Origin of the sequence: Frigidibacter sp., assembly GCF_030695035.1 — a bacterium.
In the GTDB taxonomy this organism is placed as follows: domain Bacteria; phylum Pseudomonadota; class Alphaproteobacteria; order Rhodobacterales; family Rhodobacteraceae; genus Frigidibacter.
This window is the reverse complement of record NZ_JAUYTT010000010.1, coordinates 1-56,563: the sequence shown is the minus strand read 5'-3', so window position 1 is coordinate 56,563 and position 56,563 is coordinate 1. Positions and strand designations below refer to the sequence as shown.

General features: G+C 64.9%; 51 protein-coding genes (1 of these 51 cut by a window edge). 23 read left to right on the top strand and 28 right to left on the bottom strand.

Going from position 1 to position 56,563, the window contains the following annotated elements; translation table 11 throughout:
* The 5 genes from Q8S30_RS09435 to Q8S30_RS09415 form a co-directional block, all read right to left on the bottom strand.
* On the bottom strand, nucleotides 1-577 hold the 5' portion of the coding sequence (locus tag Q8S30_RS09435; RefSeq protein WP_305665772.1) for an aspartate/glutamate racemase family protein. Its footprint begins 83 nt before the window's first position; only the first 577 of its 660 coding nucleotides appear in the window; its start codon is at nucleotides 575-577; its stop codon lies beyond the left edge, outside the window.
* A 5-nt stretch (nucleotides 578-582) separates the two neighbouring features.
* A complete protein-coding gene (locus Q8S30_RS09430) occupies nucleotides 583-1,419 on the bottom strand; it encodes an ABC transporter permease (RefSeq protein ID WP_305665771.1) in 837 nt (278 codons plus the stop codon).
* A complete protein-coding gene (locus tag Q8S30_RS09425; protein ID WP_305665770.1) occupies nucleotides 1,419-2,282 on the bottom strand; it encodes an ABC transporter permease in 864 nt (287 codons plus the stop codon). Before Q8S30_RS09425 ends, Q8S30_RS09430 begins: the two co-directional genes overlap by 1 nt.
* A 62-nt stretch (nucleotides 2,283-2,344) precedes the next feature.
* Nucleotides 2,345-3,610, bottom strand: coding sequence for a PotD/PotF family extracellular solute-binding protein (locus Q8S30_RS09420; RefSeq protein WP_305666055.1), 1,266 nt, complete (start codon nucleotides 3,608-3,610; stop codon nucleotides 2,345-2,347).
* Nucleotides 3,611-3,649: 39 nt separating this feature from the next.
* Entirely contained in the window at nucleotides 3,650-4,627 is a 978-nt protein-coding gene (locus tag Q8S30_RS09415) for an ABC transporter ATP-binding protein (RefSeq protein ID WP_305665769.1), read from the bottom strand.
* Nucleotides 4,628-4,864: 237 nt separating this feature from the next.
* Here Q8S30_RS09415 and Q8S30_RS09410 point away from each other — a divergent pair, with 237 nt between their 5' ends.
* Entirely contained in the window at nucleotides 4,865-5,578 is a 714-nt protein-coding gene (locus tag Q8S30_RS09410; RefSeq protein WP_305665768.1) for a GntR family transcriptional regulator, read from the top strand.
* Nucleotides 5,579-5,589: 11 nt separating this feature from the next.
* The gene (locus Q8S30_RS09405) at nucleotides 5,590-6,411 is read left to right on the top strand and encodes a GNAT family N-acetyltransferase (protein WP_305665767.1); all 822 of its coding nucleotides are present in this window, start codon (nucleotides 5,590-5,592) and stop codon (nucleotides 6,409-6,411) included.
* 6 nt (nucleotides 6,412-6,417) lie between these two features.
* Here the strand turns inward: Q8S30_RS09405 and Q8S30_RS09400 are convergent, their stop codons facing one another.
* A complete protein-coding gene (locus Q8S30_RS09400) occupies nucleotides 6,418-7,329 on the bottom strand; it encodes a LysR family transcriptional regulator (protein ID WP_305665766.1) in 912 nt (303 codons plus the stop codon).
* A gap of 149 nt (nucleotides 7,330-7,478) precedes the next feature.
* Between Q8S30_RS09400 and Q8S30_RS09395 the strand changes: the two genes are divergently transcribed.
* From Q8S30_RS09395 to Q8S30_RS09370, 6 genes are read left to right on the top strand one after another with little or no spacing between them, the layout of a single operon-like run.
* Nucleotides 7,479-8,447, top strand: coding sequence for an ABC transporter permease (locus tag Q8S30_RS09395; protein WP_305665765.1), 969 nt, complete (start codon nucleotides 7,479-7,481; stop codon nucleotides 8,445-8,447).
* Nucleotides 8,444-9,337 carry an ABC transporter permease gene (locus tag Q8S30_RS09390; RefSeq protein WP_305665764.1) on the top strand — a complete coding sequence of 298 codons (894 nt, stop codon included), beginning with the start codon at nucleotides 8,444-8,446 and terminating at the stop codon, nucleotides 9,335-9,337. Before Q8S30_RS09395 ends, Q8S30_RS09390 begins: the two co-directional genes overlap by 4 nt.
* Complete coding sequence (locus Q8S30_RS09385) at nucleotides 9,334-10,314, top strand: ABC transporter ATP-binding protein (protein ID WP_305665763.1); 981 nt, start codon at nucleotides 9,334-9,336, stop codon at nucleotides 10,312-10,314. Before Q8S30_RS09390 ends, Q8S30_RS09385 begins: the two co-directional genes overlap by 4 nt.
* Nucleotides 10,311-11,348, top strand: a complete 1,038-nt coding sequence (locus tag Q8S30_RS09380) for an ABC transporter ATP-binding protein (protein ID WP_305665762.1) — start codon at nucleotides 10,311-10,313, stop codon at nucleotides 11,346-11,348. Before Q8S30_RS09385 ends, Q8S30_RS09380 begins: the two co-directional genes overlap by 4 nt.
* 17 nt (nucleotides 11,349-11,365) lie before the next feature.
* Nucleotides 11,366-12,937, top strand: coding sequence for an ABC transporter substrate-binding protein (locus Q8S30_RS09375; RefSeq protein WP_305665761.1), 1,572 nt, complete (start codon nucleotides 11,366-11,368; stop codon nucleotides 12,935-12,937).
* On the top strand, nucleotides 12,934-14,820 hold the full coding sequence (locus tag Q8S30_RS09370; protein ID WP_305665760.1) for a CocE/NonD family hydrolase: 1,887 nt from the start codon (nucleotides 12,934-12,936) through the stop codon (nucleotides 14,818-14,820). The genes Q8S30_RS09375 and Q8S30_RS09370 overlap by 4 nt, the downstream gene beginning before the upstream one ends.
* Nucleotides 14,821-14,975: 155 nt before the next feature.
* On the opposite strand, the gene Q8S30_RS09365 is transcribed toward Q8S30_RS09370, so the two are convergent.
* The 3 genes from Q8S30_RS09365 to Q8S30_RS09355 are packed head-to-tail and all read right to left on the bottom strand — an operon-like array spanning nucleotide 14,976 to nucleotide 17,605.
* A complete protein-coding gene (locus Q8S30_RS09365) occupies nucleotides 14,976-16,136 on the bottom strand; it encodes an MFS transporter (RefSeq protein ID WP_305665759.1) in 1,161 nt (386 codons plus the stop codon).
* A gap of 46 nt (nucleotides 16,137-16,182) precedes the next feature.
* Entirely contained in the window at nucleotides 16,183-17,232 is a 1,050-nt protein-coding gene (locus Q8S30_RS09360) for a permease (RefSeq protein ID WP_305665758.1), read from the bottom strand.
* 55 nt (nucleotides 17,233-17,287) lie between these two features.
* Nucleotides 17,288-17,605, bottom strand: a complete 318-nt coding sequence (locus tag Q8S30_RS09355) for a helix-turn-helix transcriptional regulator (RefSeq protein WP_305665757.1) — start codon at nucleotides 17,603-17,605, stop codon at nucleotides 17,288-17,290.
* 211 nt (nucleotides 17,606-17,816) lie between these two features.
* Between Q8S30_RS09355 and phnD the strand changes: the two genes are divergently transcribed.
* From phnD to phnE (Q8S30_RS09335), 4 genes are all read left to right on the top strand, one after another.
* Nucleotides 17,817-18,767 (top strand): phosphate/phosphite/phosphonate ABC transporter substrate-binding protein, encoded by a 951-nt coding sequence (gene phnD / locus Q8S30_RS09350; protein WP_305665756.1) that lies wholly within the window; start codon nucleotides 17,817-17,819, stop codon nucleotides 18,765-18,767.
* Between the two features lie 67 nt (nucleotides 18,768-18,834).
* Complete coding sequence (gene phnC / locus Q8S30_RS09345) at nucleotides 18,835-19,656, top strand: phosphonate ABC transporter ATP-binding protein (RefSeq protein WP_305665755.1); 822 nt, start codon at nucleotides 18,835-18,837, stop codon at nucleotides 19,654-19,656.
* The gene (gene phnE, locus Q8S30_RS09340; RefSeq protein ID WP_305665754.1) at nucleotides 19,653-20,453 is read left to right on the top strand and encodes a phosphonate ABC transporter, permease protein PhnE; all 801 of its coding nucleotides are present in this window, start codon (nucleotides 19,653-19,655) and stop codon (nucleotides 20,451-20,453) included. Before phnC ends, phnE (Q8S30_RS09340) begins: the two co-directional genes overlap by 4 nt.
* Nucleotides 20,450-21,253 carry a phosphonate ABC transporter, permease protein PhnE gene (gene phnE / locus Q8S30_RS09335; protein ID WP_305665753.1) on the top strand — a complete coding sequence of 268 codons (804 nt, stop codon included), beginning with the start codon at nucleotides 20,450-20,452 and terminating at the stop codon, nucleotides 21,251-21,253. Before phnE (Q8S30_RS09340) ends, phnE (Q8S30_RS09335) begins: the two co-directional genes overlap by 4 nt.
* A 25-nt stretch (nucleotides 21,254-21,278) precedes the next feature.
* Here the strand turns inward: phnE (Q8S30_RS09335) and Q8S30_RS09330 are convergent, their stop codons facing one another.
* From Q8S30_RS09330 to Q8S30_RS09270, 13 genes are all read right to left on the bottom strand, one after another.
* Nucleotides 21,279-22,028 carry a winged helix-turn-helix domain-containing protein gene (locus tag Q8S30_RS09330; protein WP_305665752.1) on the bottom strand — a complete coding sequence of 250 codons (750 nt, stop codon included), beginning with the start codon at nucleotides 22,026-22,028 and terminating at the stop codon, nucleotides 21,279-21,281.
* Between the two features lie 6 nt (nucleotides 22,029-22,034).
* Entirely contained in the window at nucleotides 22,035-22,724 is a 690-nt protein-coding gene (phoB, locus tag Q8S30_RS09325) for a phosphate regulon transcriptional regulator PhoB (RefSeq protein ID WP_161342618.1), read from the bottom strand.
* A gap of 4 nt (nucleotides 22,725-22,728) precedes the next feature.
* Entirely contained in the window at nucleotides 22,729-23,451 is a 723-nt protein-coding gene (phoU, locus tag Q8S30_RS09320) for a phosphate signaling complex protein PhoU (protein WP_305666054.1), read from the bottom strand.
* A 10-nt stretch (nucleotides 23,452-23,461) separates the two neighbouring features.
* Nucleotides 23,462-24,259, bottom strand: coding sequence for a phosphate ABC transporter ATP-binding protein PstB (gene pstB, locus Q8S30_RS09315; protein WP_305665751.1), 798 nt, complete (start codon nucleotides 24,257-24,259; stop codon nucleotides 23,462-23,464).
* A gap of 12 nt (nucleotides 24,260-24,271) precedes the next feature.
* A complete protein-coding gene (pstA, locus tag Q8S30_RS09310; protein ID WP_305665750.1) occupies nucleotides 24,272-25,633 on the bottom strand; it encodes a phosphate ABC transporter permease PstA in 1,362 nt (453 codons plus the stop codon).
* Nucleotides 25,630-27,090 (bottom strand): phosphate ABC transporter permease subunit PstC, encoded by a 1,461-nt coding sequence (gene pstC, locus Q8S30_RS09305; protein WP_305665749.1) that lies wholly within the window; start codon nucleotides 27,088-27,090, stop codon nucleotides 25,630-25,632. Before pstC ends, pstA begins: the two co-directional genes overlap by 4 nt.
* A 64-nt stretch (nucleotides 27,091-27,154) precedes the next feature.
* A complete protein-coding gene (locus Q8S30_RS09300) occupies nucleotides 27,155-28,186 on the bottom strand; it encodes a substrate-binding domain-containing protein (RefSeq protein ID WP_305665748.1) in 1,032 nt (343 codons plus the stop codon).
* A 358-nt stretch (nucleotides 28,187-28,544) separates the two neighbouring features.
* Complete coding sequence (glp, locus tag Q8S30_RS09295; protein WP_305665747.1) at nucleotides 28,545-29,801, bottom strand: gephyrin-like molybdotransferase Glp; 1,257 nt, start codon at nucleotides 29,799-29,801, stop codon at nucleotides 28,545-28,547.
* A 58-nt stretch (nucleotides 29,802-29,859) separates the two neighbouring features.
* On the bottom strand, nucleotides 29,860-32,325 hold the full coding sequence (locus Q8S30_RS09290) for an arsenate reductase (azurin) large subunit (protein WP_305665746.1): 2,466 nt from the start codon (nucleotides 32,323-32,325) through the stop codon (nucleotides 29,860-29,862).
* 13 nt (nucleotides 32,326-32,338) lie between these two features.
* Entirely contained in the window at nucleotides 32,339-32,800 is a 462-nt protein-coding gene (locus tag Q8S30_RS09285; RefSeq protein WP_305665745.1) for an arsenate reductase (azurin) small subunit, read from the bottom strand.
* 221 nt (nucleotides 32,801-33,021) lie between these two features.
* A complete protein-coding gene (locus Q8S30_RS09280; RefSeq protein ID WP_305665744.1) occupies nucleotides 33,022-34,251 on the bottom strand; it encodes a sigma-54 dependent transcriptional regulator in 1,230 nt (409 codons plus the stop codon).
* Nucleotides 34,238-35,665: a HAMP domain-containing sensor histidine kinase gene (locus Q8S30_RS09275; RefSeq protein ID WP_305665743.1), complete on the bottom strand. Its 1,428-nt coding sequence runs from the start codon at nucleotides 35,663-35,665 to the stop codon at nucleotides 34,238-34,240. Before Q8S30_RS09275 ends, Q8S30_RS09280 begins: the two co-directional genes overlap by 14 nt.
* Before the next feature lie 3 nt (nucleotides 35,666-35,668).
* Nucleotides 35,669-36,505, bottom strand: coding sequence for a PhnD/SsuA/transferrin family substrate-binding protein (locus Q8S30_RS09270; protein ID WP_305665742.1), 837 nt, complete (start codon nucleotides 36,503-36,505; stop codon nucleotides 35,669-35,671).
* 253 nt (nucleotides 36,506-36,758) lie between these two features.
* On the opposite strand from Q8S30_RS09270, the gene Q8S30_RS09265 reads away from it, so the two are divergent.
* The 4 genes from Q8S30_RS09265 to arsH are packed head-to-tail and all read left to right on the top strand — an operon-like array spanning nucleotide 36,759 to nucleotide 39,271.
* A complete protein-coding gene (locus Q8S30_RS09265) occupies nucleotides 36,759-37,121 on the top strand; it encodes a helix-turn-helix transcriptional regulator (RefSeq protein WP_305665741.1) in 363 nt (120 codons plus the stop codon).
* On the top strand, nucleotides 37,118-38,137 hold the full coding sequence (gene arsB / locus Q8S30_RS09260; RefSeq protein WP_305665740.1) for an ACR3 family arsenite efflux transporter: 1,020 nt from the start codon (nucleotides 37,118-37,120) through the stop codon (nucleotides 38,135-38,137). Before Q8S30_RS09265 ends, arsB begins: the two co-directional genes overlap by 4 nt.
* Nucleotides 38,134-38,562, top strand: coding sequence for an arsenate reductase (glutaredoxin) (arsC, locus tag Q8S30_RS09255; protein WP_305665739.1), 429 nt, complete (start codon nucleotides 38,134-38,136; stop codon nucleotides 38,560-38,562). The genes arsB and arsC overlap by 4 nt, the downstream gene beginning before the upstream one ends.
* Nucleotides 38,537-39,271: an arsenical resistance protein ArsH gene (gene arsH / locus Q8S30_RS09250; RefSeq protein WP_305665738.1), complete on the top strand. Its 735-nt coding sequence runs from the start codon at nucleotides 38,537-38,539 to the stop codon at nucleotides 39,269-39,271. The genes arsC and arsH overlap by 26 nt, the downstream gene beginning before the upstream one ends.
* On the opposite strand, the gene Q8S30_RS09245 is transcribed toward arsH, so the two are convergent.
* From Q8S30_RS09245 to Q8S30_RS09220, 6 genes are all read right to left on the bottom strand, one after another.
* Complete coding sequence (locus tag Q8S30_RS09245) at nucleotides 39,272-39,676, bottom strand: OsmC family protein (protein WP_305665737.1); 405 nt, start codon at nucleotides 39,674-39,676, stop codon at nucleotides 39,272-39,274.
* The gene (locus Q8S30_RS09240) at nucleotides 39,673-39,900 is read right to left on the bottom strand and encodes a thioredoxin family protein (protein WP_305665736.1); all 228 of its coding nucleotides are present in this window, start codon (nucleotides 39,898-39,900) and stop codon (nucleotides 39,673-39,675) included. Before Q8S30_RS09240 ends, Q8S30_RS09245 begins: the two co-directional genes overlap by 4 nt.
* Before the next feature lie 11 nt (nucleotides 39,901-39,911).
* Nucleotides 39,912-40,910 carry a permease gene (locus Q8S30_RS09235; RefSeq protein WP_305665735.1) on the bottom strand — a complete coding sequence of 333 codons (999 nt, stop codon included), beginning with the start codon at nucleotides 40,908-40,910 and terminating at the stop codon, nucleotides 39,912-39,914.
* On the bottom strand, nucleotides 40,907-41,182 hold the full coding sequence (locus Q8S30_RS09230) for a metalloregulator ArsR/SmtB family transcription factor (RefSeq protein WP_305665734.1): 276 nt from the start codon (nucleotides 41,180-41,182) through the stop codon (nucleotides 40,907-40,909). Before Q8S30_RS09230 ends, Q8S30_RS09235 begins: the two co-directional genes overlap by 4 nt.
* 446 nt (nucleotides 41,183-41,628) lie before the next feature.
* Complete coding sequence (locus Q8S30_RS09225; protein WP_305665733.1) at nucleotides 41,629-41,775, bottom strand: hypothetical protein; 147 nt, start codon at nucleotides 41,773-41,775, stop codon at nucleotides 41,629-41,631.
* Nucleotides 41,776-41,828: 53 nt separating this feature from the next.
* Nucleotides 41,829-46,172, bottom strand: coding sequence for a chemotaxis protein CheB (locus Q8S30_RS09220; RefSeq protein WP_305665732.1), 4,344 nt, complete (start codon nucleotides 46,170-46,172; stop codon nucleotides 41,829-41,831).
* Between the two features lie 750 nt (nucleotides 46,173-46,922).
* Between Q8S30_RS09220 and Q8S30_RS09215 the strand changes: the two genes are divergently transcribed.
* The 7 genes from Q8S30_RS09215 (at nucleotide 46,923) to Q8S30_RS09185 (ending at nucleotide 56,249) form a co-directional block, all read left to right on the top strand.
* The gene (locus Q8S30_RS09215) at nucleotides 46,923-47,507 is read left to right on the top strand and encodes a response regulator transcription factor (RefSeq protein ID WP_305665731.1); all 585 of its coding nucleotides are present in this window, start codon (nucleotides 46,923-46,925) and stop codon (nucleotides 47,505-47,507) included.
* A gap of 163 nt (nucleotides 47,508-47,670) precedes the next feature.
* Entirely contained in the window at nucleotides 47,671-48,987 is a 1,317-nt protein-coding gene (locus Q8S30_RS09210; RefSeq protein ID WP_305665730.1) for a nucleotide sugar dehydrogenase, read from the top strand.
* Nucleotide 48,988: 1 nt separating this feature from the next.
* Nucleotides 48,989-50,452 (top strand): glycosyltransferase, encoded by a 1,464-nt coding sequence (locus Q8S30_RS09205; RefSeq protein WP_305665729.1) that lies wholly within the window; start codon nucleotides 48,989-48,991, stop codon nucleotides 50,450-50,452.
* 23 nt (nucleotides 50,453-50,475) lie between these two features.
* Complete coding sequence (locus Q8S30_RS09200) at nucleotides 50,476-51,552, top strand: hypothetical protein (protein WP_305665728.1); 1,077 nt, start codon at nucleotides 50,476-50,478, stop codon at nucleotides 51,550-51,552.
* 2 nt (nucleotides 51,553-51,554) lie between these two features.
* Nucleotides 51,555-53,003 (top strand): sugar phosphate nucleotidyltransferase, encoded by a 1,449-nt coding sequence (locus tag Q8S30_RS09195; RefSeq protein WP_305665727.1) that lies wholly within the window; start codon nucleotides 51,555-51,557, stop codon nucleotides 53,001-53,003.
* The gene (locus Q8S30_RS09190) at nucleotides 52,996-54,486 is read left to right on the top strand and encodes a right-handed parallel beta-helix repeat-containing protein (RefSeq protein WP_305665726.1); all 1,491 of its coding nucleotides are present in this window, start codon (nucleotides 52,996-52,998) and stop codon (nucleotides 54,484-54,486) included. Before Q8S30_RS09195 ends, Q8S30_RS09190 begins: the two co-directional genes overlap by 8 nt.
* Nucleotides 54,487-55,079: 593 nt before the next feature.
* Entirely contained in the window at nucleotides 55,080-56,249 is a 1,170-nt protein-coding gene (locus tag Q8S30_RS09185) for an IS110 family transposase (RefSeq protein WP_066813816.1), read from the top strand.
* The last annotated feature ends 314 nt before the right edge of the window (nucleotides 56,250-56,563 follow it).

Here is a 56,563-nt window from a genome sequence, read left to right as displayed (position 1 = left end):
GGCTGCTCAGATCCGTGGCCAAAGGGCCCATGCCGGCGCAGCCAAGAACGACCCCGGAAATGCCATCCAGCAAACCGGCCTGCCGGATCTCCTGATCCAGCCGCGCGACGGTGGCGGGGCTGGCCTCGTCCACCTCCAGCACGCCAAGCCCGGTGGCGCGGACCCGGGCAACCTGACCCGCAAAGCCATAGGCGGCGATGTTGGCGGCGATGACCGGCACCGATACCTGCAGCGTTGTCACCACCGACACGCGGTGGCCGAGCAGGGCCGCCATGTGGAACGCCGCCTGGCCGATGCCGATCACAGGGCAATGCGCCCGTGCCCGGATCTCTGCCAGCCCGGTATCGTCAAAACAGCCGATGACGAGCGCGTCAGCGCCCGCCTCGCGCGCCGCGGGCAGCATGGCCAGCAGACCCACGACCGCCGCCGCGCCATCCTCGGGCCCCTGGATCGCGGGGGGGCCGCCGGTGTTTGTCCAGCCAGTAATCTGCGCCTCGGGATCGGTGGCGCGGGCGACCGCCACCATGGCCTCCGTCATGGCTACGGTGGAATTGGGGTTCAGGAACAGCAGGTTCACGGGGGCTATACCGCCCGCCCGGCATCCGACCGCCGCCGCGCCCGCCGCCGGTTCATGACCACTGCCGTCACTAGAAACACGCCGATGATGACCAGCGAGAACAGCGTGGTCAACGTGCCAAGCGCGAAGATCACCGGGGTGGTGACATTGGTGGTCATCCCGAAAATCTCCAGCGGCAGGGTGTTGTAGCTGCCCGCGGTCAGCAGGGTGCGCGCAAACTCGTCATAGGACAGGGTGAAACCGAAGAGGCCGACCCCGATCAGCGAGGGCGCGATGATCGGCAGCACCACATGCTGCAGGGTCTGCCAAGGCGACGCACCCTGATCGCGGGCGGCTTCCTCATAGGCGCTGTCGAAGCGGTTGAAGACCGCGAACATGATCAGAAGGCCAAAGGGCAGCGTCCATGTCAGCTGCGCGCCAAATCCCGACCCGGCCCAGTGGACGGGCAGGCCCGCCTGGCTGAACATCAGCCCCACCCCCAGCGAGATCAGGATCGAGGGGATCACCAGGCTGGCGATGACCAGCTGGAACAGCAGGGCCGAGCCGCGGAACCGCTTGCGGAACGCCAGCCCGCCCATGACCGACACCACCAGCGTCGTGGCCATGACCATCAACCCCAGCACCAGCGACCGGCTGAAGGATCCCCAGATATCGCCGACCTGCTGCTGCTCGAACAGCTGGCGGAACCAGTGCAGCGAGGTGCCGCGCATCGGGAAGGTCAACCCGCCGGAGGGGCCCTGAAACGACAGGATGCCGATGGTGATCGTCGGGCCATAGAGGAAGATCAGGAACAGCCCGAAAACGAGCGACAGCCAGTAGAACGAACGCGGGCGGCGATCCATCACAGTTCCTTCCGGATATCGACAAGGCGCAGCAGCGCGGTGATCACCAGCAGCACCGTCACCAGCAGCACGATGGCCGTCGCCGCCGCCGAGGGGTATTGCAGCAAGGCGATGTCATTGGAGATCAGCCGGCCCACATTGGCGGACTGCGAGCCCGACATGAACCGCACCGTGATGAAGTCGCCCATCACCAGCGTGACCACGAAGATCGTGCCGATCATGATGCCGGGCTTGGTCAGCGGGATGATGACATTGACCAGCGTCTGAAAGCCGGTGGCGCCGGCGTCGTTCGCGGCCTCCAGCAGGCTGCGGTCGATGCGCATCATGGTGTTGAAGATCGGCACCACCATGAACAGCGTGTAAAGATGCACGAAGGCCAGGATCACGGCGAAGTCGGAGAACAGCAGCCATTCCAGCGGCGCGTCGATCAGGCCCCAGTCCATCAGCGTCGAATTGGCGATGCCGTTGCGGCCCAGGAACGGGATCCAGCTGATCATGCGGATGATGTTCGAGGTCAGAAACGGGATGGTGCAGAGCAGGAACAGCATGGTCTGCCATGTCTGGCTGCGCACATGGAAGGCCAGGAAATAGGCGATGGTGAAGCCAAGCGTCAGGGTGATGGCCCAGGTGATCGCGGCATATTTGAAGGTGTTGAGGAACACCCGGTAAGTCACTGACGAGCCGAACAGAAATTCGTAATTCTCGAATGAGAAGGCGGGGACGATGGCGAACTCGGTCGCCGTCCAGAAGCTGATGACCGCGATCATCACGATCGGCAGGATCAGGAACACCGCCAGCACCAGCGCCACCGGGCTGGCCAGCAGCCAGCCTGTCACATGCGGGGATTTCAAAAGGCGCTGCATGGCGGATGCTCCGGGGATGGGGGGAAGGCAGGGGCCGCGCGGGCCCCTGCCGGGTCAGCGCCTCAGGCGGCGATGAATTCGTTCCACTTGCGGACCATGTACTGGTTTTCGTCCATGACAGAGTTCCAGCAGGCCACGCGGCCCATCCGTTCCTCGAAGGCGCCGCCGTCGCGCACATCGCCGGTGGTCGCCAGCACGTCGCCGGTGGGCGAGGTGATGTCACCTTCCGCGGCCTTGCCCTCGAACCAGTAGCCCCACTCGTCGGCGCTCATGAACTCTTTCGAGGTTTCGGGAACGGCCGAGTAATAGCCCTGCCGCATCAGATAGCCGCCGACCCAGCCCGACAGGTACCAGTTGATGTAGTCATAGGCCGCATCCAGCTCCATCCCCGACAGGCTCGACGACAGGCCGATGCCGCCGCCCCAGCTGCGATAGCCCTCTTTCAGCGGCTGATAGACGCAAGGAATGCCCCGCGATTTCACCGCGGTGATGGCGGGCGACCACATCGACTGGATCACCACCTCGCCCGAGGCCATCAGGTTCACGCTTTCGTCGAAGGACTTCCAGAAGGCGCGGAACTGGCCGGCGCGCTTGGCTTCGGTGAAGATCGCCATGGTCTGGTCGATCTCTTCCCGTGTCATGTTGCCCTTGTCGCCATAGGCGATCTCGCCCATCGCCTCGCAGACCATCGCCATGTCCATGATGCCGATGGAGGAAATGTCGAGCAGGCTGGCCTTGCCCTTGAACTCGGGGTTCAGCAGCTCGGCCCAGCTGTCGATCGGGCGGCCGATCAGGTCGGGGCGGATGCCCAGCGTGTCGGCGTTGTAGATCGTCGGGATCAGCGTCATCCAGCCGGATTCATTATCCGCAAAATCGGTCCCGCCGGGGCCAGAGGTGAAGCCGACGGTGTGCGGCGCGGTGCCTTGGGCGATCACCGACTCGGGCGTCAGCTTGCCATTGCGGAAGATGCCGACGATCTTGTCGTAATTGGCGATCTTCGAGGTATCCATCGCCTGCAGGTTGCCGGTCGGCCAGACCTTCTTGCAGATCCAGTATTCGATATCGGCGATGTCGAAGCTGCCCGGCTGGGTCGCGGCCCGCTGGGTGACGGCGTCGCTGTCGAGCGCGGTCATTTCCAGCGTGAAACCGAGGTCTTCCTTCACCTTCATCGCCACGTCATTAAGGTTCGACACCCCGGTGCCGAACTGGCGCAGGGTGATGTCCTTGATCTCTTGCGCCCAGATTATCGGCGCCGCGAGGGTGCTGGCCGCCACGGCGCCTGCGCCCGTCTTCAGGATCGCGCGGCGGCTATACCGCATCTTGCTCATGCTCATGTCTTGGTCCCTTCTGATGTTTGAAATGTGCTTTCAGGCGGTCAGCGCGTGCAGGTCGCTGTCCTGCCAGCCAAGCCGGACGGATTCGCCCGGCGATTTGGGGGCGGCGAAGAACTCCGCTTCGGGGATCACGGCCAGAATGTCCTGATCCCCGGCCGCGCGGGCGGTTACGGCGACATGGGTGCCTTGGTACTCGACCGACTGAACGACCGCCTCGGTGCCCTCGGCCGACAGGCGCACGGCATCGGCGCGCAGGGCAAACAGGCCCTGCGGCAAAGCCAGCACGTTATGCCCGCCCATGAAGCGCGCGACAAAGGCGGTCCGCGGGGCGTTGAACACCTCGCGCGCGGGGCCGGCCTGCTCGATCTTGGCCTTGTTCATCACCACCACCTCGTCCGACAGCGCCAGCGCCTCATCTTGCCCGTGGGTGACATGGATGAAGGTGATACCAAGCTCTCGCTGGATCCGCTTCAACTCTGCCCGCATCCGGATGCGCAGGAACGGGTCGAGCGCCGACAGCGGCTCATCCAGCAGCAGCACCTGCGGGTTGGTGATCAGCGCCCGGGCCAGCGCCACGCGCTGCTGCTGCCCGCCCGACAGCTGCGCCGGCAGCCGGTCTCCATAGGCAGACATGTCCACCAGCTCCAGCATCTCACCCGCGCGGGCCCGGCGCTTGGCCGCATCCTCGCCCTTCATCTTCAGGCTGAAGGCGACGTTGTCGGTAACGGTCAGGTGCGGGAACAGCGCGTAGGACTGGAACATCATCGCCGTGCCGCGTTTGGCCGGCGGCAGCGCCGACACGTCACGCCCGCCCAGAACGATGGCGCCGTCGGTCACGCTTTCATGCCCCGCGATCATCCGCAGGGTCGAGGATTTGCCGCAGCCCGAGGGGCCCAGCAGGCAGATATAGGTGTTGCCCTGAAACAGATGCGTCACCGCATCCACGGCCACCGCCCCGCCCGGGTAGCGTTTGGACACGTTCACCAGTTCGATATCGTCGCCGCTGCGCATCTGGTCCCCTTTCGGCTTTGTCCCATGATGGGCAAGGTTCTGCGATGCAGCGGCAAGAACCTGCGGGCCGCGGGGCAGACATCCGCAAATTGATGAAAATTGACGCAGCTGCGCGGGCCGCCGCTGCAGATCTAATACAAGATTGTATACGATCACCGCGACGATCCCCCGCGCCCGCCGCCCCTTGTCTGTGCGCGCGGAACGGCAGAGACTCGGGGCATGACGACAGGCAGGCTGATGACCGAGGCAACAGACGATACGAGTATCCCGCAGACGCCGTCCCTTGGCGGCAGCGCCCATGTTGCCGAGAAGCTGGCGCTGGCGATCCATGAGCACCGGATCCTCCCCGGAACCAAACTGTCCGAGGATGAGGTGGGCGAGGTCTTCGGCGTCAGCCGCACCGTGGTGCGCGCCGCCCTGCAGCAGCTGTCGCATGACCAGCTGATCACGCTGAAACGCAACCGCGGCGCCTTTGTCGCGCAGCCCAGCATCCATGAGGCGCGCGAGGTGTTCGAGGCCCGCGCCCTGTTGGAGCCGCGCACCGCAAGGTCAGCGGCCGAGCGGACCACCGCCGCCGACATGGTCCGGCTGCAGACGCATATCGACGCCGAACATGCCGCGCTGGCGGCGGGCGATGTCGGCCGCGCAGTCTATCTGTCGGGCCAGTTCCATATCGAGATCGCCCGCATCGCCCAGCAGGACACGATCCGCGAGTTCATCACCCAGCTGGTCGCGCGGTCCTCGTTGATCATCGCGCTCTATTGGCAGCGGCGCAGCGCGCTGTGCGAAAGCCACGCCCATAACGCGCTGATGCGGGCGCTGGTGGCGCATGACGGTACGCTGGCGGAGGAGGTGATGCAGGGCCACCTGCTGGATCTGGTGTCTTCGCTGGACCTGCAGAACCGGGCCGCCACGCCACGTTCGTTGCATGAGGTGTTTGGGACGCGATGATCTTGCGGCAGATGACCCTGAGCGATCTGGAAACCGTGCTGGACTGGGCCGCGGCGGAGGGGTGGAACCCCGGGCTGGAGGATGCAGCGGCGTTCTGGGCTGCCGATCCGGACGGGTTCTTTCTGGCAGAGCAGGATGGCAGGCTCGCCGCCGCGATATCCGTGGTCAACCATGACGCGGATCACGCCTTCCTCGGCCTCTACATCTGCCATCCCGATTTCCGCGGGCAAGGGATTGGCCTTGCGCTGTGGACCCACGCCCTGAGCCATGCCGAAACACGCAGCATTGGGCTGGACGGTGTGCCAGCACAGCAGGCCAATTACGCCCGCGCGGGGTTCGTCGCCACGGGCAGCACGCTGCGGCTGGAGGGTTCGGTCCGCCCTGCCCCGTGGGCGCAAGATCCGCCGCCGCGCTTGTCCGAACCCGGCGGCCATGCAGCGCTGCTGGCGCTGGACCGCGCCGCTTTGGGCCACGCGCGGCCGGCCTTCCTGTCCAACTGGATCACACAGACGCCGACGCGCCGCACTGTCGTGGCAAACGGGCCTGAAGGTCCCGTGGGCTTTGCGACGGCCCGCCTGTGCCGGTCGGGCGGCAAGATCGGCCCGGTCATCGCGCCTGACACCGCCACCGCCCTCGCGTTGATCGCCGGCGCGGCGCAGGCGCTGGATCTGGACCGGATCGCCGTCGATGTGCCGCAGCAGAACGCGGCGCTGCTGGAGGCGCTCGACGCGGCCGGGTTCGTCGAAACGTTCCGCACTGCCCGCATGGTCCGCGGCACCCCGCCGGTGCAATCCGGCAGCTTGCAGGCCGTGGCGACGCTGGAACTTGGCTAGCAGCTCTCAGCCGGACGCCTCCTCGGACAGCAGGCTGCGGAAGCGGGCGATGCTGGTTTCCATGAACTGCCGCGCAATTTCTGTCGGCGGGACGCCATCTGTCACGGCAAAGGCGAAGCGGTGCAGGAGCCGTTCCTGCAGCGGGCGGATCTCGATGGGCAGGTGCGCGAAGTCGCGCGCCATCAGCTCGTTGACCAGCGTCACGCCAATGCCGCGCGCCGCCAGCGCGCAGGCCGATTGCACTGAATGCGCCTCGACCCGGACCAGCGGGCGCAGGCCAACCTCCCAGAACGCCTCGTCGATATCGCGCCGCGGCAGGCGCATCCGTCCAAGCAGGATCAGCGGAACCGCATGAAGGTCGCCGACCGACACGGCCTCGCGCGCGGCCAGCGGGTGGCCGCGCGGCATCACGCAGACGGTCGGCACCTCGATCACCGGGGTGGTGACAAGGCCGGTGCGCTGCGTGGGCATCCGCAGGAAGCCGATCTCGGCGCGTTCATCCAGCACCATCCGCTCGATCGTGTCATACGCGCCGGTATGCAGCTCGACCTGCACCCTCTCATTCCGCTCCAGAAACTCCGCCAGGATCGTCGGCACGATTGACATGGTCAGGCTGGCGGGAAAGGCGACGCGCAGCATCTCTGTCGCGTAGTTGCCGGCCTTCAGCTCGCCCGCCCGCTGCGTCAGCCGCGCGCCGTGATCGACAAGCCCGGCGATCTGGCCCTGCAGCAGCCGGTTCTCGCGCGTCGCGATCAGCCGGCCGCGGTCGCGCACGAACAGCGGCAGGCCGAGCTCTTCCTCCAGCTGCGCGATGCGGCGGCTGACGGCGGATTGCGACAGGCCAAGCGCCTCGGCAGCGGCCTGGGTCGTGCCCTTCTCGACCACGGCGCGGAACGTCTCTAGCAGGCTGAAGTGCATCTATGCGAATCCGTCATAGGTCAAGCGGTGTCTCTCATAGTGTTGCATAGCTGCGAATCGTTCTGCAATGTCGGGCTGCAACGGGAAGGTAACAACCAAATGGCATCCACTCGGGCGTCGGCGCAGCAGCGTCAACGGGCGGTCAGTCTATGACCGTCTTCATCCTCCGGCGACTGATCCAGGCCGTGATCGTGCTGCTGGTCACGTCCGTGATCGTCTTCCTTGGCGTCTATGCCATCGGCGATCCGCTGGAGATCTTGCTGCCCGGCGATGCCACGGCGGCAGAACGCGCGCAGGTCGCGGCCTCGCTGAACCTCGATGCACCGCTGCCGCTGCAATATGTGACCTTCCTGACCTCGGCGCTGACCGGGGATTTCGGCAATTCCTTCGTCTTCAACCGCCCTGCCCTGACGGTGATCTTCGAGAGGCTGCCGGCGACGCTGGAGCTGACGATCACCGCGCTGGTCCTGTCGCTGGTGATCGGCCTGCCGCTGGGGCTGTGGGCGGGCACGCGGCCCGGCACGCTGGTCGATGAAAGCGTGATGACCGGGTCCATCCTTGGCTTTTCGCTGCCGAATTTCTGGCAGGGCATGATGCTGGTGATGATCTTCTCGGTCTGGCTGGGCTGGCTTCCCTCCACCGGGCGCGGCGATACAGGCACCATCCTTGGCATCCGCACCAGCTTTGCCACCTGGGACGGCGTCACCCACCTGATCCTGCCGGCGACCAACCTTGCGCTGGCGCAGATCGCGCTGGTGATCCGGCTGACGCGCACCGGCGTGCAGGAAACCATGCCGCTGGACTTCGTGAAATTCGCCCGCGCGCGGGGGCTGAGTGAGCGGCGGATCCTGTTCGTGCATGTGTTCAAGACCATCCTGATCCCCATCGTCACGGTGATCGGGGTGGAGTTCGGATCGCTGATCGCCTTCGCCGTGGTGACCGAGACGATCTTTGCCTGGCCCGGCGTCGGCAAGCTGATCATCGACAGCATCAACGCGCTCGACCGGCCGGTGGTGGTCGCCTACATCTTGGTCATCGTGGCGATGTTCATCGTCATCAACTTCCTTGTCGACGTGCTCTATTCGCTGCTCGACCCGCGGATCAGGGGGCGGGCATGATCGGCGCGCTTCTGACCGGCGAAACGATGTTCGCCCGCATCCTGCGCGGCATCCTTGCCAGCCCCAAGGCCACCGCCGCCGCGCTGGTCTGCCTAACCTTGGTGGCCGCCGCGCTGCTGGCGCCGGTGATCGCGCCGCAAGACCCCTATGACCTTGGCGCCATCGACTTCTTCGACAGCCGCCTGCCGCCCGGCAGCGAAAGCCTGTCGGGCATGACCTTCTGGCTCGGCACCGATACCCAGGGCCGCGACATGCTGTCGGCCATGCTCTACGGGCTGCGCACCAGCCTTGCGGTCGGACTCACCTCCGGCTTGCTGGCGCTGCTGGTGGGAACGACGCTTGGCCTGATCGCCGCCTATATGGGCGGGCGCATGGATGCCTTCATCATGCGGTTTGTCGACCTGATGCTGGGCTTCCCGACCATCCTTGTGGCGCTGATGATCCTCGTGGTCTTTGGCCAGGGCACATGGAAGGTGATCCTTGCGCTGGTTTTCGTGCAATGGGCCTACTTCGCCCGGGCCGTCCGCGGCGCGGCGCTGGTGGAGACGGGCAAGGACTATGTCGAGGCGGCGCGCTGCCTTGGCCTCTCGTCCACCCGCATCCTTGCGGCGCATATCCTGCCCAACTGCCTGCCACCGCTGATCGTGATCGGCACGATCCAGGTGGCCAATGCCATCGCCGCCGAGGCGACGCTGTCCTTCCTCGGGATCGGGCTGCCGATCACCGAACCCTCGCTCGGCCTGCTGATCGCCAATGGCTATCAGGTGCTGCTGGCGGGGCTTTACTGGATGAGCGTCTATCCGGGGCTGTTGCTGCTCGCCATCGTCTTCTCGGTCAATATCGTCGGGGACCGGCTGCGCGAAGTGCTGAACCCGAGGCTGGAAACATGACCGCACCGCTGCTGAAGGTCCAAGGGTTGAAGACCTGGTTCGACACGCCAAGGGGCATGGTCAAGTCCGTGGACGGGGTGGATCTGGAGCTGCGCCGGGGCGAGATCCTCGGGCTCGTCGGCGAAAGCGGATCGGGCAAGTCCGTCACCGGGTTTTCGCTGATCGGGCTGGTGGATGCGCCCGGCCGCGTGGTGGATGGGCGGATCGACTTCAAGGGCGAGGATCTGCGCGCAGCCTCACCCGCGCGGCTGCGGGAGCTGCGCGGCGACCGGATCGCCATGATCTTTCAGGACCCGATGATGACGCTGAACCCGGTGCTGCGCATCGGCACCCAGATGATCGAGACGGTGCGCGCCCACCGCAAGGTCAGCCGCGCCGAGGCCCGCGCCAAGGCCGTCGAGGCGCTTGGCAAGGTCGGCATCCCGCGCCCGGCAGAACGGATCGACGCCTATCCGCATGAGTTTTCGGGCGGGATGCGGCAACGGGTGGCCATCGCCATCGCCCTGCTGCACGAGCCTGACCTGATCATCGCCGATGAGCCCACCACCGCGCTGGATGTCACCATCCAAAGCCAGATTCTTGCCGAGGTGCAGAAGCTGGCAGCCGAGATGGGGATGGGGCTGATCTGGATCAGCCATGATCTTGGCGTCGTCGCCGCGCTCGCGCAGCGGGTGGCGGTGATGTATGCAGGCCGGATTGTTGAGCGAGGCACCATCGATGAGGTGCTGGACACCCCGCGCCACCCCTATACCGCCGGCCTGATCGGCTCGACCCCGATGGCGAATGTGAGGGGGCGGCCGCTGCGGCAGATCCCCGGCTCCGCCCCTCCGCCGCTTGGCCGACCCGAGGGCTGCCCCTTCCGCCCCCGCTGCGCCCATGCCACCGACATATGCCGGACGGAACCGGCCGAGACGCTGGCGGGCGGGCATGGCTGGCGCTGCTTCCATCCGCTGCAAGACGCCGAGGTGCGCCCATGACCGACACACCTCCGGCCGCCCGCGCCGTCGCGGTGACCAAGCGCTTTCAGCGCAAGACCGATTTTGCCGACCGGCTGGCGATCCGGCTCGGGCTCGCCTCGCCGCCCCCGGCCGTCCACGCGCTCGATGCGGTGGACCTCGAGGTGCGCAAGGGCGAGGTCGTGGGGCTCGTGGGCGAATCCGGCTGCGGCAAGTCCACCCTTGGCCGCGTCATCGCCGGGATGCTGCCGCCCACCTCAGGCCATGTCGAGCATGACGGCAAGGACATCGCCCAGCTTCGGGGCAAGGCGGCGCGCGACATGCGGCTTGCCACGCAGATCATCTTTCAAGACCCAATGTCCTCGCTCAACCCCCGCAAGCGGGTGCGCGAGATCATCGGCGAGGCGCCGCGCGTCCACGGGCTGGTGCCCCGGGCCGGGACGCGCAAGCTGGTCGAGGATCTGCTGGCCCGTGTCGGCCTCGATCCGGCGATGGCGGATCGCTACCCGCACCAGTTTTCCGGCGGGCAACGCCAGCGCATCGGCATTGCGCGCGCATTGGCCGTGAACCCCGATTTCCTGATCTGCGATGAAAGCATCGCCGCGCTCGACGTGTCGATCCAGGCGCAGGTCATCAACCTCTTCATGCAGCTGCGCGCCGAACTGGGCCTGACGCTGCTGTTCATCAGCCATGACCTGTCGGTGGTGCGCCACATCTCGGACCGCGTGGTGATCATGTATCTGGGCCGGGTGGTCGAAGAGGCCCCGACCGATGCGATCTTCGACACGCCGCGGCACCCCTACACCGAGGCGCTGCTGCACGAGATCCCGCGGCTGGACCGGCGGGCCCGCAGCTTCTCGCCGGTGAAGGGCGAGATCCCCTCACCGGTGAACCCGCCTTCGGGCTGCCATTTCCACCCGCGCTGCCCCTTCGCGATGGAGATCTGCAGCACAACGCGCCCGCCGCTGGTGGGCGTCGCCGACGGGCACCGCGCCGCCTGCCACCTGAATGGCGGGCAGGGGCGGCTGCCGCTTGAGACCCAAACACAACAATGACAACAGGGAGACTACCGATGACCCCCATGAGATCCGCCGCCCTCGCGGCGCTGCTGTGCGGAACGGCCCTGCCTGCGCTGGCGCAGGACCTGACCATCGGCCGGTCGAGCGAGCAATCCTCGATCGACCCGCAATTCTCGCGTACCGGCAACAACCAGATGACCTCGACCATGATCTTCGGGCGCCTGGTGGAGTTCGATGCGAACCTGCAGGTCAGCCCCGGCTTGGCCGAAAGCTGGCAGAACATCGATCCCACGACGTGGGAGATCAAGCTGCGCGAGGGTGTCACCTTCCACGACGGCAGCCCCTTCACCGCCGATGACGTGATCTACTCGCTGGAGCGGGCGGATGAGGTGCCGAACTCGCCGGCGCCCTATACCGACCAGGTGTCTGCCGTGGCGGGCATGGAAAAGGTCGATGACCTGACCATCCACATCACCACCAACGATCCTGCGCCGACGCTGATGGAAGATATCGGCCGGGTGTTCATCATCTCGAAAGCCGCCACCGAAGGCCGCTCCAGCGAGGATTTCATGACCGCCGAAGTTGCTGTCGGCACCGGACCCTACAAGTTCGTGTCCTGGACCCCGGGCGAAGCGCTGGACCTGCAGGCCTATGACGGCTTCTACGGCGACGCGCCCGAGTTCAAGGATGTCGAGGTCCGCTTCATCTCGAACGATGCCGCGCGGGTAGCAGCCCTGCTGTCGGGCGCGGTGGACGTGATCGACGCGGTGCCGCCGACCGACGTGGCCACGATCAAGAACAGCGAAGGCTTCAACATCTATTCGGCGCAATCGGGCCGGATCATCTATCTGGGCCTGTCGATGCGCGGCGATACCGCCCCGGGAGTGACCGACCTGAACGGCGAGCCGCTGGCCGAGAACCCCTTCAAGGACCCGCGGGTGCGCAAGGCGGTGTCGCTGATGATCGACCGGCAGCTGATCGTGGACCGCATCCTTGGCGGATCGGGCGTGCCAGCGGGGCAGCTGGTGCCCGAGGTGCTTGGCGGCCATGCCGCTGACGTGACCCCCGACCAGCCCGATCCGGAACAGGCCCGCGCGCTGCTGGCCGAGGCCGGGTATCCCGAAGGCTTCGGGATCACCATTTCCTCCTCGAACGACCGCTTCCCCGGCGATGCCGATCTGGCGCAGGCGCTTGGCCAGATGCTGACCCGCGGCGGGCTGAAGGTGACCGGCGTGCAGGTCTTCCCCTACAACGTCTATTCCAAGGCGGCGACGGCGGGCGACTACGGCGCGTTCGTATTCTCGCTCGGCTCGTCCACCCCCACCTCGGGGCCGAGCCTGCAAGCGCTGCTGCACAGCTATGATAAGGAGGCCGGTGTCGGCGCCTTCAACCGCGTCCGCTTCTCGAACCCCGAATTCGACGCGGCCGTCAACGCCGCCAATCAGGAGTTCGACGAGGCCACGCGCATCACCATGCTGGAAGACGCAACGCGCCTTGTCTTCGCCGAAACCCCGGTCGTGCCGCTCTACTGGCAGGTGATTCACTGGGGGATGCGCGACGGGCTGGAAATCTCGGCGGGCCTGTCCGAAGACACACTGCCCCAATACGTGCGGAGCGTGGAATGAACTTGCAGGTCGCCCTCTCGCCCGCGGAGCCGGTGGAAGACGGCATCGTCGTCCATCGTGATGTGATGATCCCGATGCGCGACGGTGTGCATCTTGCCACCGACATCTACCGCCCGGCGAAGGGCGGCCGCCCCCTGGAGGCACCGCTTCCGGTGATCTTCGAACGCACGCCCTATGACAAATCAGGCACGCCGCGGACAGAGCTGTCCGTGGCGCGCCCCATCCCCTACAGCCGGCCCGAGCTGGCACGGCTGCTGGTGCGCGAGGGGTATATCGTCATCTGGCAGGATTGCCGGGGGCGCTATGGATCTGAAGGCGCGTTCACCAAATATGTGAACGAGGCCGAGGACGGTTATGACTCCATGGTCTGGATCGACGCGCAGCCCTGGACAAAGCGCATCGGCACCATGGGCCTCAGCTATGATGCGCATGTGCAGATGGCGCTGGCCTGCCTCAACCCGCCGGGCCTTGCCTGCATGGCGGTGGATTCGGGCGGCTTTTCCAACGCCTTCACCTGCGGCATCCGCCAAGGCGGCGCGCTGGAGATGAAGCAGGCGACCTGGGCCTATAACCGCGCGATGGAAAGCCCGGCTGCCGTGGCCGACCCCGCCATCCTGCGCGCCATCGAGGCCGAGGATCTGCGCGGCTGGATGGCGCGGACGCCCTGGACCCGCGGCCGCTCCCCCGTGAAATGGGATCCGGATTATGAGGCCTATCTGCTGGACCAGTGGCAGCACGGCACCTTCGACGATTTCTGGAAGAAGACCGGGCTCTGGGCCGCGGGGTATTACGACACCTTCCCCAAGGTGCCGATCATCTTCATGTCGAGCTGGTATGATGCCTATGTGCAGACCACGCTGGAGAACTACACCGGCATGAAGGGCGATGCCGCCCGGCCGCTGACGCTGATCATGGGGCCCTGGACCCATGGCAACCGGTCCGAAAGGGTGTTCGGCGATGTGGATTTCGGCCCCGATGCGACCTTTGACGGGCAGGTGGACAGCGACTGGCTCGCCTACCGGCTGAAGTTCTTCGCGCGTTGGCTGAAGGATGAGCCAGCGCCGGTGCTGGACGGGCAGGTGCATCTGTTCGTGATGGGCGGCGGATCCGGGCGCAAGACGGCGGACGGGCATCTGGACCACGGCGGGCGCTGGATCGAGACGACCGACTGGCCCGTGCCAGAAGCCGTGCCGCTGACCCTGCATCTGCGTGCAGACATGAGCCTTGGCGCCAATGCGGGCGCGGATGCCGTGCTGTCCTACGACTATGACCCCCGCAGTCCGGTGCCGACCATCGGCGGCTCGCTGACCTCGGGCGAGCCGATCTTCGCGGGCGGCGGCTTCGATCAGGTGGAGGCGGAGGGGATCTTTGGCTGCACGGCGCCGGGGATGCCGCTGACGGCGCGGGCGGACGTGCTGAGCTTCGAGACGGCGCCCTTGGCCGAAGACATGGTCATCGCCGGCCCGGTGACGGTGACCTTGCGGGTCTCGACCGATGCGCCCGATACCGACTTCACCGCCAAGTTGGTCGATGTCTACCCGCCCTCGACCGACTATCCGCGCGGCTATGCGCTGAACATCACCGACGGCATCTTCCGGGTGCGCTATCGCAAGGGGTTCGACGCGCCGGAACTGGTCGGCGCGGAGGAAGGGGCCTTCGACATCACCATCACCCCCTTCGCCACGGCCAACCGCTTTGCCAAGGGGCACCGGATCCGGCTGGACATCTCGTCCTCGAACTTCCCCAAATACGACATCAACCCCAATACCGGCGAGCCCGAGGGCACGTCGCGCCGCACCCGCGTCGCGGTGAACAGCCTTCATCTGGGTATGGGGGCAGGAAGCCATCTGCAGCTGATGCTGCTGCAGGACCGGGGGGACTGACGGCAAGCTCAGCACAGTCGGCCCGGCTGGTTTCAGCTTGGCGCCGGGCGCGAGCGAAGCTTGCAATCGCCTTATTTGCAGCTCTGGCAATGACGTGATGTTGCATACGGCACATCGATAGCCTGCGCCCATTCAGCACGTTCACTTTACGGCGCTCACTGCCGCCGGAGCGCGAACAGCGCAGCCATTGCCGCAAGTCCCACTCCTGCCGTCAGCCAGATCGCGGAGAGCCCCCAGGCCGTGAGGGCCGCGCCGAAGATCAAGGGCGCGCCCGCCTGCAAGATGCGGGCCGGGGCGTTCAGCCAGCCGAGCCGCCGCCCATAGCCTGCCGCCCCGAACAGGGCCAGCGGCAGGGTGCCCTTGGCGATGGTCAGGATACCGTTGCCGGCGCCGTGCAGGATCGCGAAGACATAGGCGGCAGGCCCCCCAACGGTCAGCAGCGCCACCGCAGCGACTGGATGGGCCGCGGCAGCGAGGCGGGTCGAGGTCAGTGGGTGGAACCGGCGCAGCAGGCCGAACTCCAGCACCCGCGCGGCCACCTGCGCCGGGCCGATCAGCGCGCCCGCGGCAATGGCCATGGCGGCACTTGCCCCGGCCTCTTGCAGCAGGCCGGGCAGATGTGCGGCCATCGCGGTCGAGTTGAACCAGGTCGCCGCGAAGACGAAGGCCAGCAGCGCCAGCGCCCTCCGCGACGGCAGCGGGCCATCCTCTGCCGAGGGCTCGGCCTTGGTGATCGCCTCGGTGCCCTTCGGCAGCCAGGCATTGAGCGGAAGCGCGAGGCACAGATGAATCAGCGCCCAGCCAAGGCAGGCTTCGCGCCAGCCCCAGGTTGCCAGCATCAGACCGGAGAGGGGCCACCCGACCGTGCTCGCAAACCCAGCAATCAGCGTGATGCCGGTGATCGGTCCGCGGGCGTCCTTGCCGTAGATCGCTGCCAATGTGGCGAACCCTGCCTCGTAGAGGCCGATCCCCATGCCGAGCCCGATGATCGCCCAGCCTGCGAACAGTATCGCCGGGGTGGGCGCAATGGCCAGCAACCCGAGCCCGGTCGCAAAAACGAGGTTTGACAGCATCAGGACACCGCGACCGCCGAAGCCGTCGATCCGCGTCCCGGCCCAAGGGCCGACCATTGCGGAGAGCACCATCGCCATGGAAAAGGCGCCGAAGATCCAGACCGGGGAAAGACCGAAGCTCTCGGCCATCGGCACCGCCAGAACGGCGGGGATGTAATAGCTGGACGCCCAGCTGACGGTGAGGGAGGTGCCAAGCGCGGCGACGATCACGCCGCGCCGCGCCGGAACAAGTCGTGGGATCATGCTGCGCTCACGGGCAGGGCCGCAAGGCGGGCCACCGTGGACCGCCTCATACCATCGTCCAGAGCTGGAACAACAGCCCCGAGGCAAAGGCCCCCACCAGCGACAACGCGATATAGAGCGCGAAGACCTGCGGTTTGGCCAGCGCCCAGACTGCCATGGCCGCCGGGATCGAGGTGACGCCCCCCGCGACCAGGAATGCCATGCCGGCCCCCGGCGCCATGCCCTGCTCGATCAGCCCGCCCACCAGCGGCAGCGCGGCATAGCCGTTCAGGTAGGCCGGAACCCCCACCAGCGTCGCGGTCAGGATCGGCATCAGGCCCTCGCCGCCCAGTGCGGCCGTCACGGTTTCCGCCGGGATCCAGGCCAGCATCAGGCTTTCGAGGATGAAGGCCAGCGTCAGCCACTTGGCAAGGAATAGGGTCGTGGTCAGCGCGGTCTTGGCGAACTTCGCCCGGCGCTCGGGCTCTGCCCAGAAGCGCCAGACAACGGGCCTCGGCGCACGCACCCGCGCGCCGCCGCAGCCGCCATTGCCGATGCCCGCCCGCAAAGGATCGGCAAGCGCACCGCTGCGCGACAGCGCAAGCACGACAAGCCCACCGAACAGGCCAAGCCCGATGGCTGCCAGTGTCTTGGCCACCGCAAACTCCAGATCGAGGACGCCCGCGGTCAGCACGAACATCGACGGGTCCATGATCGGCGAGGCGAGCCAGAAGGCCATGACCGCCGACAAGGGAACCCCCATCGCCAGCAGCGCCGCGATCAGCGGGATCACCCCGCAAGAGCAGAAGGGCGAGATGCCGCCTGCCAGCGCCCCGAGCCCGATCATCAGCAGCGGTGCGCCAGTGAAGGCCTTGGCGATCAGATTATCCGCCCCGGTCGCTCCCGCCCATGCGGCGATGGTGATCGACAGCACGAGGAAGGGTGCCGTGTTCAGAAGCGCCCGACCAGCGAACAACGCCGACTCCGCGGCCTGCCCCGTGTCGAAAATCGCCAGTGCCGCAAGGATCAGCGCCGAGGTGAGCCATATGCGCTGGTCCTGCCATAGATGCCGCAGCACCGACCGGAGGCCGGGAGGGGGAAGAGCCGCATCAGTCATCACCAAATCTCCGGATTTTCAGTTGTTTCTGGGCAAGAAAAATTAACAGGCCGCGTCATGCGGCGTCCTCCGCAGGCTGAACCGCCACGCCGGAACAGCATTCCGACGTCAGAAAGCCAAGTACGATCCGCATCGCGTCGAAATCGACCCGGTTGAACACCTCGCGCCCCTGCTTGTCCTGCAGCACAAGTCCCGCATCGACCAGAGTCGACAGGTGATGCGCAAGCGTCGAGGGCGCGAGCCCGAGAAACTCGCCGATATCGCTGACCCTGAGACCCTCGTCCCCCGCCTTCACCAGAAGGCGAAAGATCGACAGGCGGGCGTCATGTCCAAGGGCGGCAAGCGCACGGGCGTGGGGGCTGATCGTTGTCATGGGTCAAACATAACTACAATTATGGTTTTGTCAATGAGCCTTTCCACAACACGTAAAACCCGTACCTGGCGTTGGCACCATTGTCCGCAAGCTTGTGGGGAAGAATCCGGGCCGCCAGCATTGTCATCTGGCCGTTACCCCTTCATCAGCCTTCTGTCACACTTCTCCCCTACCCACACCCTGATCCCCCTTATCGGAACAGGAGCACACGATGACCATCCGCGCCCTTCTCGCAGCCACCGCCCTTTCGCTTGCGGCCTTCCCGGCCGTTGCTGAATTCGCGCTCGACTCGCGCTACATCGACGCCGATGGCGACATGGTCGCCGACATCCCGACCGATGCCTCGGAACTGGTCGATCCCGACACCCTGATCTTTGCCTACACCCCGGTCGAAGATCCGGCCGTCTATGCCGAAGCCTGGGCTGATTTCATCACCCATATGGAAGAAGTCACCGGCAAGAAGGTTCAGTTCTTCCCGATCGATTCCAACGCTGCCCAGATCGAGGCGATGCGCGCCGGCCGTCTGCATATCTCGGGCTTCAACACCGGGTCGAACCCGCTGGCCATCGCCTGCGCCGGCTTCCGCCCCTTCGCGATGATGGCCGCTGCCGATGGCAGCTATGGCTACGAGATGGAGATCATCACCCATCCCGAGTCCGGCATCACCAAGATCGAGGACATCAAGGGCCGCACGCTGGCCTTCTCGTCCGAGACCTCGAACTCGGGCTACAAGGCCCCGTCGGCGCTGCTGCAGGCGAATTACAACATGGTCGCCGGCACCGACTACACCGCTGCCTTCTCGGGCAAGCATGACAACTCGGTCCTGGGTGTCGCAAACAAGGACTACGATGCCGCCGCCGTGGCCAACTCGGTGATGAACCGCATGATCGAGCGCGACGCGGTGAAGGCCGACCAGATCGTCAGCATCTACAAGTCGGAAACCTTCCCGACCACCGGCTACGGCGTGGCGCACAACCTGACGCCGGAGCTGCAGGAGAAGATCAAGGAAGGCTTCTTCAGCTTCAACTGGGAAGGCTCGTCGCTGGCCGAAGAGTTCTCGAAGTCGGGCGAAGAGCAGTTCATCCCGATCACCTTCAAGGACAACTGGACCGTCGTGCGCGAGATCGACGCGGCAATGGGCGTGTCCTACGCCTGCCAGTAAGCGCTACAGTCACACGAGAATGCGGGCCGCGGGCCCGCATTTTCATGTCTGCCAGACAGGATGCACGATGCTAGAGCTTCAGGGCCTGACCAAGACCTACAAGACCGGCGACACCGCGCTCAGCGATGTCAGCTTCTCTGTCCCCAAGGGCCAGATCGTCGGGCTGATCGGGCCTTCGGGCGCGGGCAAGTCGACGCTGATCCGCTGTATCAACCGTCTGGTGGAACCGACCTCGGGGCGCATCGCCCTTGGCGGGCGCGACCTGACCGGGCTTGGCGTGCGCGACCTGCGAGCGCAGCGGCGCCGGATCGGGATGATCTTTCAGGAATACGCACTGGTCGAACGGCTGAGCGTGATGGAAAACGTGCTGTCGGGCCGGCTCGGCTATGTCGGCTTTTGGGCAAGCTTCACCCGCCGCTTCCCGCCCGCTGATATCCAGCGCGCCTATCGCCTTCTGGACCGCGTCGGCCTGATGACCCATGCCGACAAGCGCGCCGATGCGCTGTCGGGCGGCCAGCGTCAGCGGGTCGGCATCGCGCGGGCGCTGGCGCAGGAACCCGAGCTGCTGCTGGTCGATGAGCCAACCGCCAGCCTCGACCCCAAGACCAGCCGCCAGATCATGCGGCTTCTGGTCGAGATCTGCACCGAATCCGGCCTGCCCGCCATCGTCAATATCCATGACGTGCCGCTGGCCCAGCAGTTCATGCAGCGCATCATTGGCCTGCGCGCCGGGCAGGTGGTGTTCGACGGCACCCCTGACCAGCTGACCGAAAGCGCCCTGACCGAGATCTACGGGTCCGAAGACTGGACCGCGATGCGCAAAGGCCATGAAGACGACAAGGACGCCGAGGCGGACGCGCTGCGCCGACTGTCGGTCATCCCGGCATGACAACCTATCCAACCACATGGCGGCGCCCGCCGCAGATCTTCACCCATCGCGGCTGGCGCATCGCACTGCAGCTGGGGGCGCTGGCCTATCTGGTCTTCGCGATAGGCACGCTGGAAGTGAACTGGACGCGCATCACCGAGGGCGGTGAGCGCGGGATGCGCTTCATCATGGGCTTCCTGTCGCCCGATTTTTCCAGCCGCTGGCGCGACATCAGCCAGGGACTGATCGAAAGCCTGACGATGACGCTGACCTCGACCGTCGTCGGCGTCGCCATATCGATCCCCATCGGCATCGGGGCTGCGCGCAACGTCGCCCCCCGCTGGATCTATGCGATCTGCCGCAGCATCATCGCCATCAGCCGCGCGCTGCAGGAAATCATCGTCGCGATCTTCTTCGTGGCGATGTTCGGCTTCGGCCCCTTCGCCGGCTTCCTGACCCTGTCCTTCGCCACCATCGGCTTCATCTCGAAACTGCTTGCCGAGGACATCGAGGATATCGACGAGGCGCAGGCCGAGGCGATCCGCGCCACCGGCGCCTCCTGGGGCCAGTTGATCAACTACGCGATCCAGCCGCAGGTGATGCCGCGGCTGATCGGCCTGTCGCTCTACCGGCTCGACATCAACTTCCGCGAAAGCGCGGTGATCGGCATCGTCGGCGCGGGCGGCATCGGCGCCACGCTGAACACCGCCATCGACCGCTATGAATATGACAGCGCCGGGGCGATCCTTCTGATGATCATCGCGCTGGTGATGGTGGCCGAATACAGCTCCAGCTATCTGAGGAAATTCCTGCAATGAGCGATTTCCCCGCAAGCTGGCAGTTCCGCAGCCCGAAGGTGCGCCTCGCGCTGTGGTTCGGCTGGCTGTGCCTTGTCGCGCTGTTCGTCTGGTGTTGGCAGGTGATGAACGAGAACACGATCTGGATGTTCGTGCAGGACGCGCCCAAGCAGGCCGCCGACATTGGCGGGCGGATGTGGCCGCCTCGCTGGTCCTATCTGGGCGAGCTGATGGTGCCGCTGTGGGACACGCTGAACATGGCGACGCTTGGCACGCTGCTGGGGGTGATCCTGGCGGTGCCTGTCGCCTTCATGGCGGCGCGCAACACCTCGCCCTTCCCGCTGATCCTGCGCCCCATCGCGCTGTTCATCATCGTCGCCTCGCGCTCCATCAACTCGCTGATCTGGGCGCTGCTGCTGGTCGCCATCCTTGGACCGGGCCTGCTGGCCGGGATCATCGCCATCGGCCTGCGCTCCATCGGCTTCATCGGCAAGCTGCTCTATGAGGGCATCGAAGAAACCGACATCCGGCAGGTGGAGGCGATCACCGCCACCGGCGCGAGCCAGGCGCAGGTGCTGAACTACGCCATCGTGCCGCAGATCCTGCCGGCCTTCTGGGGCATCACGGTGTTCCGCTGGGACATCAACATCCGCGAGAGCGCAATCCTGGGGCTGGTGGGTGCCGGCGGGCTGGGGCTGAAGCTGCAAAACTCGCTGAACACGCTGGCATGGCCGCAGGTGACGCTGATCCTGCTGGTGATCCTGGCGACGGTGGTGCTGTCGGAATGGGTGTCGGCCAAGGTGCGGTCCGCGATCATCTAGCCGCGGGGCACCGCGGCGGGCCGGATCAGAGGGGCCGCCGCTCGGGCTCTGCGCTGGCGGCAAGCCGATAGCCGATGCCGCGAACCGTTTCGATCAGATGCTCGGCCTGAAGCGGACGCAGAAGCAGGCGCAGGCCTTTCACGACCTGATCGATCTGCCTTGATGTATCGGAGACGTGGCCCCAGACCCGCCGCAATATCTGCTCCCGCGTCAGCATATGCGATGGCTCGTCAACAAGACTGGCCAGAAGCCGATACTCGGTCGGGGATAAATGGATCATGCTGCCGTCCCATTCGACGCGGCGCTCCAGCTCATTGATGGTCAGGTCAGCGAACTCCAGCCGTCCGGTCAGTGCCTCCGGCCGCACACGGCGCAAAAGCGCCCTCAGCGCCGCGATGCCGATTTCCGCACGGCTGAGATCCGAGATGACCTCATCGACAGACCCGCCACTGAGCAGGGGCGAGGACAGCCAAGCCCGCTCGTCGCCCCAGGCGACAACCGGCAGATATCGCGTGCGAGAGGACTCGCGCAGCCGGGCGACAATCCCGGGCAGGTCTTCATGTTCGGGGGACCACGCGATGAGCAGAAGATCGGGGCGCTGCGTGACAATGATCGACCTTGCGTCTGCCTCGGTTTGGGCGACCGAGCAGTCGAAGCTGGTCGCCAGCACACCCTGCGGCCCGAGGAATGACAGGTCGGCCTTGCCAGCAAGAATGGTCACACGCGGCAACTCGACTTCAGCAGATCCTGCTGCGGGCAAGAGGGCGCGGGTCATGCGGGGTTAGCCGAGCGCGTAGCCCGCGCCGCGCACGGTGCGCACCGGATCTTCGCCACCCTGTTGGCACAAAGCCTTGCGCAGGCGGCCGATATGCACGTCCACCGTCCGCGTATCGACATAGATGTCGCGGCCCCAGACCCGGTCGAGCAGTTGCTCGCGGCTCCAGACCCTGCCCGGCTTTTCCATGAAGGTCGCCAGCAGCCGGAATTCGGTCGGGCCCAGCTTCAGCAGCGCCTCGCCGCGGAACACCTTGTGGCTTTCCGCATCGAGCCGGATATCCTCGAACATCAGCGTCTCGCCCACGGTAGCAGGCCGGGTGCGGCGCAATTGCGTGCGGACCCGGGCCATCAGTTCCACGACCGAATAGGGTTTGATGACATAGTCATCGGCGCCGGTTTCCAGCCCGCGAACCCGGTCCACTTCTTCTGACCGGGCCGAGAGCATGATGATCGGCACACCCCGCGTCTCGCTGCGGCTTTTCAGCCGCCGGCAGACCTCGATCCCCGAGACGTTCGGCAGCATCCAGTCCAGCACGATCAGATCGGGCCGGTCTTCGGATACCAGCAGCAACGCCTCTTCGCCGTTTTCGGCCTGAGCGACGCGAAATCCTTCAGCCTCAAGATTGTAGGCCAGCACTTCGCGCTGCGCAGGTTCGTCCTCGACGATGAGGACCGAGGGGGTGTCAGCAGGCATGTTTTCAGTCCTCGCCGTCGCCCAGATCCGCCGGCATCACGCTTTCGCCCTTGATACGCGGCTCGTCCGGCACGGTTCCGGTGATCAGATAGATCACCTGTTCCGCGATGGTGGTCGCATGGTCGCCCATACGCTCGATGTTCTTGGCGATGAAGTGCAGATGCATGCAAGGCGTGATATTGCGCGGATCTTCCATCATGTAGGTCAGGAATTCGCGGAACAGCGCGTTGTACATCTGGTCCACGTCCCGGTCGCGTGCACGCACGTCATGGGCAAGTTCCAGATCATGCTGGATGTAGCTGTCCAGCGAGTCCTTGAGCATCACTTCGACGGCCTTGGCCATCCGCCGCAGCGCGCCGCCCGAACCGGCGATGGCCGGCATCTGGGCCAGAACATGGCTGCGCTTGGCCATGTTCTTGCAGTAATCGCCGACCCGCTCCAGGCTGGCGGCGATCTTCATCACGGTCAGCACGGTGCGCAGGTCGGTCGCGGTGGGCGAGCGCAGCGCCAGCAGGCGCGCGGCCTCGGCATTCACCAGCTCTTCCATCTCGTCGACCAGCGCGTCGGTATTGCGGACCTTCTCGGCCAGCTCTTCGTCGCGGGTTTCCAGCGCCAGGGCGGCGTCGAGGATCTGGGCCTCGACCAGCCCACCCATCTTCATGATCATCGCCTGGATGGCTTCCAGATCCCGGTCGAAGACCGAGGCGATATGCGGTTCTTTGCTCATGGTCATGATGTCACCCGATCCGGCCAGTGATGTAGCTTTCCGTCCGCGGATCCTGCGGATTAGTGAAGATCTGCCCGGTCTCACCATACTCGACCAGATGGCCAAGGTGGAAGAACGCGGTCTTCTGGCTCACGCGCGCGGCCTGCTGCATCGAGTGCGTGACGATGACCACCGAATACTCGGCGCGCAGCTCGTCGATCAGTTCCTCGACCTGGGCCGTGGCGATGGGGTCGAGCGCCGAGCAGGGCTCGTCCATCAGCAGAACTTCGGGGTTGGTCGCAACCGCGCGTGCAATGCACAGACGCTGCTGCTGGCCGCCCGACAGGCCGGTGCCCGACGCGTCGAGCCGGTCCTTGACCTCGTTCCAGATCGCGGCGCGGCGCAGCGACTTTTCGACGATCTCGTCCAGCTCGGCCTTGTTGCGGGTCAGGCCGTGGATCTTGGGGCCGTAAGCCACGTTGTCATAGATCGACTTCGGGAAGGGGTTCGGCTTCTGGAACACCATCCCGACCTTGGCGCGCAGCTGCACCGGATCGACCTTCGGGTCATAGATATCCTCGCCTTCCAGCAGGATCTTGCCCTCCACCCGTGCGCTGGCGACCGTGTCGTTCATCCGGTTCAGGCAGCGCAGGAAAGTCGACTTGCCGCAGCCCGAGGGGCCGATGAAGGCGGTGACGGTCTTGTCGAGGATATCGACGTCCACGTCTTTGAGCGCATGGTTGGTGCCGTAATACACCTGAACCCCACGGGCCGTGATCTTGTTCTCGGTGATATCCACGTCTCTCTCCACGATTCGCATGTCGTTCATGGCGGGGCCCCCTTACCAGCGGCGTTCAAAGCGGCGGCGCAGCACGATGGCAAGCGCGTTCATGAAAAATAGGAAGATCAGCAGCACGATGATCGCCCCCGAAGAGCGTTCGATGAACGCCGGGTCCGAGCGCGAGGCCCAGGAGTAGACCTGCACCGGAAGCGCGCTGGCCGGGTCGAGGAAGCCGCCATCAAGCGGGCTGGCGGGGTAGTTGGTCACGAAGGCAACCATCCCGATCAGCAGCAGCGGCCCGGTTTCCCCGGCAGCCGAGGCAAGGCCGAGGATGGTGCCGGTCAGGATGCCGGGTGCCGCCAGCGGCAGCACATGGTGGACAACCGTCTGCATCTTCGACGCGCCGACCCCCAGTGCCGCATCGCGGATCGAAGGCGGCACGGCGCGGATCGCGGCGCGGGTGGCGATGATGATCGTCGGCAAGGTCATCAGCGTCAGCACCAGCGCACCGACCAGCGGGGCAGAAGAGGGAAGCCCGGCAAAGTTGATGAAGATCGCGAGGCCCAGGATACCGTAGACGATGGACGGCACGGCCGCGAGGTTCGAGATATTCACCTCGATCAGGTCGGTCAGCCGGTTCTTCGGCGCGAACTCCTCAAGATAGATCGAGGCGGCCACACCGATCGGCAGCGTGAAGATGAAGGTCAGCAGCATCATGTACAGCGTGCCAAGCAGCGCGACGCCAAGGCCGGCGGCCTCGGGGCGCAGGTCCGAGGCGTCCGGCGCGGTGATGAAGCTCCAGTTGAACTTCGAGCGCAGGACCCCCGCCTCTTCCATCAGGTCGGCCATGTCGAGCTGGGTCACCGTCACGTTGGAGTCGCGCTCGGCGATCTCGCGGGTAACGCGGCCCTTGAAGTAACCATCGACGCGGCCACCCGTGAAGGCATCGACCGTCACGGTCTGCCCCACCAGCGACGGATCGGCCAGAACGCGGTCGCGCAGACGGGCCGGTGCGTCCTTGGAAATCATGTCGGTGATTTCCTTGTCGGTCATGCCTTCGACCACAAGGCCCTCATCGGCCAGATACTTGACCAGCGACTCGCCGAGAATGCGGGCGTAGCCGATGGTGGTGACCTTGGACATCTCGGCCACGTCGCCCGAGCCGGTCTTGTCGACCACGGCAGCATCGATGGTGACCGGGAAGGTCATCGTCGCCTGGTAGAAGGCGGAATGGCCGTCGCGGATGATGGTGAACAGCATCACGGTCAGCGTCAGCAGCGCCACCACGATGGCAGCGATGCCATAAGCGTGGAACCGCTTTTCGGCAGCATTGCGGCGCTTCATCAGCGGCGTCGCTTCCAGCAGCGAGCCATGGGCCTTGGGCTTCGGCGCGTCCGCAGAGGTCGGGCTGATATCGGTCATTCGTACTGCTCCCGGTATTTGCGCACGATCCAGAGCGCGAAGATATTGAGGCACAGCGTGATCACGAAGAGTGTCATGCCGAGTGCGAAGGCGACCAGCGTTTCAGGCGCATCGAAGGCGATGTCGCCGGTCAGCTGGCTGACGATCTTCACGGTGATCGTGGTCATCGCCTCGAAGGGGTTCAGGCCAAGCTTGGCCGCGGCGCCCGCGCCCATCGTCACGATCATCGTTTCGCCGATGGCGCGGCTGGCGGCGAGCAGGATGGCACCGACGATGCCAGGCAGCGCTGCGGGCAGAACCACCTTGCGGATGGTTTCCGACTTGGTCGCGCCAAGCCCGTAGGACCCGTCACGCATCGATTGCGGCACCGCGTTGATGATGTCATCGGTCAGCGACGAGATGAACGGGATGTTCAGCACCCCGATCACCAGGCCCGCGGTCATCACCGAGGAACCAGAGTTGCCAAGGCCAAGCGGCATGGCGATGTAATCGCGCAGGAATGGGCCAACGGTCACAAGGGCAAAGAGGCCGAACACCACGGTCGGGATGCCGGCGATCAGCTCGATCACGGGCTTCACCACCGCGCGGACCTTGGGCGGGGCGTATTCCGCGGTATAGATCGCCGCGAAGATGCCAATCGGCACAGCCACCACCATCGACACGAAGCTGATATAGAGCGTGCCCCACAGCAGCGGGATCAGGCCAAGATCGGATCCACCGCGGAATTGCGGGTTCCAGGTGAAGCCAAGGAAGAAGTCGGCAATCGGATACATGCCGAAGAAGCGGATGGTTTCCGACATCAGCGACATCACGATGCCGATGGTCGTCAGGATGGCCACCCCGGCCGAGGCGATCAGCAGCCAGCGCACGAAGGTTTCCGACACGTTGCGCGCGCGGAACTCGCCGTGGATGCGGCGAAGCGCGACCACGAACCCTGCAGCCGCAGCCGCCAGCACAAGCACCGACATCATCATCGCGCCTCGCGCCTGCATGATGCGGTAGTCCTTGGCCATCTCGAAGATCTGCGGGTTCACCTCGGACCCAAGCGCAACCCCGACCTCGGCCAGCCGGCCGCGGATGTCGGAGAAGTCGGCGCGCATGTCGCGCATCTCTTCGTTGGTCATGCCGCGCGCGGCCTGCAGCGCATCAAGGCCGCTGGCGATGCGCGAGACATCTTCCATCGCGAGCTTCGACGCCGTGGCATCTTCCGCGATCTGCGGGCCAAGCTGGCCGACGATGCGCGCATCGATCACCATCGGCTGAACGAACAGCCAGAGGGCCATCAGCGCGAAGGCGGGCACCGCGGTGAAGAGCGAGACTGTCTGGCCATAATAGCCCGGCAGAGAATGCAGTTTCCTTGCATCACCGCCAACGCTGCTCATGGCGCGGCTGCGACCGACGAAAAAGCCGACAACGGCCAGGGCAAGGACGATCAGGGTCAGTATGCCGACGCTCATGGGAAATCCGGTTCTCACAAGAGGTGAAGAGGGCGCCTTATGGCGCCCTCCGTTGATCCAAAGATTACTGGATCGCTTCCATCGGGGTTTCGGCTTCGATCAGCGCCTGAGTCTCGGCCAGCTCCGGGTCGGAAACCAGGCCGTAGGCGGCCAGCGGGCCGTCCGGGCCAGCCATGTCGTCCGACAGGAAGAACGAGACGTATTCTTTCAGGCCGGGGATCACGCCGATATGGGCTTTCTTCACGTAGAAGTAGAGCGGACGCGAGACCGGGTATTCAGCAGCAGCGATGGCTTCGGTGGTCGGAACCACACCGTTCATCGTGGCGACCTGCAGCTTGTCGGTGTTGTTCTGGTAGAACGACAGACCGAAGACGCCGACGCCGTTCTTGTTCGCGTCAACGCGAGCCAGGGTCTCGGTGTAGTCGCCATCGATGTCGATCGACAGGCCGTCGGTGCGCAGCGCCATGCAGGCATCTTCGGCATCTTCAGCGCCAGCAGCTTCATGAGCGGCCAGGGTGCCGTTCTCTTCGCAACCAGCGATGATGACTTTCTCGTCGAACACTTCACGGGTGCCGTGCTTGGTGCCCGGAACGAAGACCATGATGTCCTGAGCCGGCAGCTCGGGGTTCACGTCGGCCCAGGTCTTGGCGGTGTTGTCGACCAGGGCGCCGTCCTTGAGGACCTTGGCAGCCAGGGCGTTGTGGATGTCGGCCGGGGTGAACGCGAAGGCCGGGCCGTTGATGTCCGAAGCGAACACGATGCCGTCATAGCCGAAGCGGACTTCCATGATCTCGGTCACGCCGTTCGACACGCAGAGCTCATAGTCGCCCTTGGTGATCTTCGAGGACGAGTTCGCGATGTCGACGGTGTTTTCGCCAACGCCTTCACACATTTTCTTGCGGCCGGCACCCGAGCCGCCACCTTCCACGACCGGGGTCGGGAAGTCGAAGTTTTCGCCGAAGGCTTCGGCGACGATGGTGGCGTAGGGCAGCACGGTCGAGGAACCAGAAATCTGGACCTGGTCACGGGCAGAAGCGGCAGTCGCCGACAGTGCGGCCATAGCCAGAGCCGAGACGGTGAATTTCATGTAGGACATTAGAAGCTCCCAAGGTTAGGATTTAGGCCACAAGGTCGCGGCCCAACCACGGGCTTACGGTTAGGCAGTGTCCGTGACGAATGGATGCATGTTTTGTAACGAATTTATGACAACCATCATGAAGCGAGTGATGGCTGTGGATGAGGGCACCGTATCCGGGCCAAAGCGGCCTTGCCCCTCGATTCGACAACCGTCGCCTTTCTTGTCAAGGTTTTCCCGGGCCGGCCGTGGCCAACGGATCCCCTGCGGAAGTTTCCGATTCTGCGCTGATTCTCTGACGCCAGCGAGGGCGGGTGTCGGCTCGGGCCTGATAGTGTTCAGCTGGCCGGGGCGCGCTTGGGCCGACTGAAGCGCCCGGTCACTCGAGCAGGCAAGTAACGTGAAGCGGTGCACCCGGCAGCACCTGTGACAGTTCAGGCGGGATGACGGCGATGCCCATGGCCAGCGCAAGCGGCGAAAGCGAGGCTGACGCCCCTTGGCCAAGCCGCTCCAGAACCGGGCGGCCCATCGCATCCCGCCTGTCCCATCGGACCGGAAGATACTCGCGGCGCCCCGTCTTGCGCAGATAGGTGAATCCCGCAACGCCAGGCAGCCAGGTGTCGGGTTCTTCGGTCAACCCAGCGACCCTGCGAAGCGCAGGCTGCGCGATCTGGGCAAAGGTGATTGCTGCCGCATAGGGATTTCCGGGCAGGCCGAAATAGAGCGCCTGCCCAAGACGCCCCACGGTCAGTGGTTTGCCGGGGCGGATGGCGACCTTCAGCACATCCAGCTCTGCCGCCTCACGCCGGAGCGCGTCGAGAATGTGGTCTTCCTCGCCGGCCGACACCCCGCCTGACGAGATCACCACATCATGCGCGCCGGCAGCTCGCCGGATCGTGGCGCGGATGATCGCGCGGTCATCGGGCACGATGCCCAGATCGGTCAGCTCCACCCAGGGCAGACGGGCCAGAGTGGAGCGCAGCAGCACGCGGTTGGAGTTGTAGATCTGGCCATGGGCCAGCGGGCGTCCCGGTTCCGTCAGCTCATTGCCGGTCGCCAGGATCGCCACCCGCACCCGCCGCCGCACCACAGCCGCGGACAGCCCGCAGCCGGCCAGCAGCGCAAGGCGTTGCGGGGTCAGCACCACCCCGGCGGCCAGGGCCTGCGCGCCTGCTGCCAGATCCTCGCCCCGCCTGCGGATGTTCTGGCCAGACGCGGGGCGGTGCGAGAGGGTGATCCTGCCGCCTGCGGGAATGACATCTTCTTGCATGACCACGGCATCCGCACCCGCGGGGATCGGCGCGCCAGTGAAGATGCGGGCGGCCCTACCTTGGGCAAGGGCGGCGGCCCGGCCGTCGCCCGCGGCGATCCTGTCGGTGGCAATCAGCGTCCACGGGCCCGCGCCCGCCAGATCGCCCCGTCGCAGGGCATAACCATCCATCGCCGAATTATCGAAGGGCGGCAGGTCCGCGGCGGCAAACACCGCGCCGGACAGCACGCGCCCCACCGCATCATCAAGGGCCAGCCGCTGCTCCTCCACCACCGGCCGCGCAACGGCGATGGCGCGCAGCCGCGCCGCATCGACCGTCAACGTCGGCCCGGTCTTGCCGGCGGAGCAGTCGAGAGGACGGATCATGGCTCTCCTGAAATTACGCGGCCCTCCCCCCGAGGGAAGGGCCAGTTTCATCTGCTGGTCAGAGCACCACTTGCTTGGACTTGAAGGTGACCCGCGCCGACTCGCGCGTTGCATTCGAGACCTTGCGGATATCGCCCCAGCAATGCTTGTAGTTGGGCAGCACCAGCTCGTTCACGCCCTCATTGATGACGTTGCCCTGGCTGCCGGCCGGCGAGCCGAAGACCATGGCAACCTGGTGGCGCTTGGCGGTGGCGGTGGGATAGATCATGCCCTGCGTCACGCCATTGTCGTTGATGATCTCGACCAGATCGCCGGGATTCAGGCCCTCCTCCACCATGTCATCGGGGTTCATCTCGATGAACGGATAGGGGAAGCGGTCCTGCACGAACTCGTTGCGCTGGTCGAGGAACTGGTTCTGCCAGAAGATGTTGGCGCGCACGTTGTTGATCCAGTATTTGTGCGCCGCCTGTTCGCGCGCCTTGCCCGGCGCCTGCCAGCCCCGCCAGCCAGAGGCGCAGAACAGCGCCTTGCCATCCTCGCGCCCGTGCCGGGTGAAGACCCCGTCGGTATAGAGCCGTTCGGTCCCCACCAGCGCGCCATTCGCGTAGCCGGTCACAGGTTCCTGCACCCCGTTATTGCCGGCGGCGCGCAGGCGCTCATAGGTCACCTCGGGATTGGCGGTGTTGTAGCCGTCCATGAAGGCGTCTTCTTCCGTCTCCCAGTCATAGCCCTTGAACTGGTCGGCATAGGCGTCCTGGCCCATGCTCCGCAGCACGCGCTCCATGTTCTGGGCAAGCCCGGCGGCGATCAGGCAGTCGGGGCGGGAATTGCCGAAGGGATCCATGTATTTCTCGGACAGCCGCAACCGCCGCTCGCCGTTCATCGAGGTGAGGTTCATCTCGCTTGCCTCGCAGGCGGGCAAGATCACATGGGCGTTCTGGCCGATCTGGCTGTGGATGATATCCATGTCCACCACGAACAGCCCGCCCGCGCTGATCGCCGAGACGATCGCCTCGACAAGCTGTTCGCGCGTGCCACCGGCAGCGGCGTCGATCGCGTCCTTGACCATGTCGGCCCGGCGCTTGTGGACGCGTTTGAACTCCGATGCGTTGATCGTGGTCTTGTGGTGATCGCAGGCCCAGATGTGGTGAACCCCGCCAAGGCCGCGGATCAGGAACTGGTCCACATATTCCGCGGGGCGGCCGACATGGCCATCGGCCGGGCGGAAATAGCCCTCCTGGTGTCCGCCCAGACGACAGACCCCGGTGCCCTCGCGGCCGACATTGCCGGTGGCCAGCGCGATGTTCACCATCGCCCCGACCACGCGGTAATTGTCATTGCCCCAGATGATGCCCTTCTCATAGGCCAGCGTGCATTTGCGGCGGGCGCCATCGTCCTTCGGCTTGGCGATCCATTCGGCAGCCTTGGCGATATCGGCAGCCGGAATGCCGCAGACCTTTTCCGCCTCGGCCAGCGACAGGCGGATCGCCTGCATGGCATGCTCGAGGCTGCCAAGGCTGGCGGGATGCGCCTCGTCCTGCGCGACGGCCTGGCCGTCCTGAAAGGTCGAGGCGGCGATGAACTCAGCATCGGTCCAGCCTTGATCGACGATCTCGGTCATGATCGCGTTCAGCAGCGCAAGGTCGGTGCCTTCCTTGATCGGAAGGTGCAGCACATTCTCGGCCCCGGCATATTGCTCGGCCGAATGGACAGACACGGTGCGCCGCGGGTCCACCATGATGAACTTGGCCCCCGACTGCATCCCCGGAACCATGTGGTTCAGGTAAAGATTGGTCTGGCACTCCATCGGGTTCGCGCCGACGACGAAGATGGTGTCCGTCACCTCATAGTCCGCATAGCTGTTGTTCAGCTCGTCCACGCCCATATCGCGCGAGGAATGCACCTCGGAGTTATAGGCGGGGCGGTTGTGGATGCGGATGTTCTTGACCTTCATGCTGTCGAAATACAGCTTGCCGGTCGCCCAGGTATTCTCATACCCGCCCGCCGATCCGCCATGGTCGAAGACCGACACGACAAGGTCATCCTCGGAGCCGTCGGTGACCACGCGGGCGGTGACCCGCGCCACCAGATCCAGCGCATCGTCCCAGCTTGTGGGCTGCCACACCCCGTTGCGCCAGACCAGCGGATCGTGCAGGCGCTGCTGCTGGGTGCCGGTCACCTTCGAGGGGCGGTTCTCGGCCATCCGCGCGCCGCGCACCGACCCGAGGCCAGAATTCACGACGCAATTGGCATCGGGCTTGACCACCAGATGCACGTCTTTGCCGTTCTGGCGCACGGCGTTGTACATGGAGGGCGCATACCACGCCTCGGTTTCCATATACTGCTGCTCGCTCAGGTCCACGCCGAACTTGTTCTGGCTGGGATCCGTGCCGCCCTGCTTGTTCATCGGCCATGTGTAGGCCTTGTAGCCGCAACCGACGATGCAGTAGTGGCAGGTTACGTTGAATTCCTGCGCATCGGCGGGGATGATCGGCAGACGGTCAACTTGTCTCTTGTAAGCCATTGATCTCTCTCCCTTACAACACGTTCGACAGGCGGCCGTAGATCAGCTCGTCCACGCCCTCGGCATAGATGTCGCCAGCGGCATCCACGCGCAGCAGGAACTGCGGCAGGTTCTGCGTGGCATGGCCCCAGATCTGCTGGCCGCCCGACTCGCAGTCGAACCGCGAATGGTGACCGGGGCAGTTCAGGGTCTTGTCCTCGGCCGAATAGCTCATCTGCCAGCCCTTGTGCGGGCACAGCACCGAGAAGGCGACGACATCGCCATCGGGCCCGATCCCGCCCTCGACCGCTTGCCCCAGCTTGATCAGCACTCCGGGGCTTTCCGCGTCGGGATAGGTGATGTCCAGCGGCTCGTTCACCGCAAGATCGGCAAGGTTCGCCAGCCGGTTCGCCGGATAGTCGACCCGGGCAAGAGCCTGCGCCTTCGCCTGCGCGGGGGACAGCACGGTCGATGCCGCGGCGCCCGCAGTCGCCATCAGGCTGCCTCTCAGGAACTGTCGACGTCCGGTGTCGACCAATCGGTTGCACTTCATTGGCTGGAACCCTCCCCTGGCTCATCAAGTGATGTCTGGCACAAGGGTATTCGAAGCGGCGGGGCCGATCGACGGGCGGGTGCGGATCGCCGCAGCGCGGCTATCAGGTGATTTTGTTGAGGAAAAAACGGCGTTCGGAAATCCGAACATGAAGCGGGGCCCGGTCAGGACAGGTCGAACTTCTGCATCTTCTCCCAAAGCGTGGTGCGGGCGATGCGCAACAGCTTTGCCGCCTCGCCGATCTGGCCTTCGGTCCGGTCCAGCGCGGCGATGATCTGGGCCTTCTCTGCCGCCTCGCGCGCTTCGGCCAGCGACATCATCGCATCGGACCGGGCAAGGTGTTCGGGGAAGAGGTCGGAGGGTTGCAACATCGGCCCCGCTGCCATCGCCAACCCGCGCACCAGCCGCGCCCGCACCTCGCGCCCACCGCCCGGCCAGTCATGTCCCCGCGCCGCGGTCTCGCAAAGCGCGCTGATCCCGTCCAGCGCCGGGGCATAGGTGGGGGCAAGCTTGCGGAACAGCTGCTGCAGCAGCCAGACGGCATCCTCGGGGCGCGCCCCCAGCGGCGGGACCGGGATCTCCATCTGCGCCAGCCGGTAGAACAACTCGGGGCTGAAGCGGCGCTCGGCGATCAGGCCTTCGAGGGTATTGCCGCAGGCGGTGATCAGGCGGCCGTCAAAGCCGCGGTCGAGGGCGCGGAGCAGCGCCACTTGAACGTCGCTCTCCAACAGGCTGATGGCGTTGATGAAAAGCGTTCCATCCCCCACCGCAGCAAGACCGCGCCCCGCGCCCAGCAAGGCCTGCCCCGCATCTTCCTCTCGCGCCAGACTGACGGTCACGAACGGCGCCGCCCGCCTGTCGGACAGGTCGTGGATGCGCCGCGCCATCAGGTCCTTGCCGGTCCCGGGGCCGCCGCGGATCAGCACCGGCTGCGCGTGCTGCGCGGCGCGGGCAATCAGCGCCTCGACCCGGCTTGCCGCGGCGGACACGCCGATCAGTGGCGGGAAGCCCATATCCGCGCGCGGCTGGACCAGCAGGCTGAGCCGTTCCAGGAACACCGACATGTCGAAGGGCTTGGTCACGTAATCCGCCGCGCCCGACTTGATCAGCCGCACGGCCTGCCCGATCCCGCCCTGCCCGGTGATGAACAGGAAGGGCGGCGGCGTGCCGCTGCGGGCGAGCGTTGCGAACAGCTCCTCGCCCGTCCCGTCGGGTAGGCCTATATCGCAGATCACCGCGTCGATGGGCTGGCTGGGGGTGCGGATCGCGCCAAGCGCGCGCCCCATCTGCTTGAGCCACAGGACATGCGCCCCCTCCAGCTCCAGCCGCTGAAGCAGCGATGCGCCCATGATCTCATCATCCTCGACCAGCACGATGCGGCTACCCTTCAGCATCTTGCACCCCCGGTTCCGGCCCGAAACTGACGATGATGCGGGTCACGCCACCCGCCCGGTGATGCGCGATGTGGCCGCCAAGGCCAAGCGTCAGGTCGCGCACCAGCCGCAGCCCGACCCCGCCGCCGGGCGACAGCGGCGCATCGGTCAGCAGCCGGTCCAGCGCGGCTTGTGGCATCCCTGCCCCATTGTCGGAAATGGCGATGGCGAGGCCGGCACCGCCCTGCGATGCGTCCAGCCCGATCCTGCCCTCGCGCCCGGCGGCAGCACTGGCGTTGAGCAGCAGGTTCAGCGCGATCTGGCGGACCGGCCCTGCGGCGAGGCCGGGCGGGACACCCGGCAGGTCAACCGACCAGTCCATGCCTTGCGCCTGCCGCGACAGCTCGGGCTGGATCAGCAGCTTGAGGTCGGCGAAATCCTCAGCGCTCAGCGGCCTGTGCTCCATATCCATGCGGTTCTGGTCCAGCGAGGCGCGGGTCACGTCGCGCAGATGGCGCAGGCCCCGGTCCAGCAGGTCGGCCGACTGGCGCACCACCTCGGGCCGGTCCGAGAAGGTTCGGATGGTATCGGCCGCGTTCAGCAGCCCGCCCAGGGGATTGTTGATCTCATGCGCCAGCGAGGAGGAGAGGCGGCCAAGCGCCACGAAGCGCTCACGCTCTGCCAGCCGCTTCTCGGCCTCGGCCTTGGCGGCGACCGCGCCCACCATGGCGTTGTAGGTGCGGGCAAGGCGCGCCAACTCGCCATCGCCGCGCGGAATTTCGGCCGCAGGGATCGGATAGGGCTTTCCTTCCGTCCGTGTCATCTGCCGCGCCAGCGTGGACACGGGTCGCAGCATCTGGCGCAGGGCCGCATAGCCTGCCATGGCCAGCACGCCGATGGCCACCGCATTGCCAAGGATCAGCAGCATCAGCGCCCGCCGCCGTTCGATCAGCAGGTCCGATACGTCAAGCTCGGTCACGATCTCGCCCACCATTCGGCCTTGATAGATCAGCGGCGCCAGCAGCCGCAGGACCGGACCCGACCCGCCCACCGACAGATCCTCCAGCGCCGCGGCGCCCTGCGCCAGATCGGCGATGGCGCTGTCCATCGGCACCCGGCCCGGATCAGTTGCCGCCAGCACGCGCCCCGTATCATCCGCCACCGCGGTCAGGATCATGCGCCGCCCTTCGCCGCCCTGCGAGGCCCGGTCAAGCGTGTCATACACCTCCCAGACATCGCGGCGCAGCACCAGCGGGCCAAGCGCCACCGACAGCCCCTCGACATGCATCTGCGCCAGTTCCTGTACCCGCGCGTCCTGAACCCCTGCCAGGGCGCGCAGCACCTGCTGCGAGGCAACAGCGCCGACCAGAACCATCATCGCCGCGCCGAGCAGCGGCAGCTTGAGCGAGAGGGGAAGCCGGCCAAGCGCCTGCATCGGTCAGGCCTCCAGATCGCGCATGCGGGTGGCGATCCCGTCAAAGAGCGCGTCCGACGCAGGCTGAAATCCGTCAATCTGCAGGGCAGCAAGCGCCTGCCGGCCCTCGGGCGTATCGCCCATGCCCAGAAGCGCGCGGCGCAGGGCCAGAACGGGCTCGGACCCGGTGCTGTCGCGCCGCGCGCAGATCGGCGGGAACCCCAGCCATTCCGACCGGGCAATCACCCGGGTGCGCGCAGTCAGCGCCGGTTCGATGGTCGCCAGCGACTCCCAGACATATCCATCCACGCTGCCCGAGCGCACCAGCCCATCGGCGACGGCGCGCACGACGTTGCGATGCCCGTAGGTGAAGATCGCGCGACTGAAGAAGGTCTCGGCCCGCTCCCCCGCGCGGCGCAGGTCGGATGCGGTGACAAGATAGCCAGAGTTCGAATCGGGGTCGGAAAAGGCATGGGTACCCCCGCGCAGATCGGGCAGCCCCGTGGCCGGATCGTCCGCGGCGACGATCAGGTAGGACTGATACCGCGGCCCGCCGCGCCACGAGGGCACCGCGACCAGCCCAAGCGCATCAGCATGTTGCAGATAGGGATAGCCACAGAGCCAGGCCGCATCGACGGAGCGTTCCAGCAAGAGGCCGGTGATTTCCTGATAGGTGCGCCGTTGCACCAGCTCTATCTGGCGCCCCATCCCGCGGGACAATGCCTCGCGGAGCCCATCGACCACGGCGGCATCGTTGTCGAGAAACACCGGGGTCAGGCCCATGCGGAACACGGGTTCCGCGCGGGCCCGGCCTGCGAGGCCGGCGGCGAGGGCGCCCGCCAGAAGGGCACGCCGTTTCATCAATGGCTCCACGCGGCTGGGACTCCCTGTTGCGGCGGCCGTGATGGCGCGCGCTTTCCCTGTGCTCGGATCGGCGTTCGCCACGATAGGCCGCCACGCCGCGGGTCAGAAGAGCAAACTTCGCCTGCCCTGCCATCTTGCCATGCGCCTTGTGCGAGGCGCTAGGCCGGCGGAGACACGCACACAGCCTGCACATTGGCGGTTGACCGCGGGCATGGGGGGCTCTACTTGATCGGCAATCGACGATAAACGAATGCAGAGGCAGACCATGCCCTTCAGCCCATCTCCCGCCTCTGACGTCCGCGATCAGCAGGTTGCCGATCTCGCAAAGGCGCTGGCGCATCCGGCGCGGCTGCGCATCTTGCGGCTGTTGCTGGCCACGCCGGGCTGCATTGGCGGCGATATCGTGGATGCTGTCGGCCTTGCGCAATCGACCGTCTCGGAACATTTGCGCATCCTCAAGACGGCCGGGGTGATCACGGGGGAAATCTCCGGCCCCCGCGTATGCTATGCGCTGAACCCCGAAGCGCTTGCCCTGCTGTCCGCCTTCGTGGCGTCGCTGGTGGCGCCCGAATGCGAGGCCTGCCACATCCCCGAACAGAGAGCCGCATCATGAGCCTGTTTGAACGCTATCTGACCCTGTGGGTCGCGCTGTGCATCCTTGCCGGCCTTGCGCTTGGCAGCCTGCTGCCAGGCCTCTTTGGCACGCTGGCCGGCCTTGAATACGCCTCGGTCAATCTGGTCGTTGCGGTGCTGATCTGGGCGATGGTCTATCCGATGATGGTGGCGGTCGATCTCGGCTCGCTGAAATCGGTGGGCAAGCGGCCCAAGGGGCTGATCATCACGGTGGTGATCAACTGGCTGATCAAGCCCTTCACCATGGCGGCCCTGGGCGTGCTGTTCTTCCAGCATCTGTTTGCCGGGCTGATCGACGGGGCCAAGGCCCCGGAATACATCGCCGGGCTGATCCTGCTGGGGGCGGCGCCCTGCACGGCGATGGTGTTCGTCTGGTCGCAGATGACCAAGGGGGATGCGAACTACACGCTGGTTCAGGTCAGCCTGAATGACCTGATCATGGTGGTGGCCTTCGCACCGATCGTCGCCTTCCTGCTGGGAGTCACAGATATTGCCGTGCCGTGGGAGACGCTGATCCTCTCGACGGTGCTTTACGTGGTGATCCCGCTGGTGGCCGGGGTGCTGACACGCTCTGCCCTGATCCGGCAGGGCGGCGAGGCGGCGGTTGCGGCCTTCACCGCGCGCATCAAGCCCGCTTCGATCCTGGGGCTGCTGCTGACGGTGGTGCTGCTGTTCGGGTTTCAGGGGCCGGTCATTCTGGCGCAGCCGGGGCTGATCGCTTTGCTGGCCGTCCCGATCATCATCCAGTCCTACGGCATCTTCGCGCTAGGCTATGGCTGGGCCTATCTCTGGCGGCTGCCGCACAAGATCGCGGCGCCCTGCGCGCTGATCGGCACCTCGAACTTCTTCGAGCTGGCGGTGGCCGTGGCGATCGGGCTCTTCGGCCTCAATTCTGGCGCCGCGCTGGTGACCGTGGTGGGCGTGCTGGTCGAGGTGCCGGTGATGCTGTCGCTGGTCGCCTTCGCCAACCGGACCCGGGGCAGGTTCCCGGCATGAGCTTTCCGGTCGTCATCCATCACAACCCCGGCTGCGGCACCTCGCGCAATGTGCTGGGGATGATCCGGGCGGCGGGATATCAGCCGGTGGTGATCGAGTACCTTGTGGAAGGCTGGACGCGGTCCCAGCTTCTGGCGCTGTTCGCCGCCGCGGGGATCACGGCGCGGCAAGCGCTCAGGATCGTCCGCTCGCCGGCCGAGGAAATGGGGCTGACCGCGCCCGAAGTCACCGAGGATCAGCTGCTGGATGCGATGTTCCGGCACCCGATCCTTGTGAACCGCCCCCTCGTCTGCACCCCCAAGGGCGTGCGCCTGTGCCGTCCGTCCGAAGTGGTGCTGGACCTGCTGGAGCGGATGCCCGCGGGGCCGTTTGCCAAGGAAGATGGCCAATTGATCCTTGATGCGGAAGGAAACCGTCTTGTCTGACACGCCCAATATCGACGACACCCTGTTCCCCGGGCTTGACGAGGCGGCCCTGCTGACGCCCACCCACAAGACCCACCCGCCCCGCATCCTGATCCTTTATGGCTCGCTGCGCCCCCGCAGCTTCAGCCGCCTGTCGGGCGAGGAGGCCGGGCGAATCCTGACCCGGCTGGGGGCAGAGGTGCGGGTCTTCAACCCCTCGGGCCTGCCGCTGGTCGATGACGGCGTGGATGCCAGTCACCCCAAGGTGCGCGAGCTGCGCGATCTGGTCGCTTGGTGCGAAGGCATGGTCTGGTCCTCCCCCGAGCGCCACGGTGCCATGACCGGGCTGATGAAGACGCAAGTGGACTGGATCCCGTTGTCCGAAGGTGCCGTGCGGCCGACGCAGGGCAAGACGCTGGCCGTGATGCAGGTCTCGGGCGGGTCGCAAAGCTTCAACGCGGTGAACCAGATGCGGCTTCTGGGGCGCTGGATGCGGCTGATCACCATCCCCAACCAATCCTCGATCCCGAAAGCGTTTCAGGAGTTCGACGAGGCGGGGCGGATGCGCCCCTCGCCGCTCTATGACCGGATCGTTGACGTGATGGAGGAGCTGATGAAATTCACCCTGCTGACCCGCGACCGCGCCGACTACCTCGTGGACCGCTATTCCGAACGCAAGGAAACCGCCGAGGCGTTGATGAAGCGGGTAAACCTGTCGGCGGCTACGTGATCAGCCCTTCCGGATCAGAGTGCCTTCCAAAGGCACAGCCCCCGACAGAGTGTTCGAGATCGTGCCGTATTTCAGGATGTTGCGATGCAGTAGGTCCAGCCGCTGGTCTGTCTCAGTGCTGTCCACCGTGATCTGATACCGGATCAGCATCAGCTTGGGCGGTGCGTCCTGACGGACGGCCTCCAGTTGCACCTCGGCCCCCTCGATCTGGAACGAGAGCATCGGCGTGACCCGCTCGATCCCCTTCAGCATGCACGCAGCAAGGGCCGACAGCAGCAGTTCCACCGGATTCATCGCATCGCGGCGGCCGGCCATGTCGGTGTCCAGCACCACCTCGGCCTCCTTGGCCACGGCAAGGCTGCCGTGGCTGTCGATGCGGCGGGCGGAAACCCGGTACTCGGTCACAGCAGGCGGCCGATCTCTTCTGCGCTCAGCACCTTGCCGGCCGAGAGTACCTTTTCATCCACCACCAGACCGGGTGTGGACATCACGCCATAGGCGGCAATTTCGGCAAAATCGGTGATCTTGACGATCTCAGCCTCCCTGCCGGCCGCCTCTGCCGCCGCCTTGGCATTCTCACCGAGGGTGACGCATTTCTTGCAACCCGAACCGAGGATCTTGATGATCATGATAGTCCCTTTCAAATGAACCAATGGGTGATCGCGTTGAAGGTGAAGCCGATGGTCAGGATGCCGACCGTCACCACGCCGGTGAAGGTGGCCAGCAGCGGTAGCTTGACCACGCGTTTGAGCATGATCAGCGAGGGCAGCGACAGTGCGGTCACCGCCATCATGAAGGCCAGCACGGTGCCCAGGCCGACGCCCTTGCCCACCAGCGCCTCGGCAATCGGCAAGGTTCCGAAGATATCGGCATACATCGGGATGCCCACCAGCGTTGCCACCGGCACCGCCCACCATTTGTCCTGCCCCAGCAGCGCGCCGATGATCTCCGCCGGCACCCAGTTGTGGATCGCAGCCCCGATGCCCACGCCGATCAGCACATAGGGCCAGACCTTGTGCACGATATCCAGCACCTGATCGCGGGCGAAGGCCATCCGCTCGCCGCGCGTCAGGCTCTCCTCCGCGTCCGTGACCGGTACGTTGCGCACGAAGCCTGCGACCTGGTCTTCCATCCCCAGCTTGCCGATGATGGTGCCGCCGATGATCGCCACCAGAAGACCGACGGCCACATAAGCTAGGGCAATCGGCCAGGAAAAGATCGAGGCCAGCAGGATCACCGAGGCCATGTCGACCAGCGGTGAAGAGATCAGGAACGAGAACGTCACCCCAAGCGGCAGCCCCGCCGCGGTGAACCCGATGAACAGCGGAATGGAAGAGCACGAGCAGAACGGTGTGATCGTTCCCAGCAGCGCCCCAAGGATATTCGCGCCGAGACCCGACCTGCCGCCCAGGATGCGCCGGGTACGCTCTGGCGGGAAGTAGCTTTGCACGTAGGAGATGACGAAGATCAGCACCGACAGCAGGATGAAGATCTTGATCACGTCATAGACGAAGAACTGAACCGATCCCCCGATGCGCGACGCCGGGTCAAGCCCCACCGCCTGCACCCCCGCCGCCACCAGATCGGACAGCCACTGCATCCGTAAAAGCTGGTCGTTCATCCATGTGAAAATGGTCACGCCATCACCTCTTCGACCAGGGCCGCAGCCAGCAGTGCCCGCAGATGAGGCGGCAGGTCGGGCCGGATCCGGTAGCGCACCCATTGCGCGTCCCGCCGGTCGACCACCAGCCCGGCCTGTTTCAGCACCGCCATGTGCCGGGACATCCGGCTCTGGCTGACATCAAGGCTGCGCATCAGATCACAGACGCAGCGCTCTTCCCCGCCCGAAAGAAGGCGCATGGCGCCCAGTCGGGTCGGTTCGGCAAGCGCGGACAAGGCGGTGATGATCATGGAGGGGCCTGTAACTCAAGGTGGGAACCGGAAATGCGCCGGACCCATCAGGAGTTGGCACGGCCGCTTGTGCGCATCTGCGCATAGGCCAATGACCCGCGCCCTGTTCCAGATCAACTGAGCAGGTCTTTTCCGTCGAGCAAACAGGTGGGCACCCTGAAACGCGGAAGCCCCCGCAGGGGCTCTGCAGTCTTGACTCAGCGGACGTGCATGGAATTGTTTTTACATGATGATTTTGTTGCGGGATGTTGATTTGAACACCGTTTCCGGCAAGCAAAGTACAAAATTATCTTCCGCTAGCTCGAGGGATAACTGCGATATCCGGACGAAACTCAGTCGTTTCTTTCTTTGACCAAACTGATCACACGCGAGGGGTCGACTGATCCAGTCCGCTGTCAGCACGATCTGATCCGCGTCGGTCTGGGCGGGCGTCACACCAAGCAGCGTCACCGCGCTGGCCCCGCCGGTGACGGTATCGGAAGGTCGGCCCTGATGGTGCCGTCGCCGTTGCCGCCGGTCACGATGTCCGCGATTTGGACGCCGCGCACAAGCTCGAAGGGTTCCCGCGCGTTGCGGTCAATAGCGTCGATCATATCCCGGCCTTTTCAGTTCTCCGGTAATAATTCAAGCGGTTGAGCGGAAGCCGCTAATCCATCCGCCACCCGGCGGCAATGGCGAGCCGGACCAGTTCCGGCAAGGATGCGGCCCCTGTCTTGCGCATGACCGCCGCCCGGTGGTTTTCGACCGTGCGCTGGTTGATCCCAAGATCCGCAGCGATGACCTTGTTCGGGGTACCGCCGAGAACCCTGACCAAGACATCATGTTCTCGCGGGGTAAGGTCTGCCAGCGAGACCTGAGCAGCCCGTCTTGAGGCAGCGCGCAAACGCTGGTCGGTTGAGCCTTCGACGGCGCGCAGGACACTGGCCATAAGATCCGCGGCCCTCGCCGGTTTCTCGATCAGGTCCGCCGCACCTGCCTTCATCGCACTGACTGCCATCGCAATATCGCCATGCCCGGTCAGCACCACGGCGGGCAAGGTCGAACGCTCGGCCCGCAACACCTCCAGCAGGGCCAGCCCGTTCATGCCGGGCAGCACGCCATCGACCACAAGGCAAGCCCCGGGCGGCGGGCGCGGCGCTGCAAGGAACGCCTCGGCAGAGGGATGCGTGACGACGGTCCAGCCTTCAGCTTCGAACAGATGCCGCGTGGTGGCACGGATCATCGGATCGTCATCCACAACGTGCAGTACCCTGTGATCCGCGGCCGCAGGTCCGGGCAGTCCTGACAGCTTGGCTGCGCGGGACTCCTGCAGCAGACCCGAAATGCGCTCCAGCAAGACCTCTGGGGCAACCGGCTTGGAGATCTGGTTGAACGAGGTTGCAGAGATGCATTGCAGCGTCGCGGTCGTGATGTCCCCCGTCAAGATGATGGTCGGCACACTCCGGTTCAGCACGCCCGGGAGATCCAGCGCCAGGGACACCCCGGACGCAGCGCCAAGAAGATCGGCATCCGTCAGCAGAAGGTCCGGCGGCTCTGCAGCTTTTGCCGCCCATGCCAGGGCATCGTGGGCCGTGGCCTTGGCGATGACGCTGTGCCCCTCGCCCTCCAGCAGTTCAACCAGCAAGCCGCGCAGATCGTCATGGTCCTCGACCAGCAAGATGGTTCCGGTCTGCCGGACGCCGGGCCCCCTCATAGGCGCAGTCCCTTCGGGAGCAGGCAGCCCTTCCGCGACGACGGGCAGCGTGATCATGAACGCCGAGCCTTTCCCCACTGTCGATTTCAGGCCAAGCGGATGGTGCAGCAGCTTCGCCAGCTGCTGGACGATCGACAGGCCCAGCCCGAGGCCCTGCCTTGGAAGATGCGCCGAGGCTTCGCCCTGATGATAGGCGTCGAAGATCGCACCGCGATCTTGCTCCGGCACGCCGATACCCGTGTCACAGATCTGAACCGTCACATGATCGCGCTGCCTGCGGCACCCGATCAAGATACCGCCCTTGACCGTGTATTTCAGCGCGTTGGAGAGCAGATTTCGCAGGATCTGCTCCAGCAGCTGCGGATCGGTCGCCACCCAGGCGCTGCTGGGGACCAGCCGAAGCCTCAGCCCTTTCATCGCGCAGAGCGGCGCGAACTCGTCGGCGAGCCTCTGCAGCAGCGGTGCGATGGCAATGGACACCACCTGCGGGCGCACGATGCCGGATTCGATGCGGTTCACGTCGAGCAGGGAATCCAGCATGTCGGTCATTGACTCCAAGGTACGGTCCAGCAAAGCCGCAAGCCGCGCAGCCTCGACTGTGTGCCGCCCGCGCGCCATCAGGCCATGCAGCAGGGCCAGCGACTGCAGGGGTTGACGAAGATCATGGCTGGCGGCGGCCAGAAACCGGGATTTGGCGGTGGTCGCGCGGTCGGCCTGACGCTTGGCGGCGACAAGGGCTGCATGGGTGCGCTTGCGTTCCGTGATGTCGATAAACGTGATGACCACGCCTTCGACATGCCCGTCATCGGTACGGTAAGGCTGGATCCGGCGCAGGAACCAGACATCCTTGGCCCCGGAAATCTCGCGCTCCACCGGTTCTGACGAGTGCAGCACGGCTGCAGCGTCGGCAGCCAGATTTTCGTCCGTGGACAAGGCTGCCAGATCGGCGAGCGGGCGGCCGATATCGGTTGCAATCACGCGAAACACCGTGCGGGCCCGCGGAGTGAAGAACCGGATGTTCAGGTCGGCATCCAGGAACAGCGTCGCCACATCGGTGCTGTAGAGCACGTTCTGCAAATCGTTGGCTGTCGTGCGGTGCCGCTCCAGTGTTTCCTGCAACTGAGCGTTGAGGGCGGTCAATTCCTCGTTCAGCGCCTGAAGCTCTTCTTTCGAGGCCAGAAGCTCTTCGTTGGTGGACTGGAACTCCTCGTTGACCGAAAGGGCTTCGGCGGTATCGGCCGCGTGCGCCTCTACCTCCAGTTCCAGATCGTGCAAGGCATCGCGCAGGTCCTTGCGTGTCTCATCAAGGGTGGCTTCAAGTTTGGCGATCCGCGAGGCATCATCATCGGTTTCCGGATCGGCAGACCGCTCGGGCAACAGGGCCCGCGCCACTGGCACGAAACAGGCCAGCAAGAGCTGTTCCGCGCCGGAGGATACGGACCGCAGTTCGATGTTGAACCGGCCATCATCCGCCGGGTGGCCAGGGACGATGACGAAGGGGTTGGCCGCATCGCATTCCGCGGCCGCGACCCGGAACCGAGCGCGCAGGGTCTTGGGCAACATGCCAAGAATTCCAGGGTCGGGGTGGCCCCGCGTCACGCTCAGAAACCGCTCCGTCGGGCCAAGAAGATACAGACAGTCCAGCCGACGGTTCAACAGCACGGCAGCCGGCGCATAGTTGTCCAGAACGATCCGCCGGCACAGGTCTTCCAGGTCTGTCCGGCGGCTGGCCTGCAAAGGCGTATTGGCAGGCTTGCCGATCCGTGCGCCCGATTTGACCTGAAGACTTCCAGAGCGGTCTGGCCCGATACAGCGCCAAAGCCGCAGGTTCTTGTCGAGAGCTTCGAACCGGCTGTTCGCGGGCCCAGGCGTTTCTGCCGCCCCAAGAAGCAGCAGGCCTCCCTGCTGCAACGCGAAGCTGAAGAGCCCGATGACCTGGCTTTGGGCCGCGGGTTCCAGATAGATCAGAAGATTCCGGCAGGACACCAGATCCATCCGCGAAAACGGCGGGTCGGACAGCAGGTCGGCCACTGTAAAGACAATCACATCGCGCAGTTCCGACCGAACCCGCCAACCGCCGTTCTCGGCCCTGAAGAACCGTGCCAGGCGCGCTGCGGAAACTGCGTTCTCGATTGCAGCCGGATAGAACCCCTCCCGCGCCAAGGCGACTGCATCCGCGTCTATGTCCGATGCAAAGACCTGAAGTCCAGCCGGGAACCCGGCAGCTTCGACCGCCTCGAGACAGAGCATCGCCAGGCTGTAGGCCTCCTCGCCCGTGCTGCAGCCGGCGACCCAAATCCGCAAGGGTCTGTCAGGGGGCAGTGTTGCGATCAAGCCCGGCAGCGCAGTTTCCGCAAGATAGAGGAAGACGGCAGGATCCCTGAAAAAGCTGGTGATGTGGATCAGCAGATCTGCCGAGAGCTGTGCCAGTTCCGCTGGGTCCGCAATCAGAACCGCCAGATAGCGTTCCGCTTCTGTCAGGCCGCAGCCCGCGAGTGCCATCCGGCGAGCGATGCGGCGGTGAATGGTGCCGGTCTTGTACAGCGAAACATCCTGTGGTGCGGTTTTCGCCACAAGGGCGATGATGGCATCCAGCTTGTCGTTTGGCTCTGCCAGCGCGACTATCGGTTGCGGGCCGTTCCCGGCCGCGTCTTCGACTGCCTCGGTGACGCCGCTACCCTTGGCGCGCGGGGGGGCCGCACTTGGTTCCGCCGCCAGTTTGGCAAGAACTTCCGGCATGTCGCTGACCTTCAGGACTTGATCGACGAACCCGGTACCAATCGCGCTTTCCGGCATGCCCGGATAGCCCGCTTCTTGAGGATCCTGCGCAAGGATGACCCCGCCTGCCCGGTGGATGGCCCCCAGCCCGCCGCTGCCATCAGCCCCTGTACCGGACAGGATGATGCAGGCGAGCGGAGAAGGCGGATTCTTTGCCAGCGACTGCAAGAGCACGTCGAACGGCAGTCGCACTGCCTTGCCGACGTGCGGCGCGGCCGCATGGATGATGCCGCCCTTGACGGTCAGAAAGACCCCCGGCGGGATGATGTAGAAATGCGCGGGCCGCAGCACCATGCCATCCGCAGCCAGAACAACACTCAGTGACGTGTCGCGGGCAAGGAGGTCGACCATCATGCTGTCATGCGAGGGATCCAGATGCAGGATCAGCACAAACGCCGCCGGGATGTCGCCGGGGAGCACCTTCAAGAGCGCGCTGCACGCTTCCAGCCCGCCCGCCGATGCCCCGATGGCGATGACCGGCAAGTGATCAATGGGGGCCACGCCACGCTTTGCCGACATCGCCTACTCCTAAAATGGCTAACAGCCGACAGCTCATGCAAGCCAGCGCCAGCCCCGCCTGTCGGATGGCTCATCACAATTCGAGTACCGCGCAAACAACCTGTATCAGCATTTCCGCGGGGCAAACACTTATATTGCTAGGCGCTGCACCCTCGTTGAACACCCGACGGCGACGTCGAATCTGTGCGGGCGATCGCCCTTCTCCGCTTGTCTGAGTAGAATCCGATCCTATCGGAGGCACCCAGAGATAGATAACATCATAACGCAACGTAGCTTTTCAAATCTCACGTCAGAGATAATGAATGCGCTTGCCGAAACGACGCCATTCGAGCGGAGATCGGGGCTGCCTGACGTCAATTCCGCTGCCGCTACTCCCGAGGATGACAGCCGTCACTGGCGACGCGCCGAAGGGGACATGGCACCACGACGGTATGAACCCACCACGGTCAGGGCCATGGTTGCGTTCGCGACCAAACATCGCACGAAGCCTTTCGTAGACAAACGTTAATGTGACCCAAAACCCGGAACTTATCCCATAGCCAACAGTTCTTGACGTTGCGAGATTGCTGATCGCCCTCGTTGGGACGAAAATCAATCTAAGTAGCTGTGCCTAGCCAACAGTAGTCAAAAGTCCAGGGCGCAGAAATTGCGCCCTTAAAACGTAGCAAGTTCAGCCCTTAGGCGGTAGCAATGTCACGACACCCTAGAAGAATCGTCATATCGGATCTGAATCCCGTCCTCGCCGACGGAATGCGGATAATTCTGCAGCACGATGCATTTCTCAGTGACTTTACAATCATATCACTCACCGAAACGGATCCTGGGGCGCTGGCCAGGATTGCACCCGACATCCTGATCGTCGATCCTTGGCCAACGCTCTACCCAAGCGAAAGTCCGGCCGAGGCGTTTGCGGGACTTGCTGCGACGACCATGCTGATTGGCTACTGTCACGGTATCACCTCTATACAGGCGCGGTCCCTCATCTTGGCGGGCTTCCGCGGTCTGATACCGAAAACCCTGCCAAGTCATGATCTTGCCAGAATAATCATCGCAGTGATCTGCGGCGGGGTCTATCTGCATGACAGCTTTTCCGAAAAGGAGCTCCAGATCGTTTCGGTGACCGACCACCGGGACGATGCCACTGACCTGTCGGACCGCGAAGCTGAAGTCCTGCGGCATGTCGCTCTCGGCAGTTCGATGAAAGAAATTGCAAATCTGCTGCAGATCAGCACCAAGACTGTAGATACCTACAAGAACCGCGCGAATCAAAAGCTCAATCTCCGGTCCCGCTCCGATATCGTCCGCTATGCCATTCAATCGGGATGGATGAACTGAGAGGTGGCAGCTCGCCTTTAGGCTGAATGTGTTCATGTTTTCCTGACAAGAACTCCCGTTTTTCTGACAATGCTGCAGACACACTCAAGGTTATAGCTGCAGTGCAGAACAAGGAGCCGGCCGAATCAAGCCGCTTGCTCTTTCCTTACGGGAGTAATGATGAATGGCCAATATATCGGTCTTTGGAATCGGTTATGTCGGCGTCGTTTCGGCGGCATGTCTGGCGCGCGACGGACACGCTGTCATGGCGGTGGATATTGATCAGAACAGGGTTGACGTGATCAATTCCGGCCGGTCACCCATTGTGGAAAATGGCCTTGACGACCTTATTTCAGATGCGGTGGAAACCGGACATCTGATTGCAACGCTGGACGCCGAAGCTGCTATCCTTAATACAGATGCCAGCTTCGTCTGCGTGGGAACGCCCAGCAATGCCGACGGGTCTGTCGGGCTTTCCTACGTGAAGGGCGCTTGCGAAATCATTGGCCGTGCAATTGCCAAGAAGTCAGCTTTCCATTCGGTCATCATCCGGTCGACCATCGTACCGGGGACAATGGAGAGCGTCTGCATTCCCGCACTCGAGGCGGCCTCGGGTCTGAAGGCCGGTGTCGATTTCGGTGTCGGATATTATCCGGAATTCCTGCGCGAAAGCACCGCGATCGCAGACTATGACAACCCCGGGTTGATCGTCTTTGGCGCGCTGGACAAGCCGACCTTCGCGATCCTCAACCTGCTGAACAAGAACATGCCCTGCGTGACCCACGAGGTCGATCTGCGCACCGCCGAGATGGTGAAATACACCTCGAACACCTGGCGCGCCGTGAAGGTCACCTTTGCCAACGAGATCGGCAACATCGCCAAGGCCTGCGGGCTGGACGGGCAATTGGTGATGAAGCTTCTGTGTTCGGACGACAAGGTGAACATTTCGTCCCATTTCATGCGGCCCGGCTTTGCCTTCGGCGGGTCATGCCTGCCCAAGGATGTGCGCGCACTGCAGCAACTCGCCAAGGCGCGCGATGTCGAGGCGCCGCTGATGGCGGCGGTCCTGCAGGCCAATGAGGCCCAGATCGGCCGCGCCGAACGGATGGTCACCGGTAGCGGCAAGAGCGTTGTCGGACTGGTGGGGATCAGCTTCAAGCCTGGGACAGACGATCTGCGCGAAAGCCCCCTAGCAGAACTCGCCTCGCGCCTGATTGCGCAAGGGCATGATGTGCAGGTCTATGACCCGAATGTCAGCACGGCCCACGCCCATGACACGACCGCCGGCCGGGGCAATGACGTCGTTCCCGATCTGCGCGACCGCATGGTTCCGACCATCGAGGCGTTGATCGGCGCGTCGGACATCCTGCTGATCGGCAACACCTATCCCGAGGCGGTCAGCCCGTTGCAAAAGGCGATGGCCAGCCAGCCGATGGTTGACCTGACGCGACTTCAGGCCGGTGTCGTGTCGAACGGCGCCTATCAGGGCATCTGCTGGTAGGATGCAGATCCTCGGTCACATCCTTTATCTGCTGGTTCTGGTAACCCTGCTGGCAGCCATACCTGCGACCGCGCTGGCGGGGGCCGAGGGCGCCATCCTCGTTCTGGGGGTGATCGGGCTCTGGCGGTATAGCTGGGCGGCGATCAATTTCAGCCGCGCCCTGTGGTATCAAGGCCTTGCCTATCCGCGCCTTCGTCGCAAGGCAGAGGCGGCCTATGGAGAACGGGCGCGGCCGGCCCACGCCTATTTCCTTGTGACAAGCTACAAGATCGACCCCGAGGTGACGAGCCGGGTCTATCGCTCGGTCTTCGAGGCCGCCGCCTCATCAGCCGGTGGCGCGACCGTTGTTGCCTCGGTCGTGGACGGCGCGGATCTTCGTTTGGTGAGATCAGTTTTCTCGCTGATGCGAACCGACATGTCCCGCGTTCGCCTCCTGGTTGACCAGATCCCCGCAACCGGCAAGCGCGACGCGCTGGCCAAGGCGCTGCGTATCATCACCCGGCAAGCGCCGTCCTGGCGGGACATCGTGATCCTAGTGGATGGTGACAGCTGCGTGCCGGCCGATATCGTCGCGCGGTCAGCGCCGTTCTTCTGCGACCCGGCGGTGGGCGCCTTGACCACAGACGAAAGCGTCGAAATCACCGATGCTCCGGTGTTCCGCGACTGGTTTGCGCTGCGCTTCACGCAGCGGCAGATGATGATGTCGTCGATGGGTCTCAGCGGCCGCGTGCTGACCCTGACGGGGCGCATGTCGGTGTTCCGCGCAGACCTTGCCACCGATCCCGGCTTCATCCGGCAGGTGCAGAGCGACTACATGGACCACTGGCGCCTGGGCCGGGTGGATTTTCTGACGGGTGACGACAAGTCGACCTGGTTCTGGCTGCTGAAGAACGGCTACCGGATGCTTTATCTCCCGGATGTGCAGACCGTCTCGATGGAACGCCAGCCGCTGCCGGGCTTCATCGAGTCCGCCGTCACGTTGATGGTTCGCTGGTTCGGCAACATGATGCGAACCAACGGGCGCGCCTTGGCGCTGCCGGCCTCGCGGATCGGCGTCTTCACCTGGTGGTCGCTGCTCGACCAGCGGGTTTCGGTCTGGACAACCCTGGCAGGCCCGCTGGGTGTGCTGCTGACAGCGATCCTGGTCAGCCCGGGCATCTTGCCGGTCTATCTCGCCTGGATCATGGCCACCCGCTACGGGTTCTGCATGGCCCTGTCGCTGTTCCGGGGCGGCGGCTTCCCGATCAGCTACCCGATCTTGCTCTACTTCGGGCAGATCACCGGGGCAGCGGTCAAGACCTTCGTCATGTTCCGCCTCGACCGGCAACGCTGGACGCGCCAGTCGATCTCGGCCCCCGCTCGCCCCCGCACCGCGCGGCTCAGCGATGCGCTGTCTTCCTATGTCCACGTCCTTTCGCTCGGCTGGCTCACACTCGGTGTGCTGTTCATCTCGGGCCTGCTCTGAATTTCGCCAAAAAAGGAAATCCCATGGAACCGGCTGTACGTCTGAATGCGGCTCACGAGCCCGCCACCTTGCCTGCACGCAACGATCATCCTGTGGTCGAAATCCCGTTCACCGCCGTGATTGACGGGCGGCTTTTCCGGGGGCGGGGTCTGTCGCTCGTGGCAGCCTATGTCACGGGGCTGATGGACCCGCAGGCGATCAATGCCGCGCGCATCGTCCGGCTGGTGTTCCAGTTCGACGGATTTTCCGTGACATTGGTGGTCGAAGCCGATGTGCGCGACAGTGGTGACGGGTCGGGCGTGGCTGAACTCAGCTTCATCCACCCGACCGGATCGCATCTACCGCAGTTGCGCCATATCCTGAATGCCTTCATCGCAGGGGATCTCGTCGATCTGGGGCAAACGCTTGCGGTTGCGGGCGCCGCGGCACCGAAGGGGCCAAAGGCGCAGACATCCGTCGAAAGCCGCCTGTCGCCGCGCCGCCTGGCCGGCGGAATCGGTGTCGGGTTGCTGACGGTTGCGCTGCTCGGTGTCTCGGGAACGATGGCCTATCAGCGACTGTTCGTCACCCTGGTGCCGACATTGGGGCAAGTCGTGACGACCGGCGAGGTCATGCGGGCCACCGCAACCGGCCAGATCGTGTTTCTGAACCTCGAGGCCGGCAAGGGCGAGGTCGCAATGGCGATCCAGGCGGCCTCGGGTGATGTGCAAAGCCTGCTCATGCCCTGCGATTGCGTCGTCACAGCGACTGGTATCCGCGAAGGATCAACCGTCTTGCTGGGCGAACCTGTTGCGCAGCTGAAGTCCGACGCGGACCAGACCGTCATCTCGGCAGCAATCCCGCAAGATATCCTGTTCGATCTGGTCCGGGCGGACCATGTCAACCTGACCTTCCCGGACGGGACCACGGCCGAGGCACGGCCCGTGAACGGTGCGTTCCCCCAAGGGAGCGAGGCGGTGACATTGCTGCCCGCCACGCCGCTTGACGCCGCGCGCATCGGCCAGCCGGTCGAGATCCGGATCCTGCGCAAAGCCGGGCCTTTTGGCAGCTTCTATGAAGCACTCGCCGGCCGCGTCGGCGCTTTCGTGCGGGGGGCCTGATCATGGCGGCCATTCATCCCCTCATCTTGTGCGGCGGCATGGGCTCTCGCCTTTGGCCGATGTCGCGCATGGATCAGCCCAAGCAATTCCAGCCGGTCAACGGCAAGGGAAGCCTGACCTATTTCCAGACCACGGTGCTGCGCCACCGCGGCGCGCTGTTCAACGATCCGATCATCGTCACCAACATTGCCCAATCCGCGCTGGTGCGCCAGCAACTGGCCGAGATCGACATCGAAGGCTTTGTCATCGGCGAGCCGGTGGGCCGCAACACCGGCCCCGCAGTGCTTGCCGCCGCCCTGGCCATCCTGCCCGAAGACCCGGAAGCGATCCTGCTGGTTCTGCCCTCGGATCATATCATCGTCGGTGACATCAACCTGACCGTCGGCCGGATGCAACCGGCCGCCACCGATGGCCGGATCATTACCTTCGGCATCACCCCCGCCTATGCCGAGGCGGGCTATGGCTACATCATGGATGGTGGCAAGGTCGCCGCCTATGACGGCCTGCACGACGTCGCCCGGTTCATCGAAAAACCCTCGGTCGAGATTGCGCAGCACCTGATCGACAGCGGGGACGCCTATTGGGCATCGGGCATCAGCATGTTCCGCGGCGACCTGATCTGTGCGGAGTTCCAACGGCTTGATCCACGGACCTTTGCAACGGTTTCCGAGGCGGTGCATGCCTCTGATCGCTCGCCCAAAGGCATGAATCTGGAAGAAACCGCCTTTCGTGATGCGCGGGACGAGCCGACCGAGCGGGCGGTCTTCGAAAACAGCGCCGCCATATCGCTGGCCCCGATCGATGTGAAATGGGATGACGTCGGGGCTTGGGCGTCGGTCTATGACGTCAACACCAAATGCGACGCTGGCAACGTCCTGAACGGCGACGTGATGACGCTGGACACGACGAACTCGCTGATCCGAAGCGATGGCCGCCTTGTGGTCGTGATCGGGATGGATGACCTGATCGTTGTCGATACCAAGGACGCCCTTCTGGTCACTGACCGCAAACATGCCCAGCAGGTCAAACTGGTCGTCGAAAAGCTGAAATCCGGTGGGCGGCGCGAGGTAGTCACCCACCCGTTTCACAATCACGCCTGGGGCGGAATCGAAGCGCTCGACTCCAGCAAGGATTACAAGCTCGAGATTCTGACCCTGCTGCCCGGAGCGACGATGCAGATCAACGGGCATGGCGGGGGCACAAGCTTCCTGGCGGTCGTGTCCGGACAAGGCGCCTATCAGGAAAATGAAAAGCGGCACAACCAGGCCCTTGGTCTTGGCAGCATGCTGACCATCGACAGGCATGTCCAGATCAGCCTGATCAACACGGCTGATTTCGACCTTCGGGCGATCCTGCTGTCAACAACGTCAGATGAAACCGGTGCGACCGTGGCTGTCCCCGGTGGCCTGACGATCATGCCGCCAGAAACGCACGCGGTGGCACATGGCTGATCTGCGCATCGGAGCGTTTCTGCTGATCGGCTGGGTTGTGGCGGCGACATCGCTCGCCGCCGAGCCACGAGACTTCGCCGCAACCTATCGGATGAAAGCCACCGTTGAAGGGTTAAGCGATGCGCTTGCCCCGCGACAGCAGGCGGCCCGCATCGCGGCGGATCTGGGCCTGCCGCCCGTCCGCCACGATCTGCCTGCGCCGGCCCCGATTCCCGACTTTGCGGCAAAGCCGGGGGCCGTTGTCGAACTGGTCGATCTGCGCCTGATCCTGACGCAGATTGCCGTCCAGACCGGCGCGCGTGATCATCAGACGCTGATCCGGGCGCAAGGCGAGCGCGACCACAAGATCATCCTTCTGCGTGGCGGCTTCACGACGCTCCCGCAGTTCGTCGCCTTGTCGCGTGGGACACCGGCGGCGGAGTACGTGACCGAAACCGACGATGGTGTGGTTCTGACACGCCCCTTGGCGATCTGGTCCGATGCAGGCCTGCAGTTGGGCGCCACCGAACTGCTCGTCATGGATCGCCCGGCCGGCAGCTTTCTGACCAATTTCGGCTGGCTTGATCTGCAAGGTGGCCGGGTTTCCGGCACCGAACCAGCCAACGGGGCAGCCCCCGAATTTCGCCCCTTCATCCTGACCGCCGGAGTGGGCCGGTTGACCCTGCGCGAGGCCACCCTGCAGCACTTGGGTTTCGGCGATACGGCCGTGTTCGGCGGCCTCTCTGTCGTGAACAGCGGCCTCAAGTTGCCGCTGTTCCCCTCGCGGATTTCCGGCAGCACACTGATCGATGTCGGCACCCTGTCGCTTCTGGGGACCGAAGGCCCAGTGGTAGCAGACAATCATCTTTCCCACTCGCAAGGCACCGCGATCCTTGTGTCGCGGTCGCGCAAGGCAGTGATCGCGCGCAATACGCTGGTCGATCCGCGAGGGGCGCAAGCCATCCGCATCACCTCTGAATCGCAAGATGTCGCCATCGTCGAAAACTACGTGTCCGAGGGCGCGAGCACAGGCGTGCTGATCGACCAGGACAGCACAGACATCCTTGTCGGCCAGAACATACTCCTAGGTCAGACCTCCACAGGGGTCAGCGTCAGCGACGCATTTTGCGTGCATCTCCGCGCCAACCTGATTGCCAAAAACGGCGGTGCCGGGGTCAGCATCCGCGGATCTGACGCGGTCACGCTCTCGGAAAACGCAATCCTGTTCAACAAGGGCGCAGGCGTTCTGATCCGCGATCAGGCAGCCCAGGCTGTGGCCCGCCTGTCGGGCAATGTGCTGCTCGGTAACCGTGAGGGCTTGCGAGGCGCCACGCCGGGACTGCTGGCGCTGGACGGCAACGATCTGCAGGGCCAGCTGCCGCGCATCTTTGCAGGCGATCTCGCCCCGCTGACGGTCGACTGGCTGCGCAACGGGCAAACCGATATGCCGCTGCCACGCCCCCTCCCCTCCCCCGCGCCTTGCGCCAACCGGGTGCAAGGCTGATGGTCTTTTCCTCCGAGACATTCCTGTTCCTGTTTCTGCCGCTGTTTCTGGCGATCTACTACCTGACGCCCCTGCGCTTCCGGTCGGTGACGATCCTGATCGGCTCCTATGCCTTCTATGGATGGTGGCGGATCGATTTCCTGGGGCTGTTGTTCCTGACAACGCTGTGGACCTACGCGTTTGGCCGGAGCATCGGCGCTGCGAAAACCCAAAGGGCGGCGAAGGTCTACCTGATCATCGGGCTGGCCGGCTGTCTGGCCGTCCTGGGCGTGTTCAAATACCTGAATTTCTTCATCGACAGCTTTGCGCTGCTGTGGGGCACCGATGCCGGCGGCATGGGTATTCACTGGCGGCTGATCCTGCCGATCGGCGTGTCGTTCTATGTGTTTCAGGCGGTCAGCTACCTGATCGACGTCTACCGCAAGGATGCCGTCGCCACCGCCCGGTTCTTCGACTTTGCGGCCTTCATCGCGCTGTTCCCGCAGCTGGTGGCCGGCCCTATCCTGCGGTTCAAGATTCCATGGGCGGTGGACCGCGACCTGCGCTCTGGCAGAGTGGGGTTGCTCATACACCCATCTGCACAGGAGACAGCCATGAACAAGCCTTCCCCCGCGATCATCACGCCAGCCGCGATCCGCACCGATCTTGGCGCGATTTTTGTCTCGTTGGAACTCAGCCGATCACGTTGGGTCGTCACGTCGCTGTCGCCCGGCGGCGCCGAGAAGATGTCGAAGCACAGCGTGCCGGGCGGCGATCTTGCAGGTCTCATGGACCGTTTCCGGCTTCTCGTTGCGAAAGCGAAGGCGCGCACAGGACAGGATTTCCCGATCGTCACCATTCAGGAGGCGGGCCTCGACGGCTTCTGGATCCACCGCGCGCTGGTGAAGGAGGGCATCGAGAGCCATGTCGTCGATCCGGCCTCGATCGCGACCTCGCGCAGGCGGCGGCGCGCCAAGACCGACAGGATCGACGGCGAGGCGCTGGTGCGGGCGCTGTTGGCCTTCAAGCGAGGAGAGCCGCGGGTCTGTGCCATGGTCCGGGCCCCGTCGCCCGCAGAGGAGGACGCGCGCCGGATCATGCGCGAACGCAAGACCCTGACCGGCGAGCGAGTTGCGCATGTCAACCGCATCAAGGGGCTCCTGTTCGCGCAAGGCGTGAGCGGATACGAACCGCTGCGGCGCGATCGTCGCAAGCGGCTGGAAGAGCTGCGAACCGGGGACGGTCGGGAACTCCCGCGGCATCTGACGGCACAGATCCTGCGCGAACTCGATCGGCTGGAGCTGCTGCTGGCGCAGATAAAGGCGGTCGAGGCCGAGCGCGACGCCGAACTGGCGCAGGCCCGCGAGGACGCGCTGCCCGCCTCGGCCGCGCGGCTGCTGGAGATCAGGGGGATCGGCCCTGAATTCGCCACGCTCATTTGGTCGGAGGGGCTCTATCGTCACTTCGACAACCGACGGCAGGTCGCCGCCTATGCGGGCCTGGCGCCGACGCCGTGGCAGAGCGGCGCGGTCGACCAGGAACAAGGGGTGTCGAAAGCCGGCAATCCGCGGCTGCGCACCACGATGATCCAGCTGGCCTGGCTCTGGCTGCAGCACCAGCCGTCATCGGCGTTGACGCAGTGGTTCCGCGACAGGGTCGCGCATCAGGGTGGCCGCTCGCGCAAACCCGCCATCGTGGCGCTGGCGCGAAAGCTGCTGGTCGCACTCTGGAAATACGTCGCCACGGGTGTCGTGATCGAGGGCGCCGCGATGAAACCCGCCTGAGCCTGATACCCTCCTTTCCGAAATTCGACGGGGCCCGATCAGCCTCGCCGGATCCGGGTGGATGAACCGGGCCGGATCCTGGTCTGAAAAGAGCCGTGTTCAAGATTGGTCTCATCCGCCCGAGCCCAGCCCGCCGCAAGCGGAATTCTGGACCGCGCCGACCGCCCGACAGGGTGCCTGCGCGACCGTATGTGAGGTTGATCGTGCCCGGGACCGGGCCGCGTCATGCATTCGGGCTCGGACCTCGGATCCTGAAACACAAGGAGCACCATCATGTGACCGCCAACCGTTGACATCGAAATGCCCATGTGAGG

Excerpts from the sequence above, each read along its gene's own strand:
- arsH (WP_305665738.1), top strand. The coding sequence starts at position 38,537 with ATGCGGAAGGAAACCGTCTTGTCTGACACGCCCAATATCGACGACACC.
- phoB (WP_161342618.1), bottom strand. The coding sequence starts at position 22,724 with ATGCCTGCTGACACCCCCTCGGTCCTCATCGTCGAGGACGAACCTGCG.
- Q8S30_RS09380 (WP_305665762.1), top strand. The coding sequence starts at position 10,311 with ATGACCGACACACCTCCGGCCGCCCGCGCCGTCGCGGTGACCAAGCGC.
- Q8S30_RS09300 (WP_305665748.1), bottom strand. The coding sequence starts at position 28,186 with ATGTCCTACATGAAATTCACCGTCTCGGCTCTGGCTATGGCCGCACTG.
- Q8S30_RS09405 (WP_305665767.1), top strand. The coding sequence starts at position 5,590 with ATGACCCTGAGCGATCTGGAAACCGTGCTGGACTGGGCCGCGGCGGAG.
- Q8S30_RS09410 (WP_305665768.1), top strand. The coding sequence starts at position 4,865 with ATGACCGAGGCAACAGACGATACGAGTATCCCGCAGACGCCGTCCCTT.
- Q8S30_RS09375 (WP_305665761.1), top strand. The coding sequence starts at position 11,366 with ATGACCCCCATGAGATCCGCCGCCCTCGCGGCGCTGCTGTGCGGAACG.
- phoU (WP_305666054.1), bottom strand. The coding sequence starts at position 23,451 with ATGAGCAAAGAACCGCATATCGCCTCGGTCTTCGACCGGGATCTGGAA.
- glp (WP_305665747.1), bottom strand. The coding sequence starts at position 29,801 with ATGATCCGTCCTCTCGACTGCTCCGCCGGCAAGACCGGGCCGACGTTG.
- Q8S30_RS09330 (WP_305665752.1), bottom strand. The coding sequence starts at position 22,028 with ATGACCCGCGCCCTCTTGCCCGCAGCAGGATCTGCTGAAGTCGAGTTG.
- Q8S30_RS09210 (WP_305665730.1), top strand. The coding sequence starts at position 47,671 with ATGGCCAATATATCGGTCTTTGGAATCGGTTATGTCGGCGTCGTTTCG.
- Q8S30_RS09425 (WP_305665770.1), bottom strand. The coding sequence starts at position 2,282 with ATGCAGCGCCTTTTGAAATCCCCGCATGTGACAGGCTGGCTGCTGGCC.
- arsC (WP_305665739.1), top strand. The coding sequence starts at position 38,134 with ATGAGCTTTCCGGTCGTCATCCATCACAACCCCGGCTGCGGCACCTCG.
- Q8S30_RS09400 (WP_305665766.1), bottom strand. The coding sequence starts at position 7,329 with ATGCACTTCAGCCTGCTAGAGACGTTCCGCGCCGTGGTCGAGAAGGGC.
- pstA (WP_305665750.1), bottom strand. The coding sequence starts at position 25,633 with ATGACCGATATCAGCCCGACCTCTGCGGACGCGCCGAAGCCCAAGGCC.
- Q8S30_RS09390 (WP_305665764.1), top strand. The coding sequence starts at position 8,444 with ATGATCGGCGCGCTTCTGACCGGCGAAACGATGTTCGCCCGCATCCTG.
- Q8S30_RS09205 (WP_305665729.1), top strand. The coding sequence starts at position 48,989 with ATGCAGATCCTCGGTCACATCCTTTATCTGCTGGTTCTGGTAACCCTG.
- Q8S30_RS09395 (WP_305665765.1), top strand. The coding sequence starts at position 7,479 with ATGACCGTCTTCATCCTCCGGCGACTGATCCAGGCCGTGATCGTGCTG.
- Q8S30_RS09275 (WP_305665743.1), bottom strand. The coding sequence starts at position 35,665 with ATGCAGGCGCTTGGCCGGCTTCCCCTCTCGCTCAAGCTGCCGCTGCTC.
- arsB (WP_305665740.1), top strand. The coding sequence starts at position 37,118 with ATGAGCCTGTTTGAACGCTATCTGACCCTGTGGGTCGCGCTGTGCATC.
- Q8S30_RS09220 (WP_305665732.1), bottom strand. The coding sequence starts at position 46,172 with ATGTCGGCAAAGCGTGGCGTGGCCCCCATTGATCACTTGCCGGTCATC.
- Q8S30_RS09240 (WP_305665736.1), bottom strand. The coding sequence starts at position 39,900 with ATGATCATCAAGATCCTCGGTTCGGGTTGCAAGAAATGCGTCACCCTC.
- pstC (WP_305665749.1), bottom strand. The coding sequence starts at position 27,090 with ATGAGCGTCGGCATACTGACCCTGATCGTCCTTGCCCTGGCCGTTGTC.
- phnC (WP_305665755.1), top strand. The coding sequence starts at position 18,835 with ATGCTAGAGCTTCAGGGCCTGACCAAGACCTACAAGACCGGCGACACC.
- Q8S30_RS09200 (WP_305665728.1), top strand. The coding sequence starts at position 50,476 with ATGGAACCGGCTGTACGTCTGAATGCGGCTCACGAGCCCGCCACCTTG.
- Q8S30_RS09270 (WP_305665742.1), bottom strand. The coding sequence starts at position 36,505 with ATGAAACGGCGTGCCCTTCTGGCGGGCGCCCTCGCCGCCGGCCTCGCA.
- Q8S30_RS09360 (WP_305665758.1), bottom strand. The coding sequence starts at position 17,232 with ATGACTGATGCGGCTCTTCCCCCTCCCGGCCTCCGGTCGGTGCTGCGG.
- Q8S30_RS09215 (WP_305665731.1), top strand. The coding sequence starts at position 46,923 with ATGCGGATAATTCTGCAGCACGATGCATTTCTCAGTGACTTTACAATC.
- Q8S30_RS09290 (WP_305665746.1), bottom strand. The coding sequence starts at position 32,325 with ATGGCTTACAAGAGACAAGTTGACCGTCTGCCGATCATCCCCGCCGAT.
- Q8S30_RS09280 (WP_305665744.1), bottom strand. The coding sequence starts at position 34,251 with ATGCTGAAGGGTAGCCGCATCGTGCTGGTCGAGGATGATGAGATCATG.
- Q8S30_RS09190 (WP_305665726.1), top strand. The coding sequence starts at position 52,996 with ATGGCTGATCTGCGCATCGGAGCGTTTCTGCTGATCGGCTGGGTTGTG.
- Q8S30_RS09370 (WP_305665760.1), top strand. The coding sequence starts at position 12,934 with ATGAACTTGCAGGTCGCCCTCTCGCCCGCGGAGCCGGTGGAAGACGGC.
- Q8S30_RS09265 (WP_305665741.1), top strand. The coding sequence starts at position 36,759 with ATGCAGAGGCAGACCATGCCCTTCAGCCCATCTCCCGCCTCTGACGTC.
- Q8S30_RS09185 (WP_066813816.1), top strand. The coding sequence starts at position 55,080 with ATGAACAAGCCTTCCCCCGCGATCATCACGCCAGCCGCGATCCGCACC.
- pstB (WP_305665751.1), bottom strand. The coding sequence starts at position 24,259 with ATGAACGACATGCGAATCGTGGAGAGAGACGTGGATATCACCGAGAAC.
- Q8S30_RS09385 (WP_305665763.1), top strand. The coding sequence starts at position 9,334 with ATGACCGCACCGCTGCTGAAGGTCCAAGGGTTGAAGACCTGGTTCGAC.
- Q8S30_RS09285 (WP_305665745.1), bottom strand. The coding sequence starts at position 32,800 with ATGGCGACTGCGGGCGCCGCGGCATCGACCGTGCTGTCCCCCGCGCAG.
- Q8S30_RS09225 (WP_305665733.1), bottom strand. The coding sequence starts at position 41,775 with ATGATCGACGCTATTGACCGCAACGCGCGGGAACCCTTCGAGCTTGTG.
- Q8S30_RS09230 (WP_305665734.1), bottom strand. The coding sequence starts at position 41,182 with ATGATCATCACCGCCTTGTCCGCGCTTGCCGAACCGACCCGACTGGGC.
- Q8S30_RS09420 (WP_305666055.1), bottom strand. The coding sequence starts at position 3,610 with ATGAGCAAGATGCGGTATAGCCGCCGCGCGATCCTGAAGACGGGCGCA.
- phnE (WP_305665753.1), top strand. The coding sequence starts at position 20,450 with ATGAGCGATTTCCCCGCAAGCTGGCAGTTCCGCAGCCCGAAGGTGCGC.
- Q8S30_RS09195 (WP_305665727.1), top strand. The coding sequence starts at position 51,555 with ATGGCGGCCATTCATCCCCTCATCTTGTGCGGCGGCATGGGCTCTCGC.
- Q8S30_RS09415 (WP_305665769.1), bottom strand. The coding sequence starts at position 4,627 with ATGCGCAGCGGCGACGATATCGAACTGGTGAACGTGTCCAAACGCTAC.
- Q8S30_RS09355 (WP_305665757.1), bottom strand. The coding sequence starts at position 17,605 with ATGACAACGATCAGCCCCCACGCCCGTGCGCTTGCCGCCCTTGGACAT.
- phnE (WP_305665754.1), top strand. The coding sequence starts at position 19,653 with ATGACAACCTATCCAACCACATGGCGGCGCCCGCCGCAGATCTTCACC.
- phnD (WP_305665756.1), top strand. The coding sequence starts at position 17,817 with ATGACCATCCGCGCCCTTCTCGCAGCCACCGCCCTTTCGCTTGCGGCC.
- Q8S30_RS09430 (WP_305665771.1), bottom strand. The coding sequence starts at position 1,419 with ATGGATCGCCGCCCGCGTTCGTTCTACTGGCTGTCGCTCGTTTTCGGG.
- Q8S30_RS09365 (WP_305665759.1), bottom strand. The coding sequence starts at position 16,136 with ATGATCCCACGACTTGTTCCGGCGCGGCGCGGCGTGATCGTCGCCGCG.